This window comes from Jiangella muralis (assembly GCF_001270745.1).
Taxonomy (GTDB): Bacteria; Actinomycetota; Actinomycetes; order Jiangellales; family Jiangellaceae; genus Jiangella; species Jiangella muralis.
In genome coordinates this window covers 1-56793 of the sequence record NZ_KQ434756.1, presented here as the reverse complement: position 1 = coordinate 56793, position 56793 = coordinate 1, and the positions used below count along the sequence as shown (strand labels likewise).

The 56793-nt window shown below is 73.0% G+C and carries 49 protein-coding genes and 1 pseudogene (1 of these 50 only partly in view); 24 read left to right on the top strand and 26 right to left on the bottom strand.

Translation table 11 applies throughout. The features are described from left to right. Both ACW62_RS12265 and ACW62_RS12260 read right to left on the bottom strand, forming a co-directional pair. A protein-coding gene (locus ACW62_RS12265; protein WP_053204400.1) for a DUF1349 domain-containing protein crosses the window boundary here: on the bottom strand, positions 1 to 284 show its beginning. It extends 1252 nt beyond the left edge of the window; only the first 284 of its 1536 coding nucleotides appear in the window; its start codon is at positions 282 to 284; its stop codon lies beyond the left edge, outside the window. Next, entirely contained in the window at positions 284 to 1012 is a 729-nt protein-coding gene (locus tag ACW62_RS12260; protein ID WP_053204399.1) for an ABC transporter ATP-binding protein, read from the bottom strand. Before ACW62_RS12260 ends, ACW62_RS12265 begins: the two co-directional genes overlap by 1 nt. Before the next feature lie 112 nt (positions 1013 to 1124). On the opposite strand from ACW62_RS12260, the gene ACW62_RS12255 reads away from it, so the two are divergent. Together ACW62_RS12255 and ACW62_RS12250 are read left to right on the top strand one after the other, a co-directional pair. Then, positions 1125 to 2312 (top strand): sensor histidine kinase, encoded by a 1188-nt coding sequence (locus tag ACW62_RS12255; RefSeq protein WP_053204398.1) that lies wholly within the window; start codon positions 1125 to 1127, stop codon positions 2310 to 2312. Then, on the top strand, positions 2309 to 2980 hold the full coding sequence (locus ACW62_RS12250) for a response regulator transcription factor (RefSeq protein WP_205629302.1): 672 nt from the start codon (positions 2309 to 2311) through the stop codon (positions 2978 to 2980). Before ACW62_RS12255 ends, ACW62_RS12250 begins: the two co-directional genes overlap by 4 nt. 5 nt (positions 2981 to 2985) lie before the next feature. Here the strand turns inward: ACW62_RS12250 and ACW62_RS12245 are convergent, their stop codons facing one another. The 3 genes from ACW62_RS12245 to ACW62_RS12235 all read right to left on the bottom strand — a co-directional run bounded on the left by ACW62_RS12245 (position 2986) and on the right by ACW62_RS12235 (position 8372). Further along, positions 2986 to 6699: a S8 family peptidase gene (locus ACW62_RS12245; protein WP_053204397.1), complete on the bottom strand. Its 3714-nt coding sequence runs from the start codon at positions 6697 to 6699 to the stop codon at positions 2986 to 2988. 133 nt (positions 6700 to 6832) lie between these two features. Next, positions 6833 to 7621: a hypothetical protein gene (locus tag ACW62_RS12240; RefSeq protein ID WP_053204396.1), complete on the bottom strand. Its 789-nt coding sequence runs from the start codon at positions 7619 to 7621 to the stop codon at positions 6833 to 6835. A gap of 1 nt (position 7622) precedes the next feature. Continuing rightward, positions 7623 to 8372 carry a hypothetical protein gene (locus tag ACW62_RS12235; protein ID WP_053204395.1) on the bottom strand — a complete coding sequence of 250 codons (750 nt, stop codon included), beginning with the start codon at positions 8370 to 8372 and terminating at the stop codon, positions 7623 to 7625. Positions 8373 to 8466: 94 nt separating this feature from the next. On the opposite strand from ACW62_RS12235, the gene ACW62_RS12230 reads away from it, so the two are divergent. Beyond that, positions 8467 to 11595, top strand: a complete 3129-nt coding sequence (locus ACW62_RS12230; RefSeq protein WP_053204394.1) for an ATP-binding protein — start codon at positions 8467 to 8469, stop codon at positions 11593 to 11595. Here ACW62_RS12230 and ACW62_RS12225 read toward each other — a convergent pair. The 4 genes from ACW62_RS12225 to ACW62_RS12210 all read right to left on the bottom strand — a co-directional run bounded on the left by ACW62_RS12225 (position 11579) and on the right by ACW62_RS12210 (position 15139). Further along, a complete protein-coding gene (locus ACW62_RS12225; protein WP_053204393.1) occupies positions 11579 to 12322 on the bottom strand; it encodes an ABC transporter permease in 744 nt (247 codons plus the stop codon). The genes ACW62_RS12230 and ACW62_RS12225 overlap by 17 nt on opposite strands. Further along, positions 12319 to 13257 (bottom strand): ATP-binding cassette domain-containing protein, encoded by a 939-nt coding sequence (locus ACW62_RS12220; RefSeq protein ID WP_053204392.1) that lies wholly within the window; start codon positions 13255 to 13257, stop codon positions 12319 to 12321. Before ACW62_RS12220 ends, ACW62_RS12225 begins: the two co-directional genes overlap by 4 nt. A 77-nt stretch (positions 13258 to 13334) precedes the next feature. Beyond that, positions 13335 to 14099, bottom strand: a complete 765-nt coding sequence (locus ACW62_RS12215; RefSeq protein WP_053204605.1) for an ABC transporter permease — start codon at positions 14097 to 14099, stop codon at positions 13335 to 13337. 77 nt (positions 14100 to 14176) lie between these two features. After that, positions 14177 to 15139, bottom strand: coding sequence for an ATP-binding cassette domain-containing protein (locus ACW62_RS12210; protein ID WP_053204391.1), 963 nt, complete (start codon positions 15137 to 15139; stop codon positions 14177 to 14179). Positions 15140 to 15257: 118 nt separating this feature from the next. On the opposite strand from ACW62_RS12210, the gene ACW62_RS12205 reads away from it, so the two are divergent. Further along, the gene (locus ACW62_RS12205; RefSeq protein ID WP_053204390.1) at positions 15258 to 16136 is read left to right on the top strand and encodes a hypothetical protein; all 879 of its coding nucleotides are present in this window, start codon (positions 15258 to 15260) and stop codon (positions 16134 to 16136) included. Here the strand turns inward: ACW62_RS12205 and ACW62_RS12200 are convergent. Both ACW62_RS12200 and ACW62_RS12195 read right to left on the bottom strand, forming a co-directional pair. Continuing rightward, positions 16133 to 16822, bottom strand: a complete 690-nt coding sequence (locus ACW62_RS12200; RefSeq protein ID WP_053204389.1) for a class I SAM-dependent methyltransferase — start codon at positions 16820 to 16822, stop codon at positions 16133 to 16135. The genes ACW62_RS12205 and ACW62_RS12200 overlap by 4 nt on opposite strands. Before the next feature lie 10 nt (positions 16823 to 16832). Beyond that, positions 16833 to 17813 (bottom strand): helix-turn-helix transcriptional regulator, encoded by a 981-nt coding sequence (locus tag ACW62_RS12195; RefSeq protein WP_083459718.1) that lies wholly within the window; start codon positions 17811 to 17813, stop codon positions 16833 to 16835. Between ACW62_RS12195 and ACW62_RS36505 the strand changes: the two are divergent. The 4 genes and pseudogenes from ACW62_RS36505 to ACW62_RS12180 form a co-directional block, all read left to right on the top strand. Then, positions 17812 to 18147: pseudogene (locus tag ACW62_RS36505) on the top strand (SDR family oxidoreductase); the annotation flags it as partial. The gene ACW62_RS12195 and the pseudogene ACW62_RS36505 sit on opposite strands and share 2 nt — an antisense overlap. Positions 18148 to 18233: 86 nt before the next feature. After that, the gene (locus ACW62_RS36175; RefSeq protein WP_205629301.1) at positions 18234 to 18566 is read left to right on the top strand and encodes an SDR family oxidoreductase; all 333 of its coding nucleotides are present in this window, start codon (positions 18234 to 18236) and stop codon (positions 18564 to 18566) included. A 243-nt stretch (positions 18567 to 18809) separates the two neighbouring features. Next, on the top strand, positions 18810 to 19667 hold the full coding sequence (locus tag ACW62_RS12185; RefSeq protein ID WP_169792045.1) for a nicotianamine synthase family protein: 858 nt from the start codon (positions 18810 to 18812) through the stop codon (positions 19665 to 19667). Between the two features lies 1 nt (position 19668). Next, positions 19669 to 20931, top strand: coding sequence for an ATP-grasp domain-containing protein (locus tag ACW62_RS12180; RefSeq protein ID WP_053204386.1), 1263 nt, complete (start codon positions 19669 to 19671; stop codon positions 20929 to 20931). Between the two features lie 100 nt (positions 20932 to 21031). Here ACW62_RS12180 and ACW62_RS12175 read toward each other — a convergent pair whose 3' ends face one another. Then, positions 21032 to 22327: an alpha-L-fucosidase gene (locus ACW62_RS12175; protein WP_053204385.1), complete on the bottom strand. Its 1296-nt coding sequence runs from the start codon at positions 22325 to 22327 to the stop codon at positions 21032 to 21034. Between the two features lie 138 nt (positions 22328 to 22465). Between ACW62_RS12175 and ACW62_RS12170 the strand changes: the two genes are divergently transcribed. From ACW62_RS12170 to ACW62_RS12145, 6 genes are all read left to right on the top strand, one after another. Further along, positions 22466 to 23254 (top strand): RraA family protein, encoded by a 789-nt coding sequence (locus ACW62_RS12170; protein ID WP_083459681.1) that lies wholly within the window; start codon positions 22466 to 22468, stop codon positions 23252 to 23254. A gap of 39 nt (positions 23255 to 23293) precedes the next feature. After that, entirely contained in the window at positions 23294 to 24547 is a 1254-nt protein-coding gene (locus tag ACW62_RS12165; protein ID WP_169792044.1) for an ABC transporter substrate-binding protein, read from the top strand. Continuing rightward, positions 24526 to 25497, top strand: a complete 972-nt coding sequence (locus tag ACW62_RS12160) for a carbohydrate ABC transporter permease (RefSeq protein WP_205629300.1) — start codon at positions 24526 to 24528, stop codon at positions 25495 to 25497. The genes ACW62_RS12165 and ACW62_RS12160 overlap by 22 nt, the downstream gene beginning before the upstream one ends. Positions 25498 to 25505: 8 nt before the next feature. Then, the gene (locus tag ACW62_RS12155; protein ID WP_053204383.1) at positions 25506 to 26369 is read left to right on the top strand and encodes a carbohydrate ABC transporter permease; all 864 of its coding nucleotides are present in this window, start codon (positions 25506 to 25508) and stop codon (positions 26367 to 26369) included. Positions 26370 to 26414: 45 nt separating this feature from the next. Next, a complete protein-coding gene (locus ACW62_RS12150) occupies positions 26415 to 30668 on the top strand; it encodes an Ig-like domain-containing protein (RefSeq protein ID WP_083459679.1) in 4254 nt (1417 codons plus the stop codon). Positions 30669 to 30740: 72 nt separating this feature from the next. Continuing rightward, positions 30741 to 31577, top strand: a complete 837-nt coding sequence (locus ACW62_RS12145) for an LLM class F420-dependent oxidoreductase (RefSeq protein WP_053204382.1) — start codon at positions 30741 to 30743, stop codon at positions 31575 to 31577. A 266-nt stretch (positions 31578 to 31843) separates the two neighbouring features. Here ACW62_RS12145 and ACW62_RS12135 read toward each other — a convergent pair whose 3' ends face one another. Next, complete coding sequence (locus tag ACW62_RS12135) at positions 31844 to 32611, bottom strand: GntR family transcriptional regulator (protein WP_053204602.1); 768 nt, start codon at positions 32609 to 32611, stop codon at positions 31844 to 31846. A gap of 17 nt (positions 32612 to 32628) precedes the next feature. Next, positions 32629 to 33492: an amidohydrolase family protein gene (locus ACW62_RS12130; RefSeq protein WP_053204380.1), complete on the bottom strand. Its 864-nt coding sequence runs from the start codon at positions 33490 to 33492 to the stop codon at positions 32629 to 32631. 68 nt (positions 33493 to 33560) lie between these two features. Between ACW62_RS12130 and ACW62_RS12125 the strand changes: the two genes are divergently transcribed. Together ACW62_RS12125 and ACW62_RS12120 are read left to right on the top strand one after the other, a co-directional pair. Beyond that, entirely contained in the window at positions 33561 to 35408 is a 1848-nt protein-coding gene (locus tag ACW62_RS12125) for a DUF8034 domain-containing protein (RefSeq protein WP_053204379.1), read from the top strand. Next, positions 35405 to 36310: an aldo/keto reductase gene (locus tag ACW62_RS12120; RefSeq protein WP_053204378.1), complete on the top strand. Its 906-nt coding sequence runs from the start codon at positions 35405 to 35407 to the stop codon at positions 36308 to 36310. The genes ACW62_RS12125 and ACW62_RS12120 overlap by 4 nt, the downstream gene beginning before the upstream one ends. On the opposite strand, the gene ACW62_RS12115 is transcribed toward ACW62_RS12120, so the two are convergent. Next, positions 36277 to 37116, bottom strand: coding sequence for a Nif3-like dinuclear metal center hexameric protein (locus ACW62_RS12115; protein WP_053204377.1), 840 nt, complete (start codon positions 37114 to 37116; stop codon positions 36277 to 36279). The two genes, ACW62_RS12120 and ACW62_RS12115, sit on opposite strands and share 34 nt — an antisense overlap. A 157-nt stretch (positions 37117 to 37273) precedes the next feature. Between ACW62_RS12115 and ACW62_RS12110 the strand changes: the two genes are divergently transcribed. Next, the gene (locus ACW62_RS12110; protein ID WP_053204376.1) at positions 37274 to 37852 is read left to right on the top strand and encodes a dihydrofolate reductase family protein; all 579 of its coding nucleotides are present in this window, start codon (positions 37274 to 37276) and stop codon (positions 37850 to 37852) included. 72 nt (positions 37853 to 37924) lie between these two features. Continuing rightward, positions 37925 to 38659, top strand: a complete 735-nt coding sequence (locus ACW62_RS12105) for an NYN domain-containing protein (RefSeq protein ID WP_053204375.1) — start codon at positions 37925 to 37927, stop codon at positions 38657 to 38659. 61 nt (positions 38660 to 38720) lie between these two features. Here the strand turns inward: ACW62_RS12105 and ACW62_RS12100 are convergent, their stop codons facing one another. Genes ACW62_RS12100 through ACW62_RS12075 form a run of 6 tightly spaced genes read right to left on the bottom strand, consistent with a single transcriptional unit; the run spans position 38721 to position 45742 of the window. Beyond that, positions 38721 to 40130 (bottom strand): ATP-binding protein, encoded by a 1410-nt coding sequence (locus tag ACW62_RS12100; RefSeq protein WP_053204374.1) that lies wholly within the window; start codon positions 40128 to 40130, stop codon positions 38721 to 38723. Between the two features lie 2 nt (positions 40131 to 40132). Continuing rightward, a complete protein-coding gene (locus tag ACW62_RS12095) occupies positions 40133 to 41806 on the bottom strand; it encodes an NAD(P)/FAD-dependent oxidoreductase (RefSeq protein WP_053204373.1) in 1674 nt (557 codons plus the stop codon). 36 nt (positions 41807 to 41842) lie between these two features. Beyond that, entirely contained in the window at positions 41843 to 42643 is an 801-nt protein-coding gene (locus ACW62_RS12090; RefSeq protein WP_053204372.1) for an alpha/beta hydrolase, read from the bottom strand. Positions 42644 to 42677: 34 nt separating this feature from the next. Beyond that, positions 42678 to 44552, bottom strand: a complete 1875-nt coding sequence (nhaA, locus tag ACW62_RS12085) for a Na+/H+ antiporter NhaA (protein ID WP_053204371.1) — start codon at positions 44550 to 44552, stop codon at positions 42678 to 42680. Further along, the gene (locus ACW62_RS12080; RefSeq protein ID WP_053204370.1) at positions 44552 to 45484 is read right to left on the bottom strand and encodes a hypothetical protein; all 933 of its coding nucleotides are present in this window, start codon (positions 45482 to 45484) and stop codon (positions 44552 to 44554) included. The genes nhaA and ACW62_RS12080 overlap by 1 nt, the downstream gene beginning before the upstream one ends. Positions 45485 to 45496: 12 nt before the next feature. Next, the gene (locus tag ACW62_RS12075) at positions 45497 to 45742 is read right to left on the bottom strand and encodes a DUF2630 family protein (protein WP_053204369.1); all 246 of its coding nucleotides are present in this window, start codon (positions 45740 to 45742) and stop codon (positions 45497 to 45499) included. 64 nt (positions 45743 to 45806) lie between these two features. Between ACW62_RS12075 and ACW62_RS12070 the strand changes: the two genes are divergently transcribed. Then, entirely contained in the window at positions 45807 to 46757 is a 951-nt protein-coding gene (locus tag ACW62_RS12070; protein WP_053204368.1) for an endonuclease/exonuclease/phosphatase family protein, read from the top strand. Here the strand turns inward: ACW62_RS12070 and ACW62_RS34725 are convergent. Together ACW62_RS34725 and ACW62_RS12060 are read right to left on the bottom strand one after the other, a co-directional pair. After that, positions 46747 to 49296 (bottom strand): FAD-dependent oxidoreductase, encoded by a 2550-nt coding sequence (locus ACW62_RS34725; protein WP_169792043.1) that lies wholly within the window; start codon positions 49294 to 49296, stop codon positions 46747 to 46749. The genes ACW62_RS12070 and ACW62_RS34725 overlap by 11 nt on opposite strands. 104 nt (positions 49297 to 49400) lie before the next feature. Beyond that, positions 49401 to 49850, bottom strand: coding sequence for a MarR family winged helix-turn-helix transcriptional regulator (locus ACW62_RS12060; protein WP_053204367.1), 450 nt, complete (start codon positions 49848 to 49850; stop codon positions 49401 to 49403). Positions 49851 to 49921: 71 nt separating this feature from the next. Between ACW62_RS12060 and ACW62_RS12055 the strand changes: the two genes are divergently transcribed. Continuing rightward, entirely contained in the window at positions 49922 to 50809 is an 888-nt protein-coding gene (locus tag ACW62_RS12055) for an LLM class flavin-dependent oxidoreductase (protein ID WP_053204366.1), read from the top strand. Positions 50810 to 50895: 86 nt separating this feature from the next. After that, entirely contained in the window at positions 50896 to 51162 is a 267-nt protein-coding gene (locus ACW62_RS12050; RefSeq protein WP_053204365.1) for a GlsB/YeaQ/YmgE family stress response membrane protein, read from the top strand. Between the two features lie 56 nt (positions 51163 to 51218). Here ACW62_RS12050 and ACW62_RS12045 read toward each other — a convergent pair whose 3' ends face one another. After that, positions 51219 to 52190 carry an NAD-dependent epimerase/dehydratase family protein gene (locus ACW62_RS12045; RefSeq protein WP_053204364.1) on the bottom strand — a complete coding sequence of 324 codons (972 nt, stop codon included), beginning with the start codon at positions 52188 to 52190 and terminating at the stop codon, positions 51219 to 51221. 94 nt (positions 52191 to 52284) lie between these two features. Between ACW62_RS12045 and ACW62_RS12040 the strand changes: the two genes are divergently transcribed. Both ACW62_RS12040 and ACW62_RS12035 read left to right on the top strand, forming a co-directional pair. Continuing rightward, positions 52285 to 52968: a GAF and ANTAR domain-containing protein gene (locus ACW62_RS12040; protein WP_053204363.1), complete on the top strand. Its 684-nt coding sequence runs from the start codon at positions 52285 to 52287 to the stop codon at positions 52966 to 52968. 52 nt (positions 52969 to 53020) lie between these two features. After that, positions 53021 to 53377, top strand: coding sequence for a WhiB family transcriptional regulator (locus tag ACW62_RS12035; RefSeq protein WP_157574701.1), 357 nt, complete (start codon positions 53021 to 53023; stop codon positions 53375 to 53377). 5 nt (positions 53378 to 53382) lie between these two features. On the opposite strand, the gene ACW62_RS12030 is transcribed toward ACW62_RS12035, so the two are convergent. Both ACW62_RS12030 and ligD read right to left on the bottom strand, forming a co-directional pair. Further along, positions 53383 to 53811, bottom strand: coding sequence for a hypothetical protein (locus tag ACW62_RS12030; RefSeq protein WP_053204361.1), 429 nt, complete (start codon positions 53809 to 53811; stop codon positions 53383 to 53385). A gap of 107 nt (positions 53812 to 53918) precedes the next feature. Continuing rightward, positions 53919 to 55292, bottom strand: coding sequence for a non-homologous end-joining DNA ligase (gene ligD, locus ACW62_RS12025; RefSeq protein ID WP_053204360.1), 1374 nt, complete (start codon positions 55290 to 55292; stop codon positions 53919 to 53921). A 260-nt stretch (positions 55293 to 55552) separates the two neighbouring features. On the opposite strand from ligD, the gene ACW62_RS12020 reads away from it, so the two are divergent. Beyond that, positions 55553 to 56506: a sigma-70 family RNA polymerase sigma factor gene (locus tag ACW62_RS12020; RefSeq protein WP_240477292.1), complete on the top strand. Its 954-nt coding sequence runs from the start codon at positions 55553 to 55555 to the stop codon at positions 56504 to 56506. Positions 56507 to 56793 lie beyond the last annotated feature (287 nt).

The following is a 56793-nucleotide window of genomic DNA, read 5'->3' as shown; positions in this document are numbered from 1 at the left end:
CCGGTCAGGGAGGTGAGCCGGACGGTGATCGTGCCGTCTCCGGTCAGTGGCTGGTGGACGAAGTAGAAGCGGTCCTGCACCGCCTCGCCGCCCGGTCCCACCGGCGCGGCGGGGCAGGCTTCCTCGCTCGCGCCGTCGCCACACGAGGCCCGGTCGCCCGACGCGATCAGCAGCCCGAGCGCCACGGTGACCAGGCCCGCGGCGAGCATGGCGATGGTCCAGCCGCGGACGGTCCGGAGTTTGGTCCACTCCGCACGCAGGAGGTGGACGAACCGCGGCCTCATCACGACGCCCCGCGGAACTCGACCGCATCCCGGGTCAGCTCCAGGTAGGCGTCCTCCAGCGTCGCGTGCTGCCCGATCAGGTCGGCCATGCTGGTGTCCGCGACGACCCGGCCCCGGCCCACCACCACGATGTGACCGGCGACGTCCTGGAGTTCGCTCATCAGGTGGCTGGACACCAGGATGGCCCGGCCCTCGGCGGCCAGTGACCGCAGCAGGCCGCGGATCCACACGATGCCCTCCGGGTCGAGGCCGTTGAACGGCTCGTCGAGCATGAGCACCGGCGGGTCGCCGAGCAGGGCCGCGGCGACCCCGAGACGCTGGCGCATGCCCAGCGAGTAGCCACCGGCCTTGCGCCGGGCGGCCTGCCGCAGCCCGACCAGGTCGATCACCTCGTCGACCCGGCGTGCGCCGAGGCCCTGGGAATGTGCCTGCCACAGCAGGTGGTGACGGGCGCTGCGGCTCGGTTGCAGCGCCGCCGCGTCCAGCAGCGCACCGACGTGGCGGTACGGGAAGCGCAGCGTCCGGTATGGCCGCCCACCCACCAGCGCGCTGCCGGACGCCGCGGCGTCGAGGCCGAGAATCACCCGCATCGTGGTTGACTTGCCCGCACCGTTCGGGCCGACGAAGCCGGTGACCCGTCCCGGTCGCACGGTGAAGGTCATCCCGTCGAGCGCGACGGTCGAGCCGAAGCGTTTGTGCAGGTCGTTGACTTCAATGGTGGCTTGCATGGGTCAGTTGTAGGCAGCCGGCGATAACGCGAGCCGAACGCGACCTGTCATGGCGGTGTTAGGCCGGACGCGAGATCCTGAGAGCGCCGGGCACGCAACGAAAGGGCAGGGGATGAGGAAGGCACGGGCCGTGGCGCTGCGGGGCAGCACCGTACGGCTGCGCTATACCGCCCTGTACGGTGCGCTGTTCCTCCTGTCCGGGGCCGCGCTGCTGGCCATCGCCTACCTGCTGAGCCTCGACGACGTCAGCCGGACGGAGCCGCTCGACGACCCCGCGTCGCAGCGATCCGCCCTCGCGCAGGCGCAGTTGCGCATCGGTGACCTGGAGGCTCAGCTCGCGCAGGTCCAGGCCGACCAGTCACACCAGCTGCTGACCGGCTCGGCGATCGCGCTCGCGGTCATGACGGTCGTGTCGATCGTGCTGGGCCACCTCGTCGCGGGCCGGGTGCTGCGCCCGCTGCGGACGATCACCGCGGCGACGCAGCGGATCACGGCGGACAACCTGCACGAACGGCTCGCGCTGGCCGGCCCCGCGGACGAGGTCACCGACCTCGCCGACACCATCGACGGCCTGCTCGACCGCCTGGAGAGCTCGTTCACGGCGCAGCGCCGGTTCGTGGCCAACGCCTCCCACGAACTGCGTACTCCACTGGCGACGATGCGCGCCTCCCTGGACGTCGCCGTGGCCAAGCCGGAGCCCGCGCCGGCGCAGACCGTCGCGCTGGCCGACCGGGTCCGTACCGAACTCGACCTGGTCGATCGGCTGCTGGAAGCCCTCCTCACGCTCGCTCACGCCCAGGTGGGCGGGTCGGCCGACTCCGTGCCGGTCTCGCTCGGCCGCGTGACCGCTGCCGCCCTGCGCACCCGAGCGGCCGACATCGCCGACAAGCACCTCACCGTCGACGACCGCGATCTCCAGGACGGCGCCTGGACGCAGGGCAACCAGACACTGCTGTCCCGCATGGTCGACAACGTGATCGACAACGCGATCGTTCACAACCAGGCCGGTGGCTGGATCCGGGTCGAGACCACCACCCACGACGCGTCCGTCGTCCTCGCGGTGGAGACCGGTGGCGAGGTGCTCGCTCAGGAGCAGGTCGCGGCGCTGTCCCAGCCGTTCCGAAGACTCGGTGGCGAGCGCACCGGCTCGGACACCGGCTCCGGTCTCGGGCTCTCGATCGTCGCGGCCATCGCGTCCACGCACCAAGGCCGCCTCGACCTGCGGGCCCGGCCTCGAGGCGGGCTCGCAGTCACCATCACGCTGCCGTCGGCCGAGACACCGGCAGGAGCCCGGGCATGAGGGTCCTGGTGGTCGAAGACGCCCGCGCCCTCGCCTCGGTCATCGCCGAAGGCCTCCGCGACAACGGCATGGCGGTCGACCTGGCCTACGACGGCCTCGAAGCCGCGGCCAAGCTCGACCTGAACTCCTACAACGTCGTCGTCCTCGACCGTGACCTGCCCGGCATCCACGGCGACGTCCTCTGCCGGCTGATCGCCGAGAGCGACGCCCGGGCCATGATCCTCATGCTCACCGCGGCCGGTTCCCCCAGCGAGCGCGTCAGCGGCCTGACGCTCGGAGCCGACGACTACCTGACCAAGCCCTTCCACTTCCCCGAGCTGGTCCTGCGCATCCGCGCCCTCGCCCGCCGCCAGTCGTCTGCTCGCGCCCGCACCCTGTGCGCCGTGGGCATCGAGCTCGACCCTGTGCGCCGTACGGTCACCCGCGACGGCCGTCACCTGGAGCTGTCCGTCAAGGAGTTCGCCCTGCTCGAAGCGCTGCTGCGCGCCGTTCCCGCCTACCTCAGCGCCGAAGACCTCCTCGAACAGGTCTGGGACGAACACGCCGACCCCTTCACCAACACCGTCGCCGTCACGATCAGCCGGCTCCGCCGCAAACTCGGCGCACCCCCGGTGATCACCACCACGCCCGGCGTGGGCTACCGCATCATCGAACCGTCGCCGTCATAGCCGCGTCAGCGCAGGCCGTAGGCGCGCAGCACCGTCTGCTCGATCCGGTTCCCGTCGCCGTCCCAGGCCTCGACCCGCAGGGCGACGGCGTCGGCGCCGCGCCGCGGGTCGAGCAGCGCCGTGTCCACCGCGCCGCGACGGGTGACGCGGGCGGGCTGCCAGGTGGCGCCGTCGTCGTAGGACGCGGAGAGACGCAGGCCGCCGCCGGTGACCGGGTCGGCGTCGGCCTGCCGGTGCACCGTCAGCGAGACGCGGGTGCGGCCGCGGGAGCTGACCGTGCCCCACTGGTCGACGTCCACGTCGTAGTCGACCTGCAACAACGGCAGCGGCTCCCGCGCGCCCGCGGCCGGTCGCTCGGACGTGAACGTCCACGCCGTTCGCGTCGACGTCGACCGCTCCCACCAGGGCGCGTCGCGGTCGACGTCCAGTTCGAGCCGGTACGACGCCGGCGAGGGCGACGCGGGCCAGCCGCCGTACACCGCGTCGCGTTCGGCGACGAGCGAGCCGTCACGGTAGAGCCGTGCGGCCGTGGTGTCGAAGGGTGTCTCGTCGCCGTTGCGGTCGCTGCCGTCGAGGAACGAACGGACGAGGACGGTGAGCTCGTCGCCCTCGCGGAACCCGGGCATGCCGTACTGGCCGTAGTGATCGGTGTCGAGCGGCACGCCGGGCCGGACCACCGGGCCGAACCACGACCGCGGGTCCGACTCGCCCGCCTCGTACGTGCGCAAGCCCTCGATCATGCCCGCGACCAGCAGCCGCTGCGCCCACACGAACTGCTGCCAGCGGGTGTCGCCGGGCGTGACCCACTCGTCGCGGTGCGACGGCAGCGGCACCTCGCGCGGGGCGCGGATGGAGAAGTTGTCGTACGGACGGAACGCGTGCCGCGCGTCGTTGCCCAGGTGCTCCGGGCCGGTCGCGACGTACGTGCTGTCCAGCTCGGCGAGGTCGCTCCGGCGCACCCGCTCCGAAACGTCGGACGGGATGGCGCCCGGCCAGGACTGCATGAGGTCGTACAGGTACGGGCTGACGGCGACGCCGTCGAACTGGACGACCGGCGCCGCGTCCAGCAGCGCCGCGCCGTCGGCCTGCGAGATCGTCACCACCGGGATCGTCGTGCCCTCGGCGACGGACAGCAGCAGCCAGCCGGGCCGGTCGTGGTGGACGATGACCGCCTCCGCCCCGGCCGCCGTCACCGCGGCCACCTGCGCGTCGAGGTCGATCTCGTCGGAGCGGCGGACCAGCGCGGCCGCGCCGGTGAGGTCGCGCCCGGCCAGCTCGGCGGGCGTGCCGGTGCCGGCGTCGACCACCGGGTAGCGGTGCCGGCCGTCGACCCGGGGCGAGCCGACGGCGTACTCGTGCGCCAGCTCGCGGTCGCCGGCCCGCAGCGTCAACTCGGGCGCGAACAGCTCCCACAGGCTGGAGAACTCGAACGTGCCCCGCTGCACCGGCTCGGTCGGTGCGGCGTACGCGACGTCGATGTACTGGTCGAGCATGTACTTGAGGTTGAACATGTGCTGCTCGGAGCTGCGATACCAGCCGAGCGTGAGGCCCTGGTGCTCGGTCGGCTGCGGGGTGTCGACGGCGACCCGCGTGGCGGTGCGCCCGTCCAGCACGAGGTGGGTGTCCTCGGTCAGCTCCAGTTCGGTGTCGCCGACGATCGCCACCTCGCGCGCCTGCTCTCCGGACTCGTCCGGGGTGAACAACACGCCGAACAGGCTGTACGTGCCCGGCGGCACCCGGAACACGGCCGGCCCGCTGCCGCCGCCCTTGCGGCCGAAGAAACCGGTGCCCGACCAGTCGGTGTCGAGGTTCCACAGCTCGGCCGAGCTGCCCCCGATGGCCGGTGCGCCCTCGTGGTCGATGCCCTCGATGGTCACCTCGATCGTCTCGGGGTCCTTCGTCACGCCGAGGACGGTGTGCGCGACGACGCCGCCGTCGGCCGAGCGGGCGGTGACGCGGCCGCCGTAGACGTCCGGGTCGCCGAGGTTCGGGTCGAGGGTGACGTCGACGCTGGCGCTGCCGCCGGCCGGCACCGTCAGCGACGGAGCGCTCAGCGTCAGCATGCCGGACGGCGCGGGCGTGCCGGTCGCGCCGGTCAGCGTCGCGTCGAGGACCAGGATCACGGGCTCGGCGCCGTCGTTGGTGTACGTGACGGCGTGCGTGACCACCGGGTCGGTGCCGTCGTGCGGCCAGTCGTAGCCGCCGAAACTGAGGGCAGCGGTGTCGGCGAACGTGGTCTGAGTGACGGCGCGCGCGGCGTCGAGGCGGCCGGCGCCCTGCTCGTAGACCGTGTACTCGTCCAGCTCCTGCGCCGACTGCACGAGCGCCCCCTTCAGCTGGTCCGCCGCCCAGTCCGGGTGCCGCTGCAGCAGCAGCGCGGCCGCGCCGGACACGTGCGGCGTCGCCATCGAGGTGCCGTTCAGGCTGGTGTAGAGGTCGTCGACGGGGTCGCCGAGCGACGTACCGGCCGCCCGCGCCGCGACGATCCCCACGCCCGGCGCGGTGATCTCCGGCTTGATCGCGTGGTCGCCGAGCCGCGGGCCGCGGCTGGAGAACGAGGCCAGCACGTCGGACTTGTCGACGGCGCCGACGCTCAGCGCCGCGTCGGCCACGCCCGGCGCCCGGACGCTGGTCTCGCCGGGCCCTTCGTTGCCGGCCGCGGCCACGAACAGCGTCCCGCTGGCCGCCGTCAGCTCGTTCACCGCCTGGCTGAGCGGGTCGGTGCCGTCGGTGACCTCGCTGGACAGGCTCATGCTGACGACGTCGGCGCCCTGCGCGACGGCCCACTCCATGCCCTCGATCAGCCACGAGTTCTGGCCACTGCCGTCGGCGCCGATGACCTTGCCGATCAGCAGGTCGGCGCCGGGCGCCACGCCGACGCGCGCGCCGTCCGACCCCGCGCCGGTCCCCGCGACGGTGGCCGCGACGTGCGTGCCGTGGCCGTTGTCGTCCTGGACGGTGCTGCCGGAGAAGTCCGCCGCGCCAGTGACCTGACCGGCGAGGTCCGGGTGGGCGGGGTCGTAGCCGGTGTCGAGCACGGCGACGGTGACGCCGGTGCCGTCGTACCCGGCCGCCCAGGCGGCGGGCGCGCCGACCTGCGGCACGCTCTCGGCCAGCGTCGGCCGCACCTTCGCGTCCAGCCAGATCTTCTCGATCGACGGCGCCGCCCGGCGGGTGGCCTCGGTGCCGGGCAGGTCCGTGGCGACGTCGCTCCAGAACGCGGCCAGCTCGGCGGCCGGCGCGGAGACGGCGACCGCGCCCACGCTCTCCAGGGTGGCGGTGACGACGGCGTGCTCGGGCGCGGGCGGGGCGGCGACCCGCGCGGCGGCGCCTCCGGTGTGCGTCACGATCAGCGGCAGCGCGTCGCCGGTGTAGCCCTGCTCGATCAGCCCGGTGACGTTGAACAGCTCGCGGTCCAGCGACCCGGCGGCGAGGTACGGCTCGGCCTCGGCCGGGATCGCGTAGAGGCCCTCCGGCCGCTCGACCACCTTGAGGTTGCCGCGGACGGCGCCCGGCGCGGGCAGCGCGGTGACCGCGTGCCGGCCGTCGGCCATGGTGTCGACCCGCAGCCGGTGACCGGTCACGAGGGTGACCGTGACGCCGTCGGCCGCCGGCTGGGGGAGCGGGGCCGGCGCTGCCGGGTCAGCGGCGCCCGGTGCGGCGGCCGCGACCAGCAGCACGGCGGCGCAGACGGCGAGCAGGGGACGAGACCGGCGCATGGGACCTCCCGGGCAGAGGCGCCGAAAGCGGCGCGGATTCTCGGAGCCTAGGGGCGCGCGGCCGCCGCGGACGAGGGCTCGGTCGTGGCCTATGGACGTCATGGCAGAAACCCGCCACGGTGGTCGCGAGCCGTCAGCCGGTCCGCAAGTCGAATCGCGGCGGCATGGTGACGGGCACGATGGCGCACTCACCGAGCGCGCGGGTCCGCAGGATCGACACCACCTGCCCGGCCTCGAACGCGGCGAGCTCTTCGGGTAGCCGGGGCAGCGTCTCGCGCAGCAGGCGGCCGTCCTGTTCGGCGCGGACGGTGACCGTCGTCGGCCACCAGTCGCCGTCCGGAGTATCGGCGACGCCGACCGACTCGACGACGGCCGGCTCGGGCCGCGCCTCCGGCGAGGTGGCGTCACGCCGCAGCGCGCCGAGGGTGTCCGGGCTGTGGCGTGGCTCGATCCACACCAGGTGCCGCATCGTCGGATGCCGGCGGAAGCCGAAGAGCATCCCGGGCCGGATGGTGCAGCCGACCTCGGCGTCGAAGGTGTAGGGACCGTGGACGAGGTGCTCGGTGCCCGACCCGAGCGGGCGGCCGATCACCCGCACCCAGTGGGTGCGGCCGTCGCCGTCTGCCTTGCCCCAGGTCGTGGGCTCGATCCCCACCACCACCGCGCCCTCGAGACCGGTGTCGGGGCGTGGTCGCGGCGGGTCGGGCTCCCAGCCGATGCGGGCGAGACCCAGGCCCAGCAGCACGGCGAGGCCGGTCACCAGGATCCATAGCCGCTGGTCCGGCGCCTGCGCCATGCCCCACGCGGTGCCCGCGATCGTGGGTATGACGGCGGCCAGGGCGAGCCGGCGCCGGAGCCGGACGCGGCGCACCGCCCGGGCGCGGACGTCCAGCATGAACTGGTCGGGTGGGGCCTGGCTCATGTCAGTACCACGCGGGCCACAGCGCCCGCCGCCCTTCCCGGGTCTCGCACACGAGCGCCGTGCCGGTGGCGCGCATCGTCGCGATCTCCTGCGGTCGCAGGAAACCGCGGGCGGGTCCGGGTTCCCCGCGGTCGGCTGTCACCTCGACCTCGACGTGCCCGTGCCGAACGCGTCCGGTCGGACGGATCGAGGTCAGCGGGACTTCGGCCGGCCGGGCGTCCAGCAGGTCGCGGGCCGTCTCGGGATCCAGCAGGCCGAGTTCGCTCCGGTGCCGCGCCAACAACGTCCGCAAGCCGGTTTCGTCGAGCTCGACGGCGGGCGACCAGTCGTCGCCCCGCCCGGAGGAGGGCCGGACCGGCAGGAACGTCCCGGCCTGCACCGTGCGCTCGCGGTGCACCGGTGTGTCGACGCTGACCTCCCGCCCGTCGGGCAGGGCCACCCGGAGCCGTGCCTCGATGTCGCCGCCATCGCTGTCCCAGGTGCCGTCGAGCACGGCGAGCACCTCGCCGACCGCGACGCCGTCCACCGTGCGGGGCTCGCTGTAGCGGCCACCGCTCAGCCACCACTGCACCGAGCTGGGAGAACGGCGCCACACGTCGGCCCGGATCCTGAAGTGGGACGCGGAATCGTGGGGTTGCGGTGGCTTGCGCAGCTCGCGCCAGGACACCTCCGCGATACCCCACGCCACGAGAGTCGCCACCCCCACGAGGACGGCGAGGGTCGTCGCGATGATCGTCGCGGTCAGGCCCATGGTGCGGCTCCTCGGCGTGGTCCGGGCATGGCCTTTACCCTTGCATGACGTCCGTCCCGGCGGCCGCGCGGATCGTGCGTGGCAAAATCGGCGCGTGCAGGTCGCCACGCTCGGCTCGTTCGAGCTCCGTACCGACGACGGCCGGGTGGCCGAGGTCGCGGGCGCCCGGTTGCGCGGCCTGCTGATCGCGCTCGCGCTGGAGGCCGGTCACGTGGTCCCGAAGGCGACGCTGCTGGACTGGATCTGGGCCGCCGACCCGCCCGCCGACGCCACGAACGCCCTGCACCGGCTGGTCTCGCGGCTGCGCAAGGTGCTGCCCGACGGCGCCATCGAGGGGCACCCGGACGGCTACCGCCTGCGGGCCGACCCCGACGCCGTCGACGCCGTCCGGTTCGAACGCCTCGTCGGGCGGGCCCGCGCCGCCGAGGACGTCCTGCGGGTCCAGCTGCTGCGCGAGGCGCTCGGGCTGTGGCGCGGCGCCGCCCTGCAGGACGTCGGCCTGCACGACAGCGCGGCGCTCGACGCGGCCGCCACCAGGCTCGAAGGGCTGCGGCTGTCGGCCATGGAGGAGTTGTTCGACGCCGAGATCGGCCTCGGCCACGGCGCCGGCCTGGTCCCCGAACTGACCGACGTCGTCGCCGCGCATCCGCTGCGCGAGCGGCTGGCCGGCGCGCTGATGCGGGCGCTGGTCGCGGCCGGGCGCAACTCCGAGGCGCTGCTGGTGTTCGAGCGCACCCGCGAGGCCCTGGCCGACGCGCTCGGCGTCGACCCCGCGCCGGAGCTGTCCGCCCTGCACGTCGCGGTGCTGCGCGGTGAGGTGGGCCGGCGCGACGACGACCGGAAGACCAATCTGCGGGCCGAGCTGACCAGCTACATCGGCAAGGACGCCGACATCGCCGCCGTCCGCGCCCTCGTCGCCGAGCACCGGCTCACCACCCTGATCGGGCCGGGCGGCTCGGGGAAGACCCGGCTGGCCACCGAGACCGGGCGCCTGCTGCTCGACGACCTGCCGGACGGCGTCTGGCTGGTCGAGCTGGCCGCCATCGGTCCCGACGGGGACGTTGCTCAAGCGACGTTGGCCGCGCTCCGGCTGCGCGACTCGCTGCTCGGCGACGCACCGGACGCCGAGCCGGCCGACCGGGTCGTCGCGGCGCTGCGCGAGCGGGCGATGCTGCTGGTCCTGGACAACTGCGAGCACGTCATCGAGTCCGCGGCGACGTTCGCACACCGTGTGCTCGGTGAATGCCGGCGGGTGCGGATCCTGGCGACCAGCCGCGAGCCGCTGGGCATCACCGGCGAGATGCTGTGGCCGGTCGCGCCGCTGGTCGTCCCGGCCGACGGCGCCGAAGCCGGCGCGATCGAGGCGTCGCCGGCCGTCCGGCTGCTGCTGGAACGGGCCCGGGCGGTGCGCACCGGCCTCGTCGCCGACGCACCCACCCTGGCCACGCTGGCCCGGGTCTGCCGGGCGCTGGACGGCATGCCGCTGGCGATCGAGCTGGCCGCGGCCCGGCTGCGCACGATGTCCCTCGACCAGCTGGCGCACCGGCTGGACGACCGGTTCCGCCTGCTCACCGGCGGCAGCCGGACCGCGCTGCCGCGGCACCGCACCCTGCGCGCGATGGTCGACTGGAGCTGGGAGCTGCTCACCGAGCCCGAACGGGCGGTGCTGCGGCGGCTGTCGGTGTTCGCCGGCGGCGCCGGTCTCGACGCGGCCGAGCGGGTCTGCGCGGACGGCGACGTGGCGGCGGGGCAGGTGCTCGACCTGCTCACCGCTCTGACGGAGAAGTCGCTGGTGGTCGCCGAGGGCGAGCGCTACCGCCTGCTCGGCACCATCAAGGAGTACGCCGAGCAGCGGCTCGCGGAGGCGGGCGAGACCGGCCGCACGCGCCGGGCGCACCTCGACCACTTCACCGAGCTGGCCGAGACCGCCGAGCCGCGACTGCGCCGCGCCGACCAGGTGGAGTGGCTGGCCATCCTGGAGGCCGAGCACGACAACCTCGGCGCGGCGATGCGCGACGCGCTCGCGGTCGGCGACGCGCGGGCGGCCATGCGGCTCGCGGCCGGCGCCGGGTGGTACTGGTGGCTGGCCGGGCACAAGACCGAGGGCTTGGAACTGATCACCGCGGCGACGGAGCTGCCCGGCGGGGTGACCGACCCGATCCGGGCCACGGTGTACGCCATCATCGTGCTGTTCTTGTCGACCGGACCGGGCGACGAGCACCAGGCCGCGGAGTGGATCCACCGGGCCTACGAGGCGAGCCGGCACGTCCGGGGCGGCCACCCGGCCATGGGCCTCGTCGGTGCGACGGAACGACTGCTGCAGGGGCCGGAGGCGGCGCTGACCGCGTTCGAGCCGGTGCTCGACGACGACGATCCCTGGGCCCGGGCGCTGGCCCGGCTGCAGTTGGGCAAGATGCGCGTCGTGAGCGGCCAGGGCGGGCGCGACGCCGAGGGGTACCTCGAGACCGCGCTCGCCGAGTTCCGCGCCATCGGCGAACGCTTCGGGATCTCCTTCGCGCTCACCGAGCTGGCCGATCTCATCGCCGCGCGCGGCGAGTTGGCCCGCGCGTGCGCGTACTACGACGAGGCCGTCGCGGCAGTCGCCGAAGTGGGCGCCGTCGACGACGTCATCCGGATGCGGGCCCGCCAGGCCGAGCTGTACTGGCAGCTGGGCGACGAGGAGTCCAGCGCCGCCGCCATCGCCGAGGCGCAACGCCGCGCCGACGGCGTGACCTGGCCGGGCACGCTGGCCGCGCTGGCCCTGTCGAAGGCGGAGCTGGCCCGCTGGCGCGGCGACGCCGAGGACGCGTACCGGCAGATCGACGTGCTGCGGGCCGTGCTGGGCGAGGAGGCGGAGCTGCCGTACATCCGCGCGCCGATCCAGAACCTGCTGGGCTATCTCGCCGCCGATGTCGACGCCGCCCGCGAGTACCGCGCGGCGGCCTGCGCGTCGGCGGCCGAGGCGGGGCACGCGCTGGTTGTCGCGGGGGTGCTGGTCGGGGTCGCGGACCTGGCCGTGCGCCGCGAGCAGTACGACCAGGCAGCCCGGCTGCTGGCGGCGAGCGCCGTCGCGCGCGGGCTGCCGAACGGGCCGCACCCGGACGTCGTCCGGATCGAGAACGAGGCGCGGAGCCGCCTCGGCGACGCGCGGTACGCCGAGGCGGCTCAGGAGGGGATGCGGGCGGACTGGCGGGAGCTGGCCGAGGTCACGCTCGCTTGCTGAACGTCGACCGGGCCCACACGTAGCCGACCACGGCGATGCCGATGCACCAGGCGATGGCCGGGATCACGTCGCCGGCCGACGGCCCGCCGGCCAGCAGCCCGCGCAGCGTCTCGATGATCGGCGTGAACGGCTGGTACTCCGCGAACTCGCGCAGGCCCGGGCCCATCTTGTCGGCCGGCACGATCGCGCTGCTGAAGAACGGCAGCATGACCAGCGGCACCGCGGCCATACCCGCCGTCTCCGGCGACTTCGCCGCCAGCCCCAGCGCGACGGTGAACCAGCCGGCCGCGGTGGCCAGCAGCACGATCATGCCGACGACGCCGAGCCAGTCGAGCGCGCTCGCCGACGCGTCGAAGCCGAGCAGGAAGGCCACCCCGACGAGGGCGGCGATCGCGATCAGGTTCGTCAGCACGCTGGTGACGACGTGGCCGGTCAGCACCGCGCCGCGGGAGACGTCCATGACCTTGAACCGGTTGATGACGCCCTTCGTCATGTCGGCGTTCACCGCCGTCGCGGTGCCGCCGAGCCCGTAGCAGACGGCCATCAGCATCAGGCCCGGTGTCGCGTAGTCGACGTAGTCGACGCCGACGCTGAACGCGTCGCCGAGCATGTACACGAACATCAGCATGAGCACGATCGGCATCAGGACGGCGTTGAACACCGAGGTCGGGTTCCTGGTGAGGTGCTTGAAGTCGCGGCGCAGCATCACCATCGCGTGGGCAGTCATGTCGTGGGCACCTCCGTGCCGTGGCCCGTCAGGGCCAGGAAGACGTCGTCGAGGTCGGGGGTGTGGACGGAGAACTCCTCGGCGCTGAGCGAGTACTCGTCGAGCCGGTCCAGCAGCGCGCGCAGCGAGGCCGTGCCGCCGTCGCTGGGCACCCGCAGGGTCAGCGACTCGTCGTCGCGGGTGGCGTCCGGGAGGATCCGTGCGGCGGCGTCGAGTTCCTCGGCCGTGGTGAAGCGGAGCTGGACGTGGGTGCCGGGGAGCCGGCGCTTGAGCTCGTCAGGGGTGCCCTGGGCCACGATGCGGCCCTGGTCGAGCACCGCGACCCGGTAGGCGAGCTTGTCGGCCTCGTCGAGGTACTGGGTGGTGAGGAAGATGGTGACGCCGTCGGCCACCAGGTCGCGGACGATCGACCACATCGTCCGGCGGCTGCGTGGGTCCAGGCCCGTCGTCGGCTCGTCGAGGAAGATGATCCGCGGGCTGCCGACCAGCGTCATCGCCAGGTCGAGCTTGCGCCGCATGCCGCCGGAGTAGGTGGAGGCCGGCTGCTGCGCCGACTCCACCAGGTCGAAGCGCTCCAGCAGCTCCGCGACGATCCGCTTGCCGTCCTTGGCGTCGACCGGGCTGAGATCCACCATCAGCTGGAGGTTCTCCTCGCCGGTCAGCAGCTCGTCGACCGCGGCGAACTGCCCGGTGACGCCGATCGCTCGCCGCACCGGCTTGGGCTCGGCCGCGACGTCGTGTCCGGCGACGCGGACCGTCCCGCCGTCGGCGCGCAGGAGGGTGGTCAGGACGTTGACCGTCGTCGTCTTGCCCGCCCCGTTGGGGCCGAGCAGGGAGAAGACCGTGCCGGCCTCGACGTCGAGGTCGATGCCGTCGAGCACGATCTTGTCCCCGAAGGCCTTGCGCAGGCCCGAAACCTCAATCGCCTTTGTCATGCCTCCACGGTCGGCGCCTCCTCTGACACCGACCTGACACGCGTCTGTCACGGCCGCTGACGCCGTGACGGCCCACGTCAGACGCGGCGGCGCAGCGCCCAGACGGAAAGCGGCGCGAACACCGCGGCGATGGCGGCCGCCCAGATCAGCGACTGCACCACGGGGGTGGTCGCGGACGCCACGTGCCATTCGGTGCCGATGGTGTCGTCGCCGACCATGAGCGCCCGGCAGGCGTCGGACAGGATGGTGACGGGGTTGTTCTCGACGATCGGCTGCAGCCAGCCCGGCATGGTGCTGGTGGGTGCGAACACGTTGCTGACGAACGTCACCGGGAACAGCGCGGTGAAGCCGAACAGCTGCACCTTCTCGGGATCCTTCGCCAGCACGCCGACCAGCACCGACACCCACGAGAACGCCAGCGCGAACAGCAGCAGGAGCCCCACCGCCGCCAGCAGCGACCAGACGCCGGTGCCGATGCGGAAGCCGAGGACCATGCCGATGGCCAGCAGCAGGAAGATCGACCACGCCTGCTTGACCTGGTCGGCGAGGATGCGCCCGGCCATCGGCGCCCACCGGGCGATGGGCAGCGACCGCAGCCGGTCGAAGACGCCCTTGGTGAGATCGGTGTTGAGCCCGGTGCCGACATACATGGTGATGAACAGCATGTTCATGACGATGATGCCGGGCAGCGCGAACGTGAGGTACTCGCTGGTCGACCCGGCGATGGCGCCGCCGAACACGTAGGTGAACAGCAGCACGAACATGATGGGCTGGATGCTGTAGTCGCCCAGCTCCCATGGGTTGTGCCGCACCTGCACGATGGTGCGCCAGGCCAGTGTCATGGTCTGCCGGACGCCTTCGCCGACGCCCACGCGTGGACTCAGCTCGGCCGGTGCGGGCCGGGCCGCGGTGACGGTGGTCATGCCGGCCTCCCTTCGGTCTCGGGCTCGTCCTCGACCGGCCGCCCGGTGAGGGAGAGGAACACCTCGTTGAGGCTGGCGCCGCGCAGCGTCAGCTCCGTGACCAGCACCCCGGCGTCGTCGAGCCGCCGGACGACGGCCGGCAGCACGGCGGGGTCGGTGACCGGCGCGGTGACGCGCGGGCCGTCGACCTCGGGGACGGCCTTGGTCAGCTCGGCGACGACGGCCGTGACGACCGGCAGCTGGGTGTCGTCCTCGGGCCGGACGACCAGGGTCTGCGAGCCGGTCTTCGCCTTCAGCTCGTCGGGCGTGCCCGCGGCGATGACCCGGCCGTGGTCGATGACGGTGATCTCGTCGGCCAAGGTGTCGGCTTCGTCGAGGTACTGGGTGGTGAGCAGCACGGTGACGCCGCCGGCGACCAGGCGGCGGATGAGCGTCCACAACTCCGTGCGGGCGCGGGGGTCGAGTCCGGTGGTGGGCTCGTCGAGGAACAGGATGGACGGCCGGCCGACGAGGCTGGCGGCAAGGTCGAGCCGGCGCCGCATGCCGCCGGAGTACGTCTTGGCCGCGCGGTCGGCGGCGTCGGCGAGGTCGAAGTCGTTCAGCAGCTCGTGCGCGCGCTGCTTCGCCGCCGGCCGCGGCATGCCCAGCAGCCGGCCGATGAGCAGCAGGTTCTCGGTGCCGGTGAGCATCTCGTCGACTGCCGCGAATTGTCCGGTGAGGCCGATCAACTGGCGGGCCTGGTGCGCCTGCCGGACGACGTCGTAGCCGCCGACCGACGCGTGGCCGTCGTCGGGCCGGAGCAGCGTGGCGAAGATGCGCACCGCCGTGGTCTTGCCGGCGCCGTTGGGGCCGAGCAACCCGAGCACGGTGCCGGCCCGCACGCTGAGGCCGACGCCGTCGAGAGCCGTGGTCTCGCCGAAGCGCTTGACGAGCCCTTCGGCCTGGATGGCGTGGTCCATGGGGAACCTCCTCGTTCCACCTGGCAGGAGACCAGCATGCCGTGCCCCACCGACAATGTCGGCGTGCGGCGTCCGAAACCTTCAAGACCGAGGTCGACAGACGCGGGAGCATGGCGGTATGGACCTCACCGCCGCCGCCGCGTTCCTCGCCGGTCACGCCCGTCAGCTGGACCGGCTCCGGTTCGCGCTGCTGACCGGTACCGGCGACCGTACGGCGACGCTGGCCGCGCTGGCCGCGTACCGCAACCCCGACGGCGGCTTCGGCTGGGGCCTCGAACCCGACCTGCGTTCGCCGGAGAGCCAGCCGCCCGCCGCGTTGCACGCGTTCGAGGTGCTGGCCGAGACCGGGCCGGGCGACGCCGGGCTCGCCGGGCCGCTGTGCGACTGGCTGACGTCGGTGACGCTGCATGACGGCGGGCTGCCGTTCGCGCTGCCCGTCACCATCCCGGCCGGCACGTCGCACTGGTGGATCGGCGCCGACCCCACGACGTCGTCGCTGCAGATCAGCTCCGCCGTCGCCGGCCAGGCGCACCGCGCGGCCCGGCTGGACCCCGTCGTCGCCGGGCACCCGTGGCTGGAGCGGATCACCGACTTCTGCCTGCGCACCATCGCCGCCACCGAGCGGCCGCACGCCCACGAGCTGATGTTCTCGCTGGTCTTCCTCGACGCCGTCCACGAGACCCGGCCCGAGGCGGCCGCCCAGCTGGAGCGGCTGGGCGCGCTGGTGCCGTCGGACGGCGGCATCCCGGTCGAGGGCGGCATCGAGGGCGAGGCCATGCACCTGCTCGACCTGTCGCCCGAGCCCGGCCGCCCGCTGCGCGCGCTGCTCGACCCGGCCGCCGTCGAGCGTGACCTCGACCGGCTGGCGGCGCTGCAGCAGGACGACGGCGGCTGGATCGTCGACTTCGACTCGTCGTCGGCGGCCGGCGCGCTGGAGTGGCGCGGCTACCAGACGGTGTGGGCGGCGCGGATCCTGCTCGCCCACGGCCGCGGCTAACGCAGCACGCAGGTGTAGGCGCCGAACAGGCCGGCGTCGTCGTACTCGACGTCGGCGAGGTCGAAGCCGGCGTGGTCGAGCATGGGCTCGAGCAGCCAGCGGAACGTGCTGTGCTCGGTGCGGACGTGCTCCGCATAGTCCGCGCCGGTATAGCCCGCCGACGGGTCGTCGACGCCGCCGGCCACCCAGCCGTCCATGACCTGCTCGGTGGTGGCGGACGGGAAGTCGTAGACGAGGTCGCGCAGCCGCAGCACGCCGCCCGGGCGGAGCAGGCCGGCGATGCGGTGCAGCGCCACCACCTTCCAGAAGTCGGGCAGCTGGTGCAGCGCGTGCCGGGTGTAGACGGCGTCAGCGGGCTCGCCCGCATGGGAGTAGCTGAGGAACCCGGCCTGCACCAGCTCGACGGTGACCCCGGCGGCCCGCGCCCGCTCGCCGAGGTGCGCCAGCATCGCCGGCGACACGTCGACGGCCACCACGCGGTCGAACGCCGCGGCCGCCGGGACGGCGAACTGGCCGGTGCCCGCGCCCAGATCGACCACGGATCGGACCCCGCGCCCGGCCAGTAGCTCGATGTCGGACGCGGGGTCGGGGTAGCCCTGCTTGCGGTCGAACCCGGCGACGAAGCCGGGGTCGAGGTGTTCCGGGCCGGCGTGGGCGGTCTCGTCGAGCATCCAGGTCGGGAGCATGACCCGATCGTCACACGCGAGAACGCTCGTCCGCAGCGGGTTTTCCGGCCGCCGGCCGGGTGATCGTGCTGCTGAGCAGCGCGATTGCCTGCTCGGACGGGCTGCCCGGCGCCGCGTGGTAGGCGACGATGAGCTGGCCGGGCGCGCCGTTCACCGCCAGCGACTCGTACCGCAGCGTCAGCTCGCCGACCAGCGGGTGCCGGAACCGTTTGCTACCCGACGTCTTGGGCCGGACGTCGTGCCGCGCCCACAGCCGGCGGAACTCGGCGCTCTTCAGCGACAGCTCGCCGACGAGGTCGGTGAGCGCGGGGTCGTCGAGGTCCGCGCCGGCGGCCGCGCGCAGGCTGGCCGTCGCCTCGGCCGCCACGACGTCCCAATCGGGGTACAGCTCGCACGCGTCGGGGTTCAGGAACACCTCACGCACCTGGTTCACCCCGGGCACGGAGCACGAGGCGATGCTGGCGCCGAGCGCGTTGACGGCGAGCACGTCGAGGCGGCGGCCGAGCACCAGCGCGGGCGTGTGGGTCCAGCCGTCCAGCAGCGACTGGATGCCGTCGCTCACGCGTTCCGGCCGGCTCGGCGCCCGTCGGCGTCGGCGCGCCGGCCGGGCCAGCTCGCGCACGTGCGCGACGCCGTCGCCGTCGAGCCCGAGCACCCCGGCCAGCGCCTCGATGACCTGCTCGGACGGGTGCTTGTCGCGGCCCTGTTCGAGCCGCACGTAGTAGTCGGCGCTGACCCCGGCCAGCATCGCGACCTCCTCGCGGCGCAGCCCCGGCACCCGCCGGCGGCCGACGCCGTCGGGCAGCCCGACGTCGGCGGGCTGGGTCAGCTCGCGCCGCGCCCGCAGGTACTCGCCGAGCCGGTTGTCCGTCACCCTTCGAGGGTAGGCGGGGAGTGCGCACCGTGGGTGGCCGTGCGACTCCCAGGGTCCCGTCTCCTGGTCGTCGCGGGAGCTGGCCGGGCTCCGGCCGCCGCCGCACGCTGGGCGCATGACCACGTTCACCGAAGCAACCCTGACCGGCCGCATCGCGGTCGTCACCGGCGCCACCAGCGGGCTCGGCGAGGCCACCGCCCGCGCGTTCGCCGCGGCCGGCGCCGCCGTCGCCGTCCTCGGCCGGCGCAAGGACCGCCTCGACGCGATCGCCGCCGAGATCGGCGGGCTGGCCGTGCCCGTCGACGTCACCGACCGCGCCGCGGTCGAGGCCGCCGCCGGCGCCGTCCGGTCCGGGCTCGGGCCGGCCGACCTCGTCGTGGCGAACGCCGGCGTCATGCTCGGCGCGCCGTTCGAGTCCGCCGACCCGGACGAGTGGGACCGGATGATCGCCACCAACCTCAGCGGCCTGCTGCACACCGGCCGGGCGTTCATCGACGACCTGATCGCCGCCGCGGCCGCCGGAACCGGGCCGACCTGGTGCACGTCGGGTCGATCGGCGGGCACCAGGTCTTCCCGCACTACGGCGTCTACGACGCCACCAAGGCCGCCGTCGCGCACCTCACCCGGAACCTGCGCGCCGAACTGGGGCCGCGCGGCGTCCGCGTCAAGACCATCGAGCCCGGAGTCGTCCCGACCGAGCTGGGCGACGGCATGCTGCACGGCTCGACGAAGGCGGCGCTGGACCAGTGGCGGACGTCGATGGCCACGCCCACCCCGGCCGACATCGCCGACGCCATCACCTACGCCGTCGCCGTCCCGCCGCGGCTCAACGTGGCCGAGCTGATCCTGGTCCCCACCGAACAGGGGTGAGGGTGTGTCTCCCGGGTCCGCGGCGGCACCGCTGCTGCTGCCGATGATCAGGTGACGTATCGCCCGGATTCGCCGCGCGTTCGTCACCTGATCGTTTTGTGTCCGCATCGTGGAGATGATCAGGTGACACACGTGCGAATGCTGGGCGGTTCCGTCACCTGATCGTTCTCGTCAGTCGACTCGATCTTCGCGGTTTCGGCAGCGCCGCCGCCGTCCGCTGTGCCATGATCAGCCGCGATGAACATGAGTCTCACTAGCAACATATTCGGTCAATCCGACCTGACCGACCATCGCAGCCCGACCGCGGAGGACGTCGCCGCGTCGGTGGGTGACGTGTACCGGGAGCTGGCCGCGCGCGACGATCTCCGGCCGGGGCCGGAGGTCGACGGGCTGTTCGGGCGGCTGGTGCGGCTGGTGCTCACCGCACCGGCCGAGACGGTGCCGGCGGTCCTGAACGACGTCGAGATCCAGCGGCTGGCGCCCCGCCTGCGCGCCCTCTGCGCCCGCGGCGAGGGGCAGCTGGAGCACGCCTGGGCGAACCGGATCGTCGCCGGGCGGCCGCCGCGGGAGGAGCTGGCGCGGTTCCCGTACTTCGGCAACTACCGCCAGCTCAGCCGCATGGAGATCGGCATTCTGGCGTCCGCGCTGCCGCGCCGCGTGCGGTCGCTCGCGTTCGTGGGGTCCGGGCCGCTGCCGCTGAGCTCGCTGTACCTGGCCGGCGAGCTGGACGTCGCGGTCGACAACTTCGACCACGACCCGGTGGCGCTGCAGGCCGGCGCCGAGGTGTCCGCCGCGCTCGGGTACGGCGAGCTGGGCTTCCACGAGGCGGACGTGCTGGCGGCGGACCTGTCCGGCTACGACGTGGTGGTGCTGGCCGCGCTGGTCGGCGACACGTTCGAGGCGAAGCGGCGGGTCCTGCGGCACCTGGCCGCCACGATGCGCCCCGGCGCCGTCCTGCTCGCCCGCAGCGCCCGCGGCCTGCGCACGCTGCTCTACCCGCCGATCGACCGGACCGCGCTCGACGGGTTCGAGCCGCTGACGGAGGTGCACCCGGTGAACGACGTCATCAACTCGGCGATCCTGGCCCGGGCCGGAGGCTGACGTGGCGACGCTGCTCATGGTGGAGAGCTGGGTGCAGTCGACGGGGCTCGCGCTGCCGCCGCTGCTGCGCGAGCTGGGCCACGACTACCTCCTGTTCACCAGCGACCCCGGCCTCTACCCGGACGTCGACGGCGAGCGGCACCCGGTGCTGCGCGACGCCGACGAGGTGATCGTCGTCGACACCAACGACCGGGCCGCGATGACCGGCGCCGTCATCGGCATCGTCTGCCGTCGGCGCATCGACGGCGTGCTCACGACCTGCGACTACTACCTCGACGCGGTCGCCGAGCTGGCGAAGATGCTCGGGCTGGCCGGGGCGTCGCCGGACATCGTGCGCCGGGCCGTGCGCAAGGATGCGGTCCGGGCGGTGCTCGCTCGGGCCGGGCTGCCCGGACCACGGTTCGCGGTCGCCGCGACGTGGGAGGACGCGCTGGCCGCCGCGGCGAAGGTGGGCTTCCCGCTGGTCGCGAAGCCGGTCGACCTCAACTCCGGCACGTCGGTGCACCTCGTCGACGGCGAGGCGGCGCTGAAGGACGCGTTGCACGAGGTCACCGGCGTCGAGCGGAACACCCGTGACCAGCCGCTGGCGCGCCGGCTGCTGCTCGAGGAGGTCCTGCAGGGCCCCGAGGTCAGCGTCGAGACGGTCACGGCCGCCGGGCGGACGACGGTGCTCGGCATCACCGGCAAGAGCGTCACGCCGACGTTCGTCGAGGCCGGGCACGTGTTCCCGGCCCCACTGCCGCCCGCCGTCGTCGCCGAGGTGACCGAGCACGTCCGGGCCGCGCTCGCCGCCCTCGGCGTCAGCCACGGCCTGGGCCACACCGAGCTGCGCCTGACACCGTCGGGGCCGCGGATCGTCGAGATCAACCCGCGCCAGGGCGGCGGCTACGTGTTCGACCTCGTCCGCACGGTGACCGGGGTGCACCCGCTGGCGCTGCTGGTCGACCTCGCCCTCGGCCACACGCCGCAGTTGGACGTGGTCCCGCGCGGCACGGCGGCGGTCGCGTTCGTGCTGGCGCCGGTCGACGGCATCGTCACCGGCGTCGAGGGCCGCGACGCGCTGGACCAGAACCCGGCGATCGTCCGCTGGCAGCTGGACGTGCCCGGACCGGTGCGGCGGCCGCGCGACAACAACGACCGCGTCGGCCACGTGCTCGCCGTCGACCCGGACGGCGACCGCGCCGGCGAGCTGGCCGCCACCGCCGTCGGCTCGCTGCGGCTACGCCTGGCCGACGGCACCGTGGTGAGTCCGGTCCGACCATGATCATCAACCGGTGGCGACACCATGACGTCGCTACCGGTTGATGATCACGTTGATCTTCCTCTCACCCAGACCGCCGCGTCCGAGTGACCGCCGCTCTGAGTTAGAGGAACAGCTCCACCACCGGTACCTCGACGTCCGGGCGGACCGTGGGTAGCCGCAGCGTCAGCGTGCCCGGCGGCTGCCCGCCCGGCGTCGTGTTCCAGGCCTGCTGGCCGGGCGCCAGCCGGATCGTCGCCAGCTCCGACCCGTCGTTCAGCAGCTGCGCGTAGCGGACCCGGTCGGCCATCCCGCGCAGGTGCACGTGCTCGAACGGCCAGGCGAACAGGTGGACGTACAGCCGGTCGCCGCGCTGCGTGAGGACGGCGCCGGGCGGCAGGCCCGGCGCGACCGCCGAGGCGATGGACGGGTCGGCCGGTCCGGCGCCCACCACCGACCGCCCGTGCAGCCGCATCCACTCCGCGAGCGCCGCCAGCGTCGACGCGTCGCGCGCCGGGATCGCGCCCCGCCCGTCCGGCCCGATGTTGAGCAGCAGGTTGCCGCCCTTCGCGACGGTGTCGACCAGCATGCGCACCAGCAGGTCCGGCGTCTTGACCCGGGTGTTGTCGCGGTCGTAGCCCCAGCTCCCGTTCAGCGTCTGGCAGGCCTCCCACACGATCGGCGACCCGTCCGGCCCGCGCATCGGCTCGGCCGGCTGGTACTGCTCCGGCGTGACGAGGTCGCCCGGGATGCCCAGCCGGTCGTTCACGACGATGCCCGGCTGCAGCTCGCGGGCCATGGCCAGCAGCTCGTCCGCGGCCCAGTCGTCCGGGTACTTGCCGCGCCACCCGTCGCGGTCCTCGGCGTAGGTGTAGTCGAAGAACAGGTAGTCGACGCGGCCGTAGCCGGTGAGCAGTTCGCGCACCTGGGCGTGCAGGTAGGCGCGATACCGGCTCATGTCCCGGGCCGGGCCCGGGGCGTCGTCGCGGCGAGGGTGCAGATAGTCGACGGTGAAGTCCGGGTGGTGCCAGTCGATGAGGGAGTGGTACAGCCCGACCCGCAGACCCTCGGCGCGGACGGCGTCGGCGAACTCCGCGACGAGGTCGCGCCCGCACGCCGCGGCCGACGTGTAGTCGCTGACGGCGGAGTCCCACAGCGCGAAGCCCTCGTGGTGCTTGCTGGTCAGCACGACGTACCCCATGCCCGCCGCCCGAGCGGCGCGGGCGATCGCCCGGGCGTCGAACAGGTCCGGATCGAACACCTCCGCGTAGCGCTCGTAGTCCTCGAGCGGCGTCCGTTCCCGCGACATCACCCACTCGTGCCGGGCGGCCAGTGAGTACAGCCCGAAGTGCACGAACATCCCGAACCTGGCCTGCGTGAACCAGTCCCGGCCGGTGGCCGCGGGTGCCGTCGTCGCCATCGGTTCCTCACTCCGTTCAGTAGCCGGCCGACCATCGTCTCGCGGCCGGGGTCTTGACACGACGGCAGGGACGACGGTTTCCTATCGCTCAATCGATAGACGATAAGTGATCGCGATCATACTCCGAGAGGACGCCGGATGAACACCGAGCGGGACGGTTATCCGACCGGCCACACCCCCTTGCTCTCCGACCCGCCCGGGCGGCCGCCGCGCGACCTGGTCGAGGCTCTGTCCGGGGTGAGCGCGGCCACCGCCTGCGCCAAGCTGCACCACCAGGGCGTCACCCGGACGTTCATCGACGGGCCGGCCCCACTGCACCGCGACGCCGAGACCCGCGTCACCGGCGCCGCCGTCACGCTGCAGTTCATGCCGCAGCGCGAGGACGTGTTCTCCGGTCAGGGGCAGGAGGACGCGGAGCGGCGGTCGGCGCTGTGGGCGGTGCTGGAATCGATCCGCCCCGGCGACGTGCTGGTGGTGTCGGCGCAGGCGGCCCAGCGCACCGGCTGCCTCGGCGACATGCTCGTGCGGTACTTCAAGCTGCGCGGCGGCGCCGGCATCGTCGTCGACGGGCGTATCCGCGACGCCGGCCGGGTGCGCGCGCTCGGGGTGCCGGTCTGGTGCACCGGCATCACCCCGCATTATGCGTCCCAGACCGAGTTGTTCCCGTACGCGTACAACGTGCCGGTCGCGGTCGGCGGGGCGCTGGTGCGGCCCGGCGATCTGGTGATCGCCGACGACGACGGCGCCGTGGTGGTGCCGCCGTCGCACGCCCAGGCGATCGCCGACGACGCGCTCGCCCACCAGGACAAGGAGGAGTTCGCCCGCCGGCGGCTCGATGCCGGCGGACGGCTGTCCGACTACTACCCGCTGACCGGACGGGGCCTGGACGAGTACGTCGCCCACCAGGGCAGCAGCAACGGCCGGTAGATCACCCACCCACGCAACGGAGCGAGCGGAGAGATGACCATGAACACCAGGCGGCGATTCCTGACGGCCGGAGTGCTGGCCGGAGCGGTGCTGACGGCGTCGGCGTGCGGTGGCGGTGACGACGACGTCGCGGGCGGCGAGGGCGGCGACACCACGCTGCGGATGATCGTCAACATCACCCCCAACCTCACCGAGCAGTTCTGGAACGAGCTGTTCGACAAGTACGAGGCGGAGAACCCCGGCATCACGGTCGAGCTGGAGCTGACCGGGACCATCGAGGCGGAGGCCAAGCTGCAGCAGGACCTCGCCGCGGGCGATCCGCCGGACATCGCCCAGCACGTCATCCCGAACCCGGAGACGGCGGAGCTGTTCGTCGACCTGTCCGACGAGGACTGGGCCCCCGACACTCCGCTGTACGACGACTACGCGATCGACGGCGGGCACTACGTCGTCGGCGTCGGCGAGCAGATCCAGTCGCTGGTGTTCTACAACAAGGCCGCCTTCGAGGAGGCCGGCGTCGACGCCACCCAGCTGCAGACCATCGCGCAGTTCGAGGACGCGATGCGCAAGCTCCAGGCGGCCGGTTACCAGCCGCTGCAGTCGGCCGGCCAGTGGGTCACCGGCGCGCAGTTCACCATGCTGGCCGACGCCGGCGTCCTCACCGAGGAACCGGACTGGGTGATCGAGCGCAAGAACGGTGAGACGTCCTTCGCCGACAGCGGCTACCTGCGCTACTTCGAGCTGTACGAGTCGTGGCTGAAGGAAGGCTTCCTCACCCAGAGCGCGCTCGGCCTGGAGTATCCGGACGGGCAGGCCGCGTTCCTCGCGGGCGACTCGGCGATGTACATCATGGGCTCGTACTTCGTGCCCGCCGCCGACGAGGCCGGGCTGAGCGACCAGATCGGAGTCTTCCCCGTCCCGGCCGACGGCACCTACCCGCCCGGCCAGTTCGGCAACATGGCCCAGCCGTACACCGTCGTCGAGGCCTCCGACGCGAAGGAGGAGGCGATCGACCTCGTCGAGTGGCTGGTCACCGACGACGAAGCGATCGAGATCCAGCTCGCCGCCGACGGCAACCTGCGCAAGGGCTTCAGCTACGACGTGTCCAGCCTCGGCGAGGGCGTCCAGGCGGTCCTCGACGCGAGCCCGATGGTGATCGTCAAGCAGGGCGAGCGGCAGCCGGTGCACGGTTACGCGGAGGAGCTGAACACGCAGGTCCAGTCCCTGTTCACCGGCTCCTCGGCCGGTGACGTCGCCGCCAACCTGGACTCGTGGTGGGACTCGCAGCGCTGAAGGTGAGCCCGGCGCGGACGGACGACCCGCCCGCGCCGGCTCCCGGCCACCCCGGCACGGCCGCCGCCGTGCGCCGTCGCCGCTGGCGTGGCGGCGCGCTCAGCCTCGGCATGCTGGCCCCGGCCGTCCTCGTGTACACGGTGATGACGATCGTCCCGGTCGTCGTCGCCCTGTACCTGAGCCTGACCGACTGGAACGGCTTCTCCGACGCCACCTTCATCGGCACCGAGAACTACCTGCGGCTGTTCGAGGACCCGGGCATCAGCCGGGCCTGGCTGGTCACGTTCGTGGTGGCGGCGTTCGGCTCGGTCGGCATGCTCGGCCTCGGCCTGGCGTACGCGCTGCAGCTGAAGGAGCGGTCGCGGACGAACTCGTTCTTCCGCGCGCTGGCCTACTACCCGCACGTCATCAGCGCGCTGATCCTCGGCTTCCTGTGGAGCGCGATCCTCGGCACCAACGGCGCGATCAACACCACGCTGGAGCGGTTCGGCGTCGGGCCGGTCGGGTTCCTGTTCGACGAGACGCTGGCGGTCATCACGCTGGTCGGCGTCATCGTGTGGGCCGGCTTCGGGTTCAACGTCGTGCTGTTCGTCGCGGCGCTGCAGACGGTGCCGCACGAGCTCATCGAGGCCGCGCAGATCGACGGCGCGTCCCGGCGGCAGATCAACCGCCGGATCGTCATCCCGATGATCTCGCCCGTGGTGACGGTCGCGATGGTGCTCAACCTGGTCGGGCTGATCAAGGTCTACGACATCGTCGTCAGCCTCACCGACGGCGGGCCGGCCGGGTCCACCGAGACCATCGCGTACGTCATCCTCAGCCGGTCGTTCGCCAGTACCGACGTCGGCTTCGCGACCGCGCAGGCGGTGGCCCTGATGGTGGTGTCCGCTGTCCTGTCCGTGCTGGTGGCCGCGCTTCGGAACCGGCAGGACCAGGCCGCGGCGAACTAGGAGCGACAATGGCACTCTCCACGGACCTCGCCCCGGCCGCGCGCCGGCGGCCGCCCGTCACCCGGGTGGTGCTGCTCGCGGTGCTGTTCGTCGTCATGACGATCCCGGCGTACCTGCTGCTGGTGAACAGCTTCAAGTCGCAGCAGGACATCCAGGGCAACCCGTTCGCGATCCCGTTCGGCGGGCTGACGCTGGAGTACCTGGAGGCGGCGGTCAGCAGCCCGCAGTACAACGTGCTGCGCAGCTACGGCTTCACCTTCTTCCTGGTGGTCTGCGTCGACATCCTGTGCATCGCGTTCGCCGGGCCGGCCGCCTACGTCATCGCCCGCAGCCTGAAGCGGCGGACGCAGCTCCTGCTGCTGTACTTCCTGGCCGGGACGTTCATCCCGTCGGCGGCGCTGATCGTGCCGCTGATCTACGTGTTGCGCTCGATCGGCCTCGGCAACACCGTGACCGGGCTGATCCTGCACGACGTGGCGATGACGCTGCCGGTGAGCATCTTCCTGTTCGTCGGCTTCATCCGCACGATCCCGCGCGACATCGACCACGCCGCCGCGATCGACGGCGCCGGCCGGCTGCGCACGTACTGGCAGATCATCTTCCCGCTCACCCGGCCCGCCGTCGTCACCGTGCTGATCCTCAACTCGATCGGCATCTGGAACGACTTCATCAGCCCGCAGGTGCTGCTCACCCCCGGCTCCGGCAACTACACGGTCACCACCGCGATCTACGCCGGCGTCAGCCAGTACTCCACCGACCTCACCAAGGTCTTCCCGAACCTGCTGCTGGCCATCGCGCCGGTGATCATCTTCTTCATCTACATGCAACGGCACATCATCAGCGGCCTCACGGTCGGCGCGCTCAAGGGGTGACCCCGGTCGCCCGTTCCTGCACCGAACCCAGAAAGGAACCGCCTTATGAAACGCCTCATGCCCATCGTCGTGCTGGCGTGCCTGCTGGTCGCCGGCCTGCAACCGGCCGCTCAGGCCGAGCCCGCGGCGGCCGAGCCGGGCGCCGTCCTGTACGTCGCCACCGACGGCGACGACGCCCAGAACGGCTCCGAGTCCGCCCCGCTGGCCACCCTCGAAGGCGCCCGCGACGCGATCCGCGCGCTCAAGGCCGACGGCGGCCTGCCGGCCGGCGGCGTCACCGTCTACCTGCGTGAGGGGACCTACGAGCGGACGTCGTCGTTCCGCCTGGGGGAGCAGGACTCCGGCACCGCCGAGGCGCCGATCGTCTACCGCTCGTTCCCCGGCGAGACGGTCCGGCTCAGCGGCGGCCGGCAGCTCGACCACGACGGCTTCGCCGCGGTCACCGACGACACCGTGCTCGGCCGCATCATCGACGAGTCCGCCCGCGACGACGTCCTCCAGGTCGACCTCGCGGCGCTCGGCATCACCGACTACGGCGAGACCAGCCGGCACGGCTACTGGAAGGCGAACGACGTCTCGAAGGTGCCGCCGATGGAGCTGTACGTCGGCGGCCAGGGCATGACGCTGGCCCGCTGGCCGAACGAGGGCACCGTCCAGATGAACGAGATCGTCGACCCGGGCCCCACCGTCGACGACCCCGACCTGCAGGAGCGCGGCGGCACGTTCAGCTACACCTACGACCGGCCGCAGTACTGGACGCAGGCCGAGGACGTCTGGCTGGACGGCATCTTCGGCTACAGCTGGGAGTGGTCGTACAACAGGATCGAGTCGATCGACCCTCAGGCGAAGACCATCACGCTGCGCTACGGCGAGATGTCCGGCCTGATGAAGTCGTGGTACCCCGACTTCCACTTCGCCGAGAACCTGCTGGAGGAGCTGGACGCGCCCGGTGAGTACTACATCGACCGCGCGACCGGCGTGCTGTACCTGGTGCCGAACGCCGCGTTCCGCACCCGCAGCGGCGACGTCACCGTCACCATGCTGAAGGAGCCGATGGTCCGGACCGAGAACGCGTCCTACATCACCTTCGACGAGCTGGTCATGGAGTACGGCCGGGCCACCGCGGCCACCGTCCTCGGCGGCAGCAACGTCACCTTCGCCCGCAGCGACATCCAGAACTTCACCGACGGCGGCGTCTACATCAACTCGCCCGGCCGCTACGTCTACGACGGCATCCCCAGCGGCTGGGACGGCCGCGACCACGCCGTGGTCTCGTCGGAGCTGCGGCACGTCGGCGGCGTCGGCGTGGTGCTCAACGGCGGCAACGAGGACACGCTGGAGCCGGGCAACAACCGGGTCGAGAACTCGCACATCCACGACTTCGCCTACTACCACAAGGCGTACAACCCGGGCGTGATGTTCGACGGCGTCGGGAACGTGGCCCGCAACAACGAGATCAACGACGCCCCGCATCCGGGCATCATCGTGCACGGCAACGACCACCTGATCGAGTACAACGAGATCTACGACATCTGCAAACAGTTCCAGGACCTCGGCGCCATCTACATGAACGCCGGCGCGACGCCGCACGAGCGCGGCACCGTCATCCGGCGCAACTACTTCCACGACACCGGCATCGGCCGGCACGGCGTGGAGGGCGTCTATCCGGACAACCTCACGATGGGCCTCACCATCAGCGAGAACGTCTTCTACCGGATGGGCAACGACGCCATCAAGAGCGGCTCCGGCGACCACATCACCGCCGAGAACAACATCTTCGTCGACACCTTCGTCCCGTACGACAACTACGAGATGTGGATGGGCGACCAGCCGGGCAACAAGGTCGACACCGACTACCGGCCGGCCTGGGAGAAGCTGTTCGCCGAGAACAACGACTTCATCGGCACGCCGTACGGCGAGAAGTACCCCGAGCTGCTGCGCTTCTGGGACGAGAACCACTACTACCCGGAGCACAACTTCTTCGCGAAGAACCTGGTCTGGAACCCGACCATGGAGCGCTCGCCGGACGTCAACCAGCACGGCGCCCGCGACGTCGAGAACCTGATGAACTACGCCGACAACTGGGTGGCCGACCAGAACCCGGGCTTCGTCGACTGGGAGGCCGGGGACTTCCGGCTGACCGCCGACGCCGTCGCGTACGACCGCATCCCGGGCTTCGCGCCGGTGGCGTTCGAGGAGATCGGCCCGCAGGGCGTCGTCGGCCTGCCGCACGGCCCGCAGACCGTCCCGCTGGCCGGGCTGTACCTGCCGGGCGACACCTTCACCGTCGAGCTGGGCGCGACCGTGCCGTTCCGGGCCGAGCCGGTGCCGTGGAACGCGACCTCGCAGGAGGTGACGTACGCGAGCAGCGATCCGGCGGTCGCGACGGTGTCGGCTTCCGGTGAGATCACCGCGCTGGCGCCGGGTGAGACGGTGGTGTCCGTGGCGTCGGTGGCCGACCCGGCGATCCGGGACGAGGCGGTCGTCACCGTGGCCGACGGCGATGGCGTGCTGCACGCGACCGACTTCGAGTCCGGCGGCAACGGCTGGCCGGTCGACGGCAACCGCCCGATCGTCGCCGACGACACCGGCAACCATTGGTACCGGATCCTGAACGGCGCGAACGGCCAGCTGGACCGCGCGTTCTCCGACTACGTGCTCGACTACCGGCTCAAGACGCCGGCCGAACTGCCGGAGGGCGCCGAGCTGATCACGTACGACCGCAACGGCGCCAACGGCAGCGGCTTCATCCGCTACCGGCACGCCGCCGGCGGCGCGACCTGGACCCTCTACAACGCGCAGTGGCAGACGCTGGCCGAGACGGTGCTGCCCGCGGGCGGCGGCCTCCAGCCGAACACCGTCTACGCCGTGCGCGTGGTGGCCCGCGGGCCGTCCGTCTCGGTCGTCGTCGACGGCGCGACGGTGGTCGAGGGCGAGAACCCGGGGCACAGCCCGTCCGGCACGCTCGGGTTCTACGTCGCGGGCGCGGCACACATCGACGTCGACGACGTCACCGTCTCGCTGGTGCCGACCGACGTCACCGGCATCGAGGTGAGCCCCGCGCAGCTCACGCTGGAGCCCGGCGAGAGCCGCGCCGTCACCGCGTCCGTCAGCCCGCCCGACGCCACCAACCGGCGGGTCGACTGGGCCTCGTCCGCGCCGTCGGTGGCGACGGTCGACGCCGACGGAACGGTGCGCGGCGTGGCGCCCGGCAGCGCGACGATCACCGCGACGTCGCGGGCCAACCCGGAGCTGACCGCGACCGTCGCCGTCACCGTCGGCGCGGCCGAGCACCCGGTGATCGACCTCGGCGGGCAGCTGTCCGACGCCGCGAACTGGCCGGTCTCCGACGCCGTCGACTTCGACGAGGGCACCGTCCGGATGTCCGCCAACGGCGTGTACGGCTACCAGGCCGAGCGATTCGGCAGCGGCCTGCTCCACTTCACCGCGTCGATCGGCGAGTTCGCCGGCGGCTGGTACGGGTTCGCCGTCCGCTCCGACCGGGCCGGCGACCCGACCTGGGTCAACGCCAACAAGGGCTACCTGGTCGTCGTCAAGGAGGACCAGATCGAGTTCCAGAGCTGGAAGCCCGGCCAGACGATGATCGACGTCATCCCGAACACGTCGATCAAGGCCGGCCAGGAGCACGACCTCGAGTTCGGCGCCGTGACCGTCGACGGCGGCACCCGGCTGGTGCTGCGGGTGGACGGCACGACGGTGTGGAGCGGGCTGGACCGCGACGCGGCCAACCCGATCGGCGCCGATGGTTACCTCAACGTGTACCACTACGCGGGCGGCGACAACGCGATCCGGCTGCGGCCGTCGGAGGGCTCGGCCGTCGTCACCGGCATCGCGCCGATCGAGGGCACCGGGTACCAGACCCAGTACCGCGTCGGCGAGGAGCTGAACGTCGACGGGCTCGCGGTCGAGGCGACGTGGAGCGACGGCACCACCACCGTCGTCCCGGTGACGGCGGAAATGGTGAGCGGGTTCGACAGCGCGACGGCGACCTCGTCGCTGCCGCTGACCATCGCCTACGAGAGCGCCACGACCACCGTCTCGGTGTCGGTCCGGCTCCGGGTGGATGCCGTGCACCAGGTCGCGTTCGACGCCGCCGGCGGCGGCCCCGTCGGGTCGCGCACCGTCAAGGCCGGGACGGCGCTGCGGGTGCTGCCGCTGCCGAAGCGGGACGGGTACGGGTTCGACGGCTGGTTCACGCCGGCCGGCGTGCCGGTGACGACCGCGACGCGGGTGTACGGCCCGCTGTCCGTCGTCGCGCACTGGACGCCCCTGGAGTGAGCCGGGGGTCCGCAGCCGGGCCGGGCGTTCGCGCCCGGCCCGGGCCGCGGGTCAGGGCGGTACGTTGGCGGCGTGGACATCGGGATCACCACCTTCTCCGGCAGCTACGGCATCGAGCCGCCCGCCCTCGGCCGCGCCGTCGAGGACCGCGGCTTCGAGTCACTGTTCTACCCGGAACACACCCACATTCCCGTGCAGAGCCGGCGGGCCGACGGTAGCCCGACCCGGAGCTACGCCGAGACCTACGACCCGTTCGTCGCGCTGTCCGCGGTCGCCGCGGTGACCCGCACGCTCACCCTCGGCACCGGCGTGTGCCTGGTGACCCAGCGCGACCCGATCGTGACGGCCAAGGAGGTCGCCTGCCTCGACCGGCTGTCCGGCGGCCGGTTCATCTTCGGCGTCGGCGCCGGTTGGAACCGCATGGAGCTGGCCAACCACGGCACCGATCCACGCACCCGGATGGCGCTGCTGGCCGAGCGGGTGCAGGCGATGCGCCGCATCTGGACCACCGACGAGGCCGAGTTCCACGGCCATTACGTCGACTTCGATCCCGTGTGGTCGTGGCCCAAGCCGTCGCAGCGCCCGCACCCGCCCGTCCTCGTCGGCGGCAACGGCCCCGGGGTCGAGGACCGGGTGCTCGCGTTCGGCGACGGCTGGTTCCCCCAGTGCGACGGACTGGCCGACGTCGACGAACTCAGTCGGCGGGTCGCGGCGCTACGCCGGCGGGCCGCCGACGCCGGCCGCGGACCGATCCCGGTCACGGTGTTCAACCCGCCGCCGGACAAGCGGCTGCTCGACGGGCTCGCCGCCGGCGGCATCGACCGGTGCCTCCTGCTGCTGCCGGCCGGGCCCGAGTCCGAGCTGCTGGGGACGCTGGACGAGTGGGCGCCGCTGGCGGCCGCCCACTGACGCCTGTTGACCGGTGTGCCCGCCGCGTTGGCCGTTGTCCGCACGTGGGCCGTCCCCCTGCTGCCCATGGTCTTGGCCGCGCACGCGCGCCTCAAGTCCGCGCCCTCTGGGTCGGCGTTCGCAGGGGTTGGGGGCTTGGACTTGACCCGCGCGTGCGCGGCCAAGTGCGGGCAGTTATCAGGGGGACGGGGGGAGTGTGGGCACGCCCGCTTCCTGGTCCTGCGTCGCGTCCTGGTTCCCAGTAGCGCAATTCGGCCGTTTCTTGCCTAGGAACGCGACTTGGAACCAGGACGTGACGCAGGACCAGCGGGCGGGGGGCGCTTCGCGCGGGTGGAGCGGCGGTCGGGGACCGGGCCGCGGCCGGCGGCGTGTTCGGCGAAGGCCTGGCCGGCCGCTTGCGGGTCGCCTTCGCGCAGCAGCGCGACCAGCCGGCCGTGTTCGTCGGCCATGGCCTGCCAGTCGCCGTCGAACAGCGGGTCGGCGATGGCGCGCAGCGTGCGCAGGCTGGGCTCGAGGACGCCCCACATGCGGGCGAGGAACGGGTTGCCGGCGGCCTCGCCGACGGTGGCGTGGAAGGTGATGTCGGCGTCGCGGAACCGGCCGAGGTCGCCGCGGGCGACGGCGTCGTGCATCTCGCGCACGAGGTCGTCGAGGCGGGACAGCTCGGCGGCCGTGATGGCGGTGGCGGCCAGTTCGCCGGCCAGCCGTTCCAGCGGCTCGCGCACCTGGCGGGCGTGCTCGACGTCGCGCTCGGACACCTCGGCGACGAAGTTGCCGCGCCGCGGGATGTGCTCGAGAACGCCCTCGCGGGCCAGCCGCTTGACCGCCTCGCGGACCGGCGCCTGGCTCACGCCGAGCCGCCGCGCGATCTCGGACTCGACGACGCGCTCGCCCGGCTGCAGGTCGCCGTCGATGAGTGCGGCGCGTAGCAGGTCGTACACCTGGTCGGACAGCAGCGCCGGGCGCAGGCGGTCCTTGCCGGCGAGGGACGAGGCGAAGCCGCCCTCGGGCTGGGTGGTACCACGCACTGTCATGCCGTCCCCATCGATCATCACGAGTGAGCTCCGTCCATCGTGCCACTTCCGTACACCCGCAGGGCCGTTCCGCGCCGCACCATCGTCCTGGCGTCGGCGGGGAGGTGATCGAGCGCCCGCGTGGCCGCCGCGAGCGAGTCCGCGCGGGAGGCGGCGGGCAGGCAGATCGGCCAGTCCGAGCCGATCATGCACCGGTCCGGCCCGGCCGCGTCCAGCGCCGCCGCCACCAACGCGTCGACGTCGGCCGTCGGCGCGCCCCGCTGTTGCGTCAGCAGCCCCGAGATCTTCACGACGACGTTCGGCCGGCCGTTCAGCTCGGCCAGGTCGGTGAGCCAGTCGCCGGGGTCGGCGCGAGCGACGTTCGGCGGGTTGCCCAGATGGTCGAGGACGACCACCAGGCCAGGGTGCCGCTCGGCCAGGTCGGCAGCCGTGCGGACGGCGCCGGCGTGCAGGTTCAGCTCCAGCGCGACCCCGTGATCGGCGAGGACGGGGAGCAGCGCCCGCGCCCCCGCCGGGACGTCGGCCCAGGTCGAGCCGCCGGCCCGGAGGCCGGCGGGACCGGTGCGGCCCCAGCGGCGCAGCAGCGCGGCGAACTGACGGGGCGTCCGGCCGGCGTAGCAGTGCAGGTTGTCGACGTAGCCGGCGATGAGGTCCGGACGGCGCCGGGCCGCGTCCCGCAGCGCCGCCGTCTCGCCCGCGTCGCCGCGGGACGCCTCGACAAGCACGGCCCCGGCGACGTCCGGGGCGCCGGCCGCCTCCAGGTCGGCGAGCGTGAAGGCGCGGTGGTGCGGCGAACCGAGACGGATCCACGGGAAGCCGTGCGCGGGGTCCCACACGTGCACGTGGGCGTCCACGATGTCCGTCTTGACAGGGGTGAGCACCGGACCACAGTATGACGCAATCGGTTATCGATCAAAGATAATCGCCCACAAAGCTTGTGAGGTGTGCCGTGCTCGTGTCGTCCCGCCGGCCGGCCGAGGTCCCGGAGTGGGCCCGGCTGCAGCGGTCGCTGTTCGCCCAGCAGGACAAGGCGTGGCGGACGTTCGCCGACCGCTACACCGCCGCCGACGGCCGGTTGGTCTTCGCGGACACCCTCGGCGAGGGCTCCGACGACCGCGACGGCGTGGACGACTTCTACGAGGCGTTCTTCAACTGGCCGATGCTGTACCTGCTCGGCGGCAGCGACGACCTGCTGGCGGCGTCCGAGCGGCACTGGGACGGCGTCACCGCGCAGCTGACCGAGATGGGCATGCTGGTCGACGGCTACGAGCGCGGCTACGACTGGTTCCACCAGGGCGAGAGCCTGTTGTTCTTCTACGCGCGCTGCCTGGCGCGACCCGGGGTGGCCCAGGGCAGCGCACGACGGTTCGCGGACCTCTACCTGCCGGGCGGCCCGAACTACGACCCCGAGCACCGGATCATCCGCGCGCCGCACAACGGGGCGGGCGGGCCGCGCTGGGGGTTCGGCGACCATGAGGTGGCGTTCCCGTGGAGCCTGCCGCTGCGGCCGTACGGGCTGCCGCTGGACTGGCTCGGCTACGACTCCTTCGACGAGCTGGTGGCCGACCCCGCGAAGGCGCGCGCCTACGGCCGGGAGATGTGGGATCGCATGGGCCGCGGCGACACCTTCGCGAACGTCCTCTCCACCAGCCTGGCCGTGCACGCCTGGCTGCTCACCGGCGAGCAGCGCTACGCCGACTGGGTGGCCGAGTACGTCGGCGCCTGGCGCGACCGCTGGGCCGGCGGCCCGGTCGTCCCCGACAACGCGGGGCTGAGCGGACAGGTCGGCGAGTACCTGGGCGGACGGTGGTACGGCGGCCACTACGGCTGGTCCTGGCCGCACGGGCTGCAGTCGATGGCCTGCGCGGCGGTGGTCGCGGGCACGAACGCGGCGTTCGTCACCGGCGACGACGCCTTCCTCGACCTCGCCCGCAACCCGTTTGACGTCGCGCTCGAACAGGCCGAGCAGCGCCGCCCGGACGACGTCCCCTCCGTCACCTCGCGGTGGACGACGCACCTCGCCGGGCTGGGCGACCGGCCGACGCTGATGGTGCCGCACCGCCGCGGCGACGCCGGCTGGTTCGACTGGAACCTGCCGCCGACGCAGTACGCGATCTGGCTGTGGCACTTCGGCCGCGCCGACGAGGACCGGCGCCGCGTCGACGCACTGCGGGCCGGCGCCTCCTGGGACTGGACCGCCGTCCACGACCAGCGGACCAAGGAGGAGAACGGCCACGAGGAGCCGTGGTTCGAGTACCTCGCCGGCCGCAACCCCGACTATCCGGAGCGGGCCCTGCGCAGCGCGCTGGCCACCAGCGAGCAGCGGCTCGACGACATCGCCCGCGACGACACCGATCCGGCGGCCGGGCCGTCGGCGCTGGACATCCACCTCTGGCAGCACCGCAACCCGGTCGTCACCGAGATCCTGCTGCAGCTCACCACCGGCACGCCGCAGGTGCTCTACAACGGCTCGCCGGCGCACCTGCACCTGCGCTGGTTCCACGGCGACGGCGTCCGGCCCGGCCTGCCCGACGACGTCGCCGCGCTGGTGTCGTCGATCGACCCGGACCGCACCGTCGCCGAGCTGGTCAACACCGGCGACCGGCCGCGGACGCTGGTCGTGCAGGGCGGCTCGTTCGCCGAGCACCGCATCCGCACCATCGCGCTCGACGACGGCCCGGCCGAGGACGTCGGCGGGCCGCGGGTGACGGTGCGGCTGGAGCCACGCGCGCAGGCCAGGCTCACGCTGGCCCTGACGCTGCGGGCGACGACGCCGACGCTGGTGGCGGGCGCATGACGGTCGCGCTGCCGCGCCTGGGCATCGGGACGGCGGCGTTCGGCGGGCTGTTCACGCCGGTCGCCGAGGCCGACGCGCTGGACGCGGTACGGGTCGCGGCCGAGCTGGGCGTCGGCTACTTCGACACCGCTCCGCGCTACGGGCACGGGCTGGCCGAGACGCGGCTGGCCCGCGGTCTGCGCGCGACCGGCGCCGACGCGGTCGTGTCGACGAAGGTCGGCTGGCTGCTGCGCGACGGTGACGCCGTCGAGCCGGACTGGACCGAGCGCGGCATCCGCGCGTCGCTGGAGTCCAGCCTGGCGCGGCTCGGGCGCGACCACGTCGACATCGCGTTCATCCACGACCCGGACGACGCCGCCGACGAGGTCCGGCGCACGGCCTTCCCGGCGCTGCGGCGGCTGCGCGACGAGGGCGTGGTGCGGGCCATCGGGTTCGGGATGAACCACGCCGATCCGCTGGCCGCGCTGGTCCGCGAGTTCGACCCCGACGTCGTGCTGATCGCCGGCCGGTTCACCCTGCTCGACCATCGGGCGCTGACGACGCTGCTGCCGGCCTGCGCGGACACCGCGACTCAGGTGGTCGTGGGCGGCGTCTTCAACACCGGCCTGCTGGCCGAGCCGTCGGCGTCGACGATGTACGACTACCGGCCGGTCGGCGTGGACGTGCTGGCGCGGGCGCTGCGCTGCCAGGAGCTCTGCGCGCGGTACGACGTGCCGCTGACCGCGGCCGCCGTGCAGTTCCCGCTGCTGCACCCGGCGGTCGGGACGGTGCTGGTGGGCTGCCGGTCCGGCGCCGAGGTGGCCGCGAACGTCGCGGCGGCCGGGCACGAGATCCCGGCCGCGCTGTGGGCCGAGCTGGGCGACGCGGGCTACGTCCCGGCCGGGCTGCTGGCCGCGGTGTAGGCGTCGGGCGTCTCGACGAAGCGCACCGGCAGCTCCGGGACCAGCGCGGCCAGCCAGTCGGCGAAGAACCGCAGGCCGGCCTGCTCGGACGGCACGTGCCCGGCGACGACCAGCCCCGCGGGCGAACCGCCGCGCCCGGCCAGCCACGCCGCGTCGGTGGCGTACGACCCGGTCTCCCACTCGTGCGCCTCGCCGACGACGACGGCGTCGACGTCGTCGCGGCGCAGCAGTGAGCGGTTGCGGGCGAAGCCGCGGTTGCCGAGGTCGAGGCCGACCCGGGTGACCGGCAGCTCCGGGTCGCCGACGAACCGCGCCGCCCGCGCCCCGAGCGCCGTCGCGACGTGGGCCGCGAGCGCTCCGAGCGTCGTCGGCGCGACGGTGCAGAGCGCGACGCCCGCGGCGGCCGGCTCCGGGTCGAGCGTCCAGCCCAGGGCCCGCGCGACACCCTCGTCGACGCCGTCGGGACGGCGCCGGTGCCAGCCGTCGTGGTAGTGGCAGACCACCAGCCCGCGCGCGTCGATGAAGGCGCGTTTGGCGAGGTAGACGGGGTCCTGTTCGGCCGCGAGGTCGTCGTTCGCGGCGCCGAGGTGGTCGTAGAACGGCGCCTCGTGGGTGATGACGACGTTGGCGCCGGCCTTCGCGGCCCGGTCCAGCACGTCGAGTGTGGCCAGCGTCGTGACCGCGACCCCCGCGACGACGGTGTGCGGGTCGCCCGCCACGACGCCGTCGACGGTCGTCGGCCGGGGCAACGCGCCGTCCGCCGCCGCGATGCGAGCGAGCAGGCTGGCGGCGGTCAGCGTCGTCACGGCACCCAACCTAAGCGGCCACGAACAGCACCGCCAGCCACGTCCACCCGGCGATGACCGGCAGCCCGAGAAACTGCAGCGCCCCGTCCTTCGGGTGTCGAAACGGGGCCGCGCCGTTCGTTGCAGAGGTGAGCGACCATCGAACCGAGGAGTCATCATGACCGCGACCTACACCTACGACGTCTTCACCAGCCTCGACGGCTTCGGCGCCGCGACCGGCGACTGGGGCGGCTACTGGGGCAAGCAGGGCCCGGAACTGCTCGAGCACCGCCTCGCGCTCTACGGCGAGGAGCAGCGCATGGTGTTCGGCGCCACCACCTACCGCGCGTTCGCGGCGATGCTGGCCGCGAGCACCGAGGAGTCCGAGGTCCGCGACCCGTGGGTGACCCGGATGCTGAACCTGCCGGCGACGGTGGTGTCGACGACGCTGCGGGGACCGCTCGACTGGCCGGACGCGACCATCGCGAGCGGCGACGCCGTCGACGTCGTCGCCCGGCTCAAGGAGGAGTCGGCGGTGCCGCTGCGCTCCCACGGCAGCCTGTCGATGAACCGGGCGCTGCTGGCCGCCGGGCTGGTCGACCGCGTCCAGGTGACGCTCTTCCCGGTGATCACCGGGCAGACGGGAGCGGCCCCGATCTTCCGGGGCGCGGCCGACTTCGACCTCGAGCTGATCGAGAGCCGGACCCTCGACGGCCGCACCCAGGAGCTCGTCTACCGGCCCAGCCGGCACGGGTGACTCAGGTCGGCCCGTGTCCGCTTTGTCCGCCGCCAACTGCGCGAGCCGACGATTCGCACTAACCTCGCTCGCGTGCGAGTCGGTGTCTATGTGGACGGCTACAACCTCTATTACGGTGCTCGGGGACTCTGCGGGCGATCAACCCCTGGTTGGCGATGGCTGGATCTGCGGGCGCTGGCGGAGCATCTGATCGCGTTGCGCGCACAGTGGGTGGGCGCTGTCGTTGACAATGTCACCTACTGCACGGCGCGTATCAGCGGCGCATCTAATCCGGTCGGACAGCGCGAACAGGATGTGTATCTCCGGGCACTGGCACATACGGGTTCCGCGACCAGGATCAGCTACGGCACCTACGTGGCGAGGGTCGCGACAGCGCCACTCGCCGTGAAGGGGCGCAACGGCAAGCCGGTCCTTGTCGAGCCGAGCTGGCCGATCATGGTTCAGGACGCCGCAGGAGCCGACGTGCCAGGTGCGACGTTCATGGCGTCGATCGCGCGGCGCGAGGAGAAGGGGTCGGATGTCAACGTCGCGTCACATCTGCTGATCGACGTGCTCACGGATGTCGTCGACGCGGCCATCGTCATCAGCAACGACAGTGATCTCGCCTATCCCGTGCGAATCGCGCGCGCCCGAGTGCCCGTGGGGCTGGTCAACCCGACCAAGGGTGTCCGCGCCGGCAAGCTGGCGGGGTTGCCGAGTGACGGTGCCGGCAACCATTGGTGGTACCGCCTTGAGCCGGCTGACCTGCGAGCACACCAGTTGCCCGCGGTCGTCACGGATCGGATCGTCAAACCGGCGCCGTGGTAGTCTGAATGCATACCACCCGGCGCCTCTGGCGTCGGGTCTTCTGTTTCTGGGCCACCGCCCGTCAGGCGGGCGACAGCGGGAGCCGGGTGCTGAACGTCGTCCCGCCGGGTCCGGTGGTGTAGCTCAGCGTGCCGCGGTGCCGCTTCTCGATGATCCGCTTCGCGTTGTCGAGCCCCAGCCCGCTGCCCTCACCCATCGGCTTGGTGGTGACGAACGGCTCGAACAGCCGGCCCCGCACCTCCTCGGGCACGCCGTGCCCGGTGTCGGCGACCTCGACGACGGCGTGGTCGCCGTCGAGGCGGGTGCTGAGGGTGAGCGTGCCGTGTCCCTTCATCGCGTCGACGGCGTTGTCGATGAGGTTGGTCCACACCTGGTTGAGCTCGGCGGCGAACGCGGGCACCGGCGGCAGGGTGGTGTCGTAGTCGCGGCGCACCTCGATCTCGCCGAGCTTGTGCCCCAGCATGACGAGCGTGCTGTCGAGGCCCGGGTGGAGGTCGACCTCCTGGTGGGCGGCTTGGTCGAGGTGGGCGTACTGCTTCACCGACGCGACCAGGGTGGAGATGCGGTTCGACGCGTCCTCGATCTCGTCCATCAGCGCTTCGGTCTCGAGCGTGTAGCCGAGCCAGGCCAGCGCGGACGGCAGGGAGTCGCCCACCTCGGCGGCGACGTCGTCGATGAAGGTGGTGTCGAGGCCGGCGGCGACGAACACCGGCGCGACGTCGACGGCGTGGTCGAAGCCGAGATCCTCGAGGTGGTCGACCATCTCGTCCTCGAGGTCGCTCTCCTGCAGCGGGGTGAGCGGGTCGCGCTTCTTCGCGGCGATCTCGACGGCGCGCTCCTGGATGGCCATCAGCCCGGTGATCATCTCCGGATCGACCGGGCCGGCCGCGATCATGCCGAGCTTCTGCCGCATGTGCGCGACGCGGTCACGCAGCTGCCCGGCGGCCCGGACGGTGGCCGCGGCGGGGTTGTTCAGCTCGTGCGCGAGGTTCGCCGACAGCGTGCCCAGCTGGGCGAGGTGCTCGCGCTGGCGCACCGTCGCCTCGGTGGTGCGGATGCCGAGGTACAGCCCGTCGAACAGGTGCACCGCCATCGGGAACCACTGGTGCACGAACGCGGCGAAGGCGCCGGCGTCGTAGCGCAGGAACCGGCAGTCGGTGACGGCGTGCAGCGACGTCTCGTAGGAGGCGGCCGCGGAGGTGGCGAAGGCGCGGACGGCGCCCGCGTAGGCGCCCCGGTAGTCGGTCTCGTTGACGACGACCTCGTCGCCGTCGGCGTGCCGGAGCAGCCGCAGCGTGCCGTCGAGCAGCACCCACAGCGCGTCGGACGGTTCGCCGGCCCGGTAGACCGTGCTGCCGGCCGGGTAGGTGCGGACCTCGCTGCTCGCGGTGACCTCGGCCAGCTGCTCCGGGGTCATGCCTTCGAAGAGGAACAGCGTGCGCAGCTCCTCGACGTCGATGGGCGTGCCCATGGTCACGTCGCCTCCAGGTAGCGGTGCACCAGCGTGACCGCCATGGCGCCCTCGCCGACGGCGGACGCCACGCGCTTGACGGACTCGGCGCGGACGTCGCCGGCGACGAACACGCCCGGGACGCTGGACTCCAGGTGGTACGGGGTGCGGGCCAGCGGCCAGTCGCGCGGCGGCCGTCCGTCGTCGTCGAGCAGCGCCGGCCCCGTCAGGAGGAAGCCGCGGTCGTCGCGGACGAATTCCGCGCCCAGCCACGACGTGGGCGGCTCGGCGCCGATGAACACGAACAGCCGCGTGGCCGGCAGCGTCTGGGTGCCGCCGTCGCGGGTGTCGGTGACGACGATGCGCTCCAGCCGGTGGTCGCCCTCGGCGGCGGTGACCTCGGTGCACGTGCGCACCTCGATGCGCGGATCGTTCTCGATGCGCCCGACGAGGTACTCGGACATCCGCAGCCGCAGGTCCGGCCCGCGGACCAGCATGACGACGCGGCTGGCGTACTGGGCGAAGTGCAGCGCGGCCTGGCCGGCGGAGTTGGCGGCGCCGACGATGTAGACGTCCTCGCCCTTGCAGCCGGGCGCCTCGTGGGCGGACGCGCCGTAGTAGATGCCGCGGCCGGCGTACTCGTCGGCGCCGCGGGCCGGCAGTTGCGACCACCAGACACCGGTGGCGATGACGACGGCGTGCGCGGTGACCTCGTGGCCGTCGTCGAAGCGCACGACCCGGCCCTCGCCCTGCGCGACGACGTCGACGGCGGCGGCCGCGGTGAGCATCTCGACGTCGAAGCGGACGGCTTGGTCGCGGGCCCGCTGGGCCAGCTCGGCGCCGGAGACGCCCTGCGGGAAGCCGAGGTAGTTCTCGATCAGGCTGCTGCGGGCGGCCTGCCCGCCGACGCCGGCGCGGTCGACCAGCAGCGTGCGCAGGCCCTCGCTGGCGCCGTAGACCGCGGCGCCGAGCCCGGCCGGACCGCTGCCGACCACGACGAGGTCGTAGAGCGGGCTGCCCGCGGTCGTGGCCAGGCCCAGCCGCTCGGCGACGTCGCGCAGCGGCGGGCAGGTCAGCACCACGCCGTCGGGCATGATGACCGCCGGCAGGGCGTCGTCGGGGAGGTTCGCGGTCTCCTGTAGCGCGGCGGCGTCGGGCCCGCGCAGGTGCCGGTAGGGCACCTGGTTGCTGGTCAGGAACTCCTTGAGGTCCTGGGTCTCGGCCGCCCACTGGTGCCCGAGCAGCGTGACGCCCTCGAAGCCGGGCCGGCTGTCGCGCGCCCACACCTCCAGCAGCTCGTCGAGGACGGGGTACAGGTGCTCCTCGGGCGGGTCCCACGGCTTGACCAGGTAGTGGTCGAGGTCGATGTCGTTGACGGCGCGGATGGCCGCCTGGGTGTCGGCGTACGCCGTCAGCAGCACCCGCTTCGCCTGCGGCACGACGTCCATGGCCTGTTCGAGGAAGTCGATGCCGTTCATGCCGGGCATGCGGTAGTCGGCCAGCAGCAGCGCGGTGGCCTCGCCCCGCAGCGTCAGCTCGCGCAGCACCTCGAGCGCCCCGGCCCCGGTCTCCGACCGTACGACCCGGTGGTCGGCGCCGTAGCGGCGCCGCAGGTCGCGGGCGATGGCCCGGCTCACGGCCGGATCGTCCTCGACGGTCAGCAACACAGGTCCCTGTCGTGGCACGTGCCCCTCCATCTGGTGCCGAGCGGTCGGTCTCCCCAGCGTACGGCGTCAGAGGCCGCGCGCTTTCAGCCAGGCGAGAACGTCGTCGGCGATGGTCCGCCAGCCGCCGTCGATGCCGAGACTGTGCCCGCGGTCCGGGTACTCCCGGAGTTCCGTCACCGCCGGTGACCTGCGGTAGAGCCGCGCCGTCGTGCGGACGATCGCCGGCGCGACGGTGTGGTCCTTGCCGCCGAGCGTGAGCAGCAGCGGCCCGCGGCCGGCGTTGCCGGTGGCGACCCGGGCCGGCGAGGACGGGTTGAGGTTGGCGACGGCGGTCTCGAACAGCGGCCGGCCGGGCGACGGGATCGCCCAGCGGGCGAACAGCTCGTCGGACTCGTGCTCGGTGAGGGCGTTGCCGAAGCCGTAGCGGAACTGGGCACGGTCCAGCGCGACCGCGCGGCCCCGGTTGGCCGGGTTGCGCAGCGCGATCGAGGCGACCCGTAGCGACGACGGTGGCAGGTACACGACCCCCTTGATCGGCGCCGGGTCGAGCGCGACGGCCGCCGCGCCGAGGTTCTCGCCGAGCAGCCGCTGCACGATCAGCCCGCCGAACGAGTGGCCGACGAGGACCGGCGGCGTGGGCAGCGCGCGGATCAGCTCGGCGTAGTGGCCGACGACGGCGTCGATGCCGACGCCGGCGACCCGCTCCGGGTGGTCGCGGGTCTCCTCGGCGGACGCGCCGTCGCCGGGCCAGCCGGGCGCCTGGGCGTCGTAGCCGGACTCACGGAACAGCTCCACCCATGGGCTCCACGAGTCGGCGTGCAGCCACAGGCCGTGGACGAAGACGACGGGACGACGATCAGTGGACACGGGCGATCCCCCCTCGGATGTGCGCGTGCACCGATCATGGACCCGGATCGCGAGGTTGGGAACGGTTCGCGCCCAGCTCACGCGTGATCGCCGCGCGCAGCGACTCCAGGTCGTACCGGCCGTGGTGGCGTTGCCCGTTGACGAAGAACGTGGGGGTGCCGGCGACGCCGCTCTGCTCGGCGCTCTCGACGTCGCGGGTGACGCGCAGGGCGAAGTGCCGGGACGACAGGTCGCGGGCGAACCGGTCGACGTCCAGGCCGAGGTCCTCGGCGTGGCGCAGCAGGTCGGGGTAGGTGAGCGCGTCCTGGTGGGTGAGCAGCAGGTCGTGCAGCTCCCAGAACCGGCCCTGCTTGCCCGCCGCCTCGGCCGCCTCGGCGGCCAGCTGGGCGTGCTCGTGCACGTCGGTGAGCGGCAGATGCCGGAACACGAACGTCAGGTCGTCGCCGAAGGCGTGGGTCAGCTCGCGCAGCGCCGGCTCGGCCCGGCCGCAGTACGGGCACTCGAAGTCGCCGTACTCGACCAGCGTGACGCGGCCGTCCGCGGGGCCGCGGATGTGGTCGACCTCGGGGTCCACCGGGTCGGCGAGGTCGACGATCGGGGCGGCCAGCCGGTCCTCCCCGGCCGTCCGGGCCCGCCCCGGCAACCGGGCGATCAGCCGGAACACCAGCAGCGAGAGCACCGTCGCGATAAGCGACGCGGCGAGGATGCCGAGCTTGGCGTCGTCGAGCTGGTGGCCCTCGAACGCGATGCCGGCGATCAGCAGCGAGACGGTGAAGCCGACGCCGCCGACGGTCCCGGCGCCGATCAGCTGCGGCCACGGCACCGTCAGCGGGAACCCGAACCGGCTGGCCAGCCACGTCACGCCGACGATGCCGATCGGCTTGCCGACCACCAGCCCGAGCACGATGCCCAGCGTGATCGGCGACGTCGCCGCCTCGCGCAGCACGTCGCCGTTGATCACCAGGCCGGCGTTCGCCAGCGCGAACAGCGGCACGATCAGGTAGTTGACCCACGGGTGGAACAGGTGCTGCAGCCGCTCGTTCGGCGAGATCGCGGTCGTGAGGGTGCGGCTGGCGGTCCGCGCGTACTCCGGCACCGGCTGCTCGCGGAACAGCCGCCACACCGCGCCGACCCGCTCCAGGTCCTCGCGCGACGGCGGGAAGGCGGACGCGATCAGGCCGAGCGCGATGCCGGCCAGCGTCGCGTGCACCCCGGAGATCAGCGTGGCCAGCCAGATGCCGGAGCCGACGATGAAGTACGGGACGCCGTGCCGCACGCCGCTGTGCTTGAGCACCAGCACGACGCCGAACAGCGTGACGGCGACGCCCAGCGCCGCGAGCGAGACGTCCTCGGAGTACGCGATGGCGATGATGGTCAGCGCCACGACGTCGTCGACGATCACGGCGGTCAGCACGAACGTCCGGGTCCGCGGCGACGCCCGCTTGCCGGCCAGCGCCAGCACACCGAGCGCGAACGCGGTGTCCGTCCCCATCACAATCGCCCAGCCGTGCACGGCGGAGTCGCCGGCGTTGACGGCCAGGTAGAGCAGCGCCGGGATGATCATCCCGCCGAGCGCCGCCAGCACCGGCGTCGCGACCCGGCTGCGCTCGCGCAGCTCGCCCATGTCGAACTCGCGCCGGATCTCCAGCCCGACGACGAAGAAGAACAGCGCCATCAGGCCGTCGTTCACCCATTCCCGGATGTCCAGCGACAGCTCCGCGTCGCCGAGCCGGATCGCCAGCTCGGTGTGCCAGAACTCGTCGTAGCTGTCCGGCCACGGCGAGTTCGCCCACACCAGCGCCGCGACGGTGGCCGCCAGCAGCACCACGGCGCCGGAGCTCTGCGTCGCGATGAACTCGCGGATCGGCGAGGCCAGCCGCCGCGACCGCGGGGTCTGCCCGTTGGCCATCAAGGCAGCCGGCTGAGCTGCTGCTTCGCCTCGCGGCGGCGCCGGCGGGCCGCCTCGGACGCGCGGCGCGCGGCCTCGACGTCGTCCTCGGCGGCGCCGATGTCGTCGCGGGCCTGCTCCAGCTCGCGGCGGGCGGCGGCCAGCTCCTCGGTCAGCCGCTCGACCGCCTCCTGCGCCCGCCCCAGCCGCCGCCGCTGGTCGTCCAGCGCGGCCTCGGCGTCGTCGACCTGCTCCTCGGCGGCGTCGACGGCGGCCTCGGCCTGCTCCAGCTCGTGTTCGGCCCGCGCGTGGTCGCTCGCCGGCTCCGCGGCCGGCTCCTCGGCGGCGGGCTCGGGCTCCGGTTCTTCCGCCTCGGCCGCGGGCGTCGCGCGCGGCCGTCGGGTCGTCTCCAGCCGCTGGCCGCGGGCGACCCGGGCGTCGGACAGCGAGATGACGTCGGCCGCCTCGCCGTCGTCCTCGACCGCGCCGAACCCGACGTGCTCCAGGCCGTGCGACAGCCGCGCCGCCCGCAGCACGTCGGCGGCGCGGGGGTCGGCGATGGCGGCGTCGAGCGACGCGGCGACGGCCTCGATGAGGTCGGGGCCGGCCTTCTGCCCGGCGGCCGTGGCCACCTTGCGGGCCGCCTTGAGCAGGCCGTCGACCTGCGTCTTCCGTTCCGCGGTCAGCTCACGCAGCGCGGCGCCGTCCATGGCGGACATCGCCTGGCGCATGCGTTCGCCGAGGTCGGCGAGGGCACGGACGTCGTCGCCGTGCTGCCGGACCAGCTGGTTGGTCAGCCAGGCCGCGACCGTCGGTTTGCGCAGTGCTTTGACCCGGGCCGCGACGTCGCCGGCGCCCTCGCTCTTGAGCCGTTTGGCGAGCGCGTTGCGGGCTTCGACGAACTCGTCGGGCGGGAGGGCGTACAGCTCGTCCGCCGCGTCGTCGAGGTTCATGCGACCAGTGTCCTACTGCAGGTACCGCTCCACCTCGTCGACGGGCCGAGCGGCGGCCTCGTCGGGGTTCTGTCCCGCCTCGACCCGGGCGCGGCGCTGGCGCAGCAGGTCCCAGCACTGGTCGAGCTGCTCCTCGAGCTGGCTCAGCCGGGAGTGTTCCTCGTCGGTCGAGATCTCGCCGGTCTGCAGCCGCTGCCGCAGCGCGTGCTCGTCCTCGACCAGCGCGTTGATCCTGGCCCTGATGTCGTCTTCCTGCATCGCTGCTCCCACGGCTCGGTCCGGGACCTGACCCTGCCGAGCATAGGCACGGTACCGTCGGGCCGTGACCGTCATCGGCACATGGAATCTGGAGAACCTGTTCCGGCCGGGCCAGGGCGACGGCCGGCCACCGGACCAGGCGACGTACGAGGCGAAGCTCGACGCGCTGGCCGGCACCGTCGGCCGCATGGCGCCGGACGTGCTCGCGGTGCAGGAGATCGGCGAGCCGGCCGCGCTGGACGACCTCGTCGAGCGGCTCGACGGCGACTGGACGACGCGCGTGTCCGAGCATCCCGACAGCCGCGGCATCCGGGTCGCGGCGATCTCGCGGCTGCCGGTCGAGGAGACCGAGGACCTCGTCGCGTACGCCGACGGCGTCGGGCCGGTGCGCGCGTCCGACGGCGGCGCGCTGTCGGAGGAGATGGGCCGCGGCGCGCTGCGGGTCCGGGTCCGCACGGCCGCCGGCGACACCGTCGACGTCGTCACCTGTCATCTCAAGTCCAAGCTGCTCAGCTACCCGGGTGGCCGGTTCGGCCCGCGCGACGAGGGGGAGCGGGCCCGTTACGGCGCGTTCGCGCTGTACCGCCGCGCGGCCGAGGCGGCCACCGTCCGCGAGTGGGCGAACACCCTGCTCGACGGCGCTGGCCGGGACCGCGCGCTGGTGGTGTGCGGCGACCTCAACGACGAGCCCGGCGCTGCCACCACGCAGATCCTGCTCGGCCCCGGGGGCTCGGAGATCGGCACGCCCGGCGAGACGCAGCCGGACCAGGGCGACCCGTGGCGGCTGTGGAACACCGCGCCGCTGATCCCGGAGGCGCGCCGCTACAGCCGCGTCTACCGCGGCCGCGGCGAGCTGATCGACCACATCCTCGTCTCGCACGAGCTGCTGGGGCGCACCGAGACCGTCGACAGTCTGATCGACCGCGGGCTGGCGTCGGTCACCGACGACCCGCGGCGGCGCGCGGCGGCCGAGGACTCCGACCACGCGCCCGTCGTCGCGACCTTCAGGAATTGACCACGAGGTTCTCGAACACCGCCAGGCCGAGCCTGTCCTGCACGTGCGCGCAGGACAGCACGCCGACGTCCTGGGTGGCGGCGGCGGACGGGAGGTCGATCGAGCCGACCGGCTGCCACGTCACGCCGTCCAGGCTGTACGAGCCGTCGAACCGGGCCTGCGTCCGGGCCAGCCGCAGGTGGACGGGGTACGGCGACGGCGTCATCGGGGCGCGCAGCACCGACTCCACCGTCCCGCTGCCGTCGGCGTCCCAGAGCAGCAGCAGCCCGTTCTCCGGCTTCACCACCAGCGCGACGTAGCCCGCCGACGTCCCGGCGCCGCGCAGGTCGTTGCGGAACACCAGTCCGGCGCGCGCGTTCGGGTCGGTGGCCTCCTGCGAGACGACGGTGACGGTCGCCGTCGTCGTGGGGCCGGCCGCGCCGTCGTGGAAGATCGCGCCGTAGTGGTCGACACCGGTCCAGAGGTCGACGCCGTTGCCCAGGATCGCCAGCCGCGCGCCCCGCTGCCCGAAGTGCGCCCGCGTCGACGCCGCCGTCTGCAGCGGCGCCTGGACGGGTTCGGCGACGGCGACGGCGTGCCGCGCCTGGTGGCTAGCGCCGGCGTACGTGACGGACGCCTCCAGCGTGCCCTGCCCGACCGGCTCGGCCGGAGCCGTCGCCGTCACCCGCCACGTCGCGGCGAACTCCGCGCCCGGCTGCACCGCGCCGACCTCCACCGGCGTCGACGGCGTCACCGTCCAGCCGGCCGGCGCGGCCAGCGCGAGCCGTACCCCGGTCACCGTCGCCGGCTCCTCGTTGACGAACGTGACGGTGACGTCGTCGGCGGCGCCCGGCCGCAGCTCGTCCGGCGCGTCGAACGCGAGCACGCCGGCGTTCGGCGGCCACGTCAGCACCATCCCCTCTGCGCGCAGCCGCTGCCGCAGCGCCGGGTAGGGCACGTCCTGCACCGCGACGCCGGCCGTCAGCGCGAGGTCGGCCGCGACCGCCGCCGCGTGCCCCGTCGCCATGAACACCGGCTCCATCCGGGCCGACCCGAACGCGATGTGCGACGCCGAGATCGCGCACGTCACCAGCAGGTTCGCGCACTCACCGCGGGCCGGGACGATGGCGCGGTAGGAGATGCCGTACGGACCGGCCGGCGGCACCTGCACGTCGCCCTCGTTGCGGGCGAATCCGCCGACCACGACGCGAGCGCAGTTGTGCGAGTCCATCGTGTACGACGCCAGCGCGATCGGGTCCGGCGCGGCCACCGTCCACCGGCAGTCGTGCTCGGTGATGACGTAGTCGGCGACCATCCGGCGCGCCTCGCGGATGTACAGCTCGTGCGACCAGCCGCCGGTGCCGGTGAACTCGTCGTTCGTCAGTCCCCACCCGTTGACCTCGGCCCGGACCGCGTCCGGCACCCGCGGGTCGTTGGCCAGGAACCAGAGCAGCCCCTGCTGGTAGGTCACGTGATCCTGGAAGATCGCCTCGCGGGTCGCGTGGTCGCCGTCCGGCCAGGCGTAGTTGCGGCCGATGTTGTCGGTGCTGACCGCGCCGTGGTTGTTCAGGTCGGTCTTGCCGTTCGGCATCGGGGTGTTCAGCCGCATCGCGTCCCACACGCCGGCCTGGAGGTAGCGCAGCAGCAGCTCATACCGGCTCGGGTCGTAGTTCGGCGGCTGCGGGAACGGGCGCCGGTCGGCCGCCCGGGTCAGGCAGACGCGGAAGTTGAACGCCTGGATGCGGTCGTCGCCCTGGCCGGTCGTGCCGGGCGGGTCGGGTGCGATGCCCTGGAGCAGTCCGCTGGCCGGGTCGCCCGGGACGACGTACGGGTCGATCTGGCGCTGGAACTGGTGGCCGGAGCGGATCTGGACGCCGTTCAGCGTCTCGCCGTAGGTCGCGTTCGCCTCCCGGCCCACGGTGTAGCCGACGCCGGCCGCCGCCATGAGGTCGCCCTCGTAGCTGGCGTCGATGAACGCCTGCGCGACGAAGACCTTCCCGTTCTCGGCGCGCAGCGAGTGGATGCGCCCGCCCACCAGCCGGACGTCGTCGAGCCGGTGGTCGCGGTAGACCTCGACGCCCGCCTCCTCGACCCACGCGTCGAAGGTCTGCTCGGCGACGTGCGGCTCGAACGTGAACGACTCCGGGCGGCCGTAGTGCGCGCCGAGGCGGCGGTAGAACTCGCGGCTCAGCCCGCCGATCGACTCGATCCGCCCGGTGTCCGTCGCGCCCAGCCCGGCCGAGCTGAGGCCGCCCAGGTGCCGTCCGAACACGACGAAGGCGACGCTGCGGCCGGCCTGCGCGGCCCGCACCGCCGCCGTCACCCCGGCCGACGTGCCGCCGTAGACGCAGACGTCGGTGCGCACCACGCCCGGGTCGCGGGGGACGGGGTACCAGTAGCGCAGCCCGGGGTGCTGCCCCGGCCCGACCACGGCTGTGCCCGGCGCGGCGCCGGGTGCGGGTGGAGCGCCGGCCGCGGGCGCCGGCACGCCCGCGGCCAGCCAGAGGGCCCCGGCGCCGGCGGCCCCCAGCACAGTGCGGCGGGTGGGTTCGGGAGACACACGAATCACCCTCCGACGCTGGAAAGCGGTTGCCCAGCGATCGTACTGATCATCATGGGCCGAAGGGAAGGTCCAAGAGCCGGTGAATTGAGAAACTGGCCCGATCAGTGGCGAAAGTCGCGCCCCAGCGTCCAGAGCAGGTCGCGGAACGCCGGCCCGCTCAGCTCCGGCGCGGCGGCGAGGAACCGCTGCTCGGCCGAGTCGACGGCCCGGGTCGCGTCGGCCCCGATACGCCGGCCGTGGTCGGTCGGCTCGACCAGGTTCTTCCGGCGATCGGCCGGATCCGGGCGCCGGCGCACGAGCTCGAGCGCCTCCATGCGGTCGACCATCGCGACCATCGTCGTCCGGTCCACCTGCAGCTGGCGGGCCAGGTCCTGCTGCGACAGCGCGTCGCCCCGGGTCAGCAGCACCAGTGCCGCCAGTTCGCGCGGGTCGACGCCGTACGGCTCCAGTGCCTGCCCGACCAGCGTGGCCAGGTGCAGGTGGGCCCGCTTGAGCAGGTAGTGCAGCCGGAAGGCGGGTGGCGGCGAGCCGGAGTCGTCGTCGGTGGCCATGCCTCGATTCTGCCACTTGACTGATCGTCAGCTACACTGACGATCAGCATGACTGACGAAAGGAGATCGCCATGAACGGTGTCAGCTTCGGGATCAAGACCACCCAGGTGAACGTGGACTACGCCGACATCGTGCGGGTGTGGCGCGAGGCCGACGAGGTCCCACTGCTCGCGGACGCCTGGCTGTTGGACCACCTGGTGCCGATCATCGGCCCGCCGACGACGCCGGGGCACGAGGGCTGGACGCTGCTCGCCGCGCTCGCCGCTCAGACGTCGCGGATCCGGCTCGGGCACCTGGTCACCAGCAACCGATTCCGGTCGCCGGCGCTGCTGGCGAAGATGGCGGCGACGGTCGACATCGTCTCCGGCGGCCGCCTGAACCTCGGGCTCGGCGTCGGCGCGACCGACGCACACGGCGCGGGCCAGGAGTTCGCCGCCCGCGAGCACGCCGCGTACGGGCTGCCGCTGGTGCCGCCCGCCGCGGGCCGGGCAGCGCTGGCGGAGGCGTGCACGATCATCCGCCGGCTGTGGAACGACGACCCGTTCGACTTCGACGGCGACCACTACACGCTGCGCGGCGCCGTCTGCGAGCCCAAGCCGGTGCAGCGGCCAGGGCCGCCGCTGCTGATCGGCGCCTACGGGCCGCGGTCGCTGCGGGTCGTCGCGGAGCACGCCGACGTGTGGAACGTGCCCGGGCCGCCGCACTTCGACCTCGCGCTGCTGCGGGAGCGGTCGGCGCTGCTGGACCGGCATTGCGCGGAGATCGGGCGCGACCCGGCGACGATCGTCCGCTCCGTCCAGCTGATCGTCGACTACGACCAGGCCGCGGCCGCTCGCGCGACGGTCGAGGAGCTGATCGAGGCGGGGTTCGGGCACATCGTCCTCAGCGTGCGGCCGCCGCTGCCCGACGGCGTCGCGCACTGGCTGGCCGACGAGATCATCGCTCCCGTTACTCGGTAGCGCCGGCCCGCGCCGCGGCTCCTTCCATCGGGGTACGCCATCGGGCAAGATCGGAACCGGCACACCATCCAGTTCGGGGAGGGCCCGTGGAGGTCAGCGGCATCATCTCGGCCATCGTCGTCGGAGCGGTCATCGGCGCGCTGGGCCGGCTCGTCATCCCGGGGAAGCAGGCCATCCCCATCTGGCTGACCGTCGTCATCGGCATCGTCGCTGCGCTCATCGGCACCGCCATCGTCGGCCCGCTGCGCGACACCAGCGGCGTCGACTGGATCGAGGTCATCGTCCAGATCGGCCTGGCCGCCGCCGGTGTGCTGCTGGCCACCAGCATGCGGTCCAAGGGCAGCACAGGATGACGTCCACCATGATCATCAACCTTTTGAGCTGCTATGACAGCCCACAAGGTTGATGATCATGGCCGGACCGCTCGGCGGCGCCGGAACCATGCCAGCGTGGCGGCCAGGCCGTCGTGCACGGAGGTCTGCGGCCGCCAGTCCAGCAACTGCCCGGCCAGCGTGATGTCGGGACGGCGGGCCTGGCTGTCGGTGGCCGGCGGCTCGACGAAGACGATCTCGGCGTCCGGGCCGGTGACCTCCGCGACCTCCTGAGCGATCGCGTATACCGGCACCGCCTCCGGGCTGCCGATGTTCACCGGGCCCGGGTAGCTGCCGCCGGCCAGCGCCAGCAGCCCGGCGACCGCGTCGTCGACGTAGCACAGCGAACGGGTCTGGGTGCCGGTGCCGGGCACCGTCAGCGGCGCCCCGGCCAGCGCCTGCCGGATGAGCCGCGACAGCACCCGGCCGTCGTCCAGGCGCATCCGCGGCCCGTAGGTGTTGAAGATCCGCGCGATCGCCGTCCGCAACGCGTACGTCGTCCGGTACGCCACCGTCAGCGCCTCGGCGAACCGGCGCGACTCGTAGTAGGCGCCGTAGCCGTCGGCGGGGTCGACCTGACCGACGCGGTCCTCGCGGCTGGGCAGCTCGCCGACCGGCCCGTACACCTCCGACGTCGACACCAGGACGAATCGGGCCGACCGGGTACGGGCGAGGTCGAGCGCGTTCAGCGTGCCCGAGCTGGCGCTGCGCATCGTCGCGACCGGGTCGAGCAGGTAGTCGCTGGGCGCGGCCGGCGCCGCCAGGTGGAAGACGACGTCGACCGGACCGGTCAGAGCGCCGTCCAGCTCGTCGTTGAGGTCCCGCCGCAGCAGCGCGAAGGCCGGTTCGTCGTCCAGGTGCCGGACGTTCGCCGCCCGGCCGGTCTCGAAGTTGTCGATGCAGGTGATGCGGTGTCCGGTCGCCAGCAGCGCGTCGCACAGATGCGAGCCGAGGAATCCGGCCCCACCCGTGACCACCGCGTGCGGCTGCACCTCACCATCGCCCACCATGTTCCGGTGCGTACCCCATGGGGGAGGATCGACACAGCCGACCCGCTCGGGGAGGATGGTGGCCCGATAGGGCTCTACGTGGCGGAGGACGTGGGTGACCGAACCTGATGCGGGCGACTTCGCCGACATGGCGCTCGCGCTGCACGATGAACCCGATGTCGAGCAGACGCTCGAGCGGGTCGTGGAGTACGCACAGCAGGCCACCGTCTGCGACGACGCCGGCCTGATGTTGCTGCACGGCGGCGGGCGCATCGAGACGACCGTCGCCACCGACCCGCGGGTCGGCAAGGCCGACGAACTGCAGACCTCCCTCGGCGAAGGCCCGAGCCGGGCGGCCATCGACACCCGGACGTCCATCCTGATCGAGGACACCGCCGCCGAGCCGCGCTGGCCTTCGTGGGGTCCGCAGGCCGCCGACCTCGGCCTGCGCAGCGTGCTGTCGGTGTGCCTGCGCACCGGCAACACCACGCTCGGCACGCTCAACCTCTACGGCCACCGGCCGGGCATGTTCGACGACGACGACACCGACGTCGCGGAGATCTTCGCCCGGCACGCGTCCGTCGCGCTCGCGTCGGCGCGCGAGGAGGACGGCCTGCGCCAGGCCATCGGCGCCCGGCACCTCATCGGGCTGGCCCAGGGCATCCTCATGGAGCGGTACGGCCTCGACGCCGACCGCGCGTTCGCCGTCCTGCGCCGTTACTCCCGCAACAGCAACGTCAAGCTGCGCGTCGTCGCCGAACGGGTCATCGCCACGGGGCGGCTGCCCGACGAGCCCTGAACCGGGGCCGTTCAGCCGGTTTGCCGCTGGAACCCGTGGGTAACCGGGGGTGATGACTGTCGGGGTGATGCGCATCGTCCGGAGGACGGAGGCCGGGCGACGCAGCGATGTGGTGGTGCCGAGTCCGGACGAGCCTGGTGCGCGGGTCGACTCGGCGTCGTGGTGGGAGTACGGGCTGTGCCGGGAGTGGGACGCGGACCTGTTCTGCGTCCCCGAGGGGGTGTCGCCCAGCCGCAGACGCGCTCAGGAGACCCGAGCGAAACGGATCTGCGGGACCTGCCCGGTCCGGGACCGTTGCCTCGCCGAGGCGATGGAGCGGGACGAGCAGTACGGCGTGTGGGGCGGGCTGGACACCGAGGAGCGGCGGCAGCTGGAGCGGCGGCGACGGGGGAAGCGCCGCTCCAGCTGACCGCACTACCAGCCCGGCCGGCGGTCGCTGTCGTCCGCGATGACGTCGTGGCCGTCGGGATGGGGCCGGTCCGGATCCGGACCGCCGTCCCGCGGCGTCGCGGGATCCGGGGCGTCGGGGTGCAGGGTGTCGGCCGTGCGACGCCGTTCGGCGGCCGCCGCGGCCTCCTCGCCGGCGGTGGCCTTCAGCCGTTCCGCCTCGGCCTCCTGCTCCGCGGCAGCTGCCCGGGCGTGCCGGGCCTGCGCCGCTCGTTCGTCGGCCTCGGCGCGGTGCCGTTCGGCGGCCCGCTCGGCGGCGTCGGCCTCCTGCCGCTCCTGGACGGCCGCCTCGCGGCGGGCCGCGGCGCTGTGGGCGCGACGGCGCGACAGCAGCCACGCGGCGACGGCGATGAGCACCACGATGATGATCAGCGCCACGATGAGCTCGGTACTCATGGGTACCTCCCTCCGCCGCGACCACGGTGGCCGCGGCATCCCGCACCAGTACCCGTGGGCGCGACGGGCATTCCCGCGGTCCGCACCGCCGGGGTGTGTCTCCCAGGTCAGGCCGGCGGCGGCACCGGTTCCTCGCGAACGACGTCGCGGGCCGGCTTGTCCTCGCGCAGCCCTTCGAACGACGGGTGGCGCAGCGTGCCGGCGCCGGTCCACTCGGCGAACTCGACCTCGGCGACCAGTTCGGGCCGGACGAAGACGGCGTCGCGCTGCGGCTGGCGGCCGGTGAACGGGCTCTCGTCCGTGCGCAGACCCTCCAGCCGCCGGAGCAGGCGGCCGCGGGTGGCGTCGTCGAAGCCGGTGCCCACCTTGCCGGCGAACCGCAACGCGCCCTCGTCGTCGTAGTAGCCGGCCAGCAGCGCGCCGAGCGACCCGGCCAGCCGTCCCTGCCCCGCGATCCAGCCGCCGATGACGACCTCCTGCCGGCGCACGTTCTTGATCTTCAGCCAGTCGCGGCTGCGCCGGCCCGGCTGGTACCGGCTGTTCAGGCGCTTCGCGACGACCCCTTCCAGCCCCTGCCGCCGGGTGGCGTCGAGCAGGACGTCGCCGTCGCCGCGCTGGTAGTCGGGCACCTGCCAGTGCGGCCCGGCCAGCCCGAGCGCCGCCAGCTCGCGCCGTCGCTCCTCGTACGGCGCGTCCAGCAACGACCGGCCGTCCAGGTGGAGCAGGTCGAAGATCACGTAGACGACCGGCACGGCCTGCGCCTGGTGCCGGATGTCCGCGTCGGAGGCCAGGTGGATGCGCGGCTGGATGCGCTGGAGGCTGGGCCGGCCGTCGTCGCCGAACGCGACGATCTCGCCGTCGAGCACCAGCCGATGCGCGCCGACGGCGTTCGTCAGCGGCCGCAGCTCGGGGTACTGGCGGGTGAACTCGCGCCCGTTGCGCCCGACGAGGCGGAGCCGGCCGGGCTCGCCGAACGCGAGCGCGCGCACGCCGTCCCACTTGATCTCGAAGCCCCAGGCGTCCTGGTCGGGCGGCAGCGTCGACAGCGTGGCGGCCATCGGCAACAGCGTCGGCGGCAGCGGCTCACCGTCGTCGGCAGGTCCGTCCATGCGGTGGATCATCCAGTCGTCGCCGCGGGTGCGGAACAGCGCGAACCGGCCCCGGACCTTCTCGCCGTGCAGCGTCGCCACGACCTTGTCATCGCGGAACTTCTCCGCCTCGAAGGTGCCGTGGTCCCAGATCGTGAGGGCGCCGCCGCCGTACTGGCCGGCCGGGATCTCGCCGTCGAAGTCGAGGAATTCCAGCGGGTGGTCGTCGGTGCGGACGGCGAGCCGGTTCTCGTCCGGCGTGCGGGGGAAGCCGCGGGGCAGCGCCCACGACGCCAGCACGCCGTCGTGCTCGAGCCGCAGGTCCCAGTGCAGCCGGCGGGCATGGTGCTCCTGGACGACGAACCGCCCGCCGGAACCATCGTCGTCGCTCATCCGTTCCATCGTCGCCGGGGAGCACCCCGCCGACAAGCGCGAACGCCGGAATACCCGGTGCTATCGGGACGTTCCCCTAGCTGGAAGTCCTCGGTAGGCCGGCATCGGCCCGGGGCTTCGGGAACCGGATCGAAAGATCCGCGGGTTCCCGCAGAGCAACCCACCAACGCATACCACCGACGGTTCGCGCCGTGCGCGCGCGGCCTGGGCGTGCCATGGGCCGCCGCGACGACAGCGAGACGAGTGAGGGAGACGAACGAATGACGATGGTGCAGGAGCAGGTGCGCTCCCCGGACCGGGGACGCGACGAGGACTACGACCTCGTCGGCCAGTACCTCAAGCAGATCGGCACGACGCCGCTGCTGTCGGCGGCCGAGGAGGTCGAGCTGGCGCGCCGCATCGAGGCCGGCGTGTACGCGGCGACGCTGCTGGAGACCACGAAGCCCGGCCGGCGCCGCGACCAGCTGGCGGCGCTGGTGCGCGACGGCGAGCAGGCCAGGGACCACATGATCCGCGCGAACCTGCGGCTGGTCGTGTCCGCGGCGCGCAAGTACTACCGCAACAGCGGGCTGCCGTTCCTCGACATCGTGCAGGAGGGGAACCTGGGGCTGATCCGCGCGGTCGAGAAGTTCGACTACGCGAAGGGGTTCAAGTTCTCCACCTACGCGATGTGGTGGATCCGGCAGGCCATCGAGCGTGGCAAGGCCGAGCGGGCCCGCACCATCCGGTTGCCGGTACACGTCCTCGAGACGCTGTCCAAGCTGGGTAGGGCCGAGCGCAAGCTCACCGTCGAGCTCGGCCGCGACCCCACGCCCGACGAGCTGGCCGAGGAGATCGACCTCACGCCGGCGCGGATCATCGAGCTGCGCCGCATCCGGCGCGACACCGTCAGCCTCGACACCCCGGTGGGCGACGAGGGCAGCGCGAGCCTCGGCGACCTCATCGAGGACACCGAGACGCCGCAGGCCACTGACGTCATCGAGTTCCGGGCGCTCGGCGAGCAGGTGCGCGACCTCGTCAACACGCTGGCCCCGCGCGAGGCGCTGATCGTCTCGATGCGCTTCGGCCTGGAGGACGGCGAGCAGCACACCCTGCAGGAGGTCGCCCAGCGCGTCGGCCTGACGAAGGAGCGGGTGCGGCAGCTGGAGAAGCTGGCGCTGGCCGAGCTGCGCGACCCCGAGCGGCACCAGCCGCTGATCGAGTGGGCCGGCTGACGTCCCCCGGCCGCAGCGCACCAGGCCCCGCCGACTCGTTCGGCGGGGCCTTCGCGTTGCGGGGACGGCTCGGCGCTAGGGGGTGTCTCCCAAGTCTCGGCCGTAGCGAGCGGCGTTCAGGTGGATGCCTCGCAAGGCCGAGGAAGGAGTCATAGCGGGGTTCTATGGCGACTGACGAGAACGCAGCGAGGCGCCGCCTGGACGCCGCGCAGTAGGCCACGGATTTGGGAGACACGCCCTAGCCTCGGGGTTTCACGTCTGCCGGGGTGGTGTGTGGCGTGTGATGC

Excerpts from the sequence above, each read along its gene's own strand:
- ACW62_RS12205 (WP_053204390.1), top strand. The coding sequence starts at position 15,258 with ATGGACCTCACCGCCGCCGCCGCGTTCCTCGCCGGTCACGCCCGTCAG.
- ACW62_RS12175 (WP_053204385.1), bottom strand. The coding sequence starts at position 22,327 with ATGGCGACGACGGCACCCGCGGCCACCGGCCGGGACTGGTTCACGCAG.
- ACW62_RS12150 (WP_083459679.1), top strand. The coding sequence starts at position 26,415 with ATGAAACGCCTCATGCCCATCGTCGTGCTGGCGTGCCTGCTGGTCGCC.
- ACW62_RS12030 (WP_053204361.1), bottom strand. The coding sequence starts at position 53,811 with ATGAGTACCGAGCTCATCGTGGCGCTGATCATCATCGTGGTGCTCATC.
- ACW62_RS12110 (WP_053204376.1), top strand. The coding sequence starts at position 37,274 with ATGACCGCGACCTACACCTACGACGTCTTCACCAGCCTCGACGGCTTC.
- ACW62_RS12255 (WP_053204398.1), top strand. The coding sequence starts at position 1,125 with ATGAGGAAGGCACGGGCCGTGGCGCTGCGGGGCAGCACCGTACGGCTG.
- ACW62_RS12210 (WP_053204391.1), bottom strand. The coding sequence starts at position 15,139 with ATGGACCACGCCATCCAGGCCGAAGGGCTCGTCAAGCGCTTCGGCGAG.
- ACW62_RS12055 (WP_053204366.1), top strand. The coding sequence starts at position 49,922 with ATGAACGGTGTCAGCTTCGGGATCAAGACCACCCAGGTGAACGTGGAC.
- ACW62_RS12260 (WP_053204399.1), bottom strand. The coding sequence starts at position 1,012 with ATGCAAGCCACCATTGAAGTCAACGACCTGCACAAACGCTTCGGCTCG.
- ACW62_RS12120 (WP_053204378.1), top strand. The coding sequence starts at position 35,405 with ATGACGGTCGCGCTGCCGCGCCTGGGCATCGGGACGGCGGCGTTCGGC.
- nhaA (WP_053204371.1), bottom strand. The coding sequence starts at position 44,552 with ATGGCCAACGGGCAGACCCCGCGGTCGCGGCGGCTGGCCTCGCCGATC.
- ACW62_RS12220 (WP_053204392.1), bottom strand. The coding sequence starts at position 13,257 with ATGACAAAGGCGATTGAGGTTTCGGGCCTGCGCAAGGCCTTCGGGGAC.
- ACW62_RS12200 (WP_053204389.1), bottom strand. The coding sequence starts at position 16,822 with ATGCTCCCGACCTGGATGCTCGACGAGACCGCCCACGCCGGCCCGGAA.
- ACW62_RS12185 (WP_169792045.1), top strand. The coding sequence starts at position 18,810 with ATGAGTCTCACTAGCAACATATTCGGTCAATCCGACCTGACCGACCAT.
- ACW62_RS12215 (WP_053204605.1), bottom strand. The coding sequence starts at position 14,099 with ATGACACTGGCCTGGCGCACCATCGTGCAGGTGCGGCACAACCCATGG.
- ACW62_RS12020 (WP_240477292.1), top strand. The coding sequence starts at position 55,553 with ATGACGATGGTGCAGGAGCAGGTGCGCTCCCCGGACCGGGGACGCGAC.
- ligD (WP_053204360.1), bottom strand. The coding sequence starts at position 55,292 with ATGAGCGACGACGATGGTTCCGGCGGGCGGTTCGTCGTCCAGGAGCAC.
- ACW62_RS12240 (WP_053204396.1), bottom strand. The coding sequence starts at position 7,621 with ATGAGCCAGGCCCCACCCGACCAGTTCATGCTGGACGTCCGCGCCCGG.
- ACW62_RS12235 (WP_053204395.1), bottom strand. The coding sequence starts at position 8,372 with ATGGGCCTGACCGCGACGATCATCGCGACGACCCTCGCCGTCCTCGTG.
- ACW62_RS12095 (WP_053204373.1), bottom strand. The coding sequence starts at position 41,806 with ATGGAGGGGCACGTGCCACGACAGGGACCTGTGTTGCTGACCGTCGAG.
- ACW62_RS12100 (WP_053204374.1), bottom strand. The coding sequence starts at position 40,130 with ATGGGCACGCCCATCGACGTCGAGGAGCTGCGCACGCTGTTCCTCTTC.
- ACW62_RS12195 (WP_083459718.1), bottom strand. The coding sequence starts at position 17,813 with ATGCGCCCAGCGTGCGGCGGCGGCCGGAGCCCGGCCAGCTCCCGCGAC.
- ACW62_RS12165 (WP_169792044.1), top strand. The coding sequence starts at position 23,294 with ATGAACACCAGGCGGCGATTCCTGACGGCCGGAGTGCTGGCCGGAGCG.
- ACW62_RS12170 (WP_083459681.1), top strand. The coding sequence starts at position 22,466 with ATGAACACCGAGCGGGACGGTTATCCGACCGGCCACACCCCCTTGCTC.
- ACW62_RS12075 (WP_053204369.1), bottom strand. The coding sequence starts at position 45,742 with ATGCAGGAAGACGACATCAGGGCCAGGATCAACGCGCTGGTCGAGGAC.
- ACW62_RS12080 (WP_053204370.1), bottom strand. The coding sequence starts at position 45,484 with ATGAACCTCGACGACGCGGCGGACGAGCTGTACGCCCTCCCGCCCGAC.
- ACW62_RS12250 (WP_205629302.1), top strand. The coding sequence starts at position 2,309 with ATGAGGGTCCTGGTGGTCGAAGACGCCCGCGCCCTCGCCTCGGTCATC.
- ACW62_RS12060 (WP_053204367.1), bottom strand. The coding sequence starts at position 49,850 with ATGGCCACCGACGACGACTCCGGCTCGCCGCCACCCGCCTTCCGGCTG.
- ACW62_RS12135 (WP_053204602.1), bottom strand. The coding sequence starts at position 32,611 with ATGACAGTGCGTGGTACCACCCAGCCCGAGGGCGGCTTCGCCTCGTCC.
- ACW62_RS12245 (WP_053204397.1), bottom strand. The coding sequence starts at position 6,699 with ATGCGCCGGTCTCGTCCCCTGCTCGCCGTCTGCGCCGCCGTGCTGCTG.
- ACW62_RS12035 (WP_157574701.1), top strand. The coding sequence starts at position 53,021 with ATGACTGTCGGGGTGATGCGCATCGTCCGGAGGACGGAGGCCGGGCGA.
- ACW62_RS12225 (WP_053204393.1), bottom strand. The coding sequence starts at position 12,322 with ATGACTGCCCACGCGATGGTGATGCTGCGCCGCGACTTCAAGCACCTC.
- ACW62_RS12045 (WP_053204364.1), bottom strand. The coding sequence starts at position 52,190 with ATGGTGGGCGATGGTGAGGTGCAGCCGCACGCGGTGGTCACGGGTGGG.
- ACW62_RS12155 (WP_053204383.1), top strand. The coding sequence starts at position 25,506 with ATGGCACTCTCCACGGACCTCGCCCCGGCCGCGCGCCGGCGGCCGCCC.